At 67.7% G+C, this 56,896-nt stretch carries 49 protein-coding genes and 1 riboswitch (2 of these 50 running past the window's edge); of the genes, 31 read left to right on the top strand and 18 right to left on the bottom strand.

The genetic code is table 11. The annotated features are described in order from the left end of the window. Together ACFPME_RS06300 and ACFPME_RS06305 are read left to right on the top strand one after the other, a co-directional pair. Positions 1-822: the 3' portion of a glycosyltransferase family 2 protein gene (locus tag ACFPME_RS06300; RefSeq protein WP_377303221.1), read on the top strand. The gene continues 117 nt to the left of window position 1, outside the view; 822 of the gene's 939 nt are visible here — the last part of the coding sequence; the start codon falls outside the window, past its left edge; its stop codon occupies positions 820-822. A gap of 14 nt (positions 823-836) precedes the next feature. Next, positions 837-1,691: a glycosyltransferase family 2 protein gene (locus tag ACFPME_RS06305; protein WP_377303657.1), complete on the top strand. Its 855-nt coding sequence runs from the start codon at positions 837-839 to the stop codon at positions 1,689-1,691. On the opposite strand, the gene ACFPME_RS06310 is transcribed toward ACFPME_RS06305, so the two are convergent. The 3 genes from ACFPME_RS06310 to ACFPME_RS06320 all read right to left on the bottom strand — a co-directional run bounded on the left by ACFPME_RS06310 (position 1,679) and on the right by ACFPME_RS06320 (position 5,811). After that, positions 1,679-2,680, bottom strand: a complete 1,002-nt coding sequence (locus ACFPME_RS06310) for a glycosyltransferase family protein (RefSeq protein WP_377303223.1) — start codon at positions 2,678-2,680, stop codon at positions 1,679-1,681. The genes ACFPME_RS06305 and ACFPME_RS06310 overlap by 13 nt on opposite strands. A gap of 14 nt (positions 2,681-2,694) precedes the next feature. Continuing rightward, complete coding sequence (locus ACFPME_RS06315) at positions 2,695-3,963, bottom strand: O-antigen ligase family protein (RefSeq protein ID WP_377303225.1); 1,269 nt, start codon at positions 3,961-3,963, stop codon at positions 2,695-2,697. A 126-nt stretch (positions 3,964-4,089) separates the two neighbouring features. After that, entirely contained in the window at positions 4,090-5,811 is a 1,722-nt protein-coding gene (locus ACFPME_RS06320) for an ArnT family glycosyltransferase (protein WP_377303227.1), read from the bottom strand. 365 nt (positions 5,812-6,176) lie between these two features. Between ACFPME_RS06320 and ACFPME_RS06325 the strand changes: the two genes are divergently transcribed. Further along, a complete protein-coding gene (locus tag ACFPME_RS06325; RefSeq protein ID WP_377303229.1) occupies positions 6,177-7,226 on the top strand; it encodes a glycerophosphodiester phosphodiesterase in 1,050 nt (349 codons plus the stop codon). Positions 7,227-7,278: 52 nt separating this feature from the next. Here ACFPME_RS06325 and ACFPME_RS06330 read toward each other — a convergent pair whose 3' ends face one another. From ACFPME_RS06330 to ACFPME_RS06340, 3 genes are all read right to left on the bottom strand, one after another. Beyond that, positions 7,279-7,863, bottom strand: a complete 585-nt coding sequence (locus ACFPME_RS06330; protein WP_377303231.1) for a hypothetical protein — start codon at positions 7,861-7,863, stop codon at positions 7,279-7,281. Between the two features lie 187 nt (positions 7,864-8,050). Continuing rightward, positions 8,051-8,875 carry an NADPH-dependent 7-cyano-7-deazaguanine reductase QueF gene (gene queF / locus ACFPME_RS06335; RefSeq protein WP_377303234.1) on the bottom strand — a complete coding sequence of 275 codons (825 nt, stop codon included), beginning with the start codon at positions 8,873-8,875 and terminating at the stop codon, positions 8,051-8,053. Positions 8,876-8,994: 119 nt separating this feature from the next. Further along, positions 8,995-9,987: an aldo/keto reductase gene (locus tag ACFPME_RS06340; protein ID WP_377303236.1), complete on the bottom strand. Its 993-nt coding sequence runs from the start codon at positions 9,985-9,987 to the stop codon at positions 8,995-8,997. 104 nt (positions 9,988-10,091) lie between these two features. On the opposite strand from ACFPME_RS06340, the gene ACFPME_RS06345 reads away from it, so the two are divergent. Beyond that, entirely contained in the window at positions 10,092-10,991 is a 900-nt protein-coding gene (locus tag ACFPME_RS06345; RefSeq protein WP_377303238.1) for a LysR family transcriptional regulator, read from the top strand. Between the two features lie 9 nt (positions 10,992-11,000). Here the strand turns inward: ACFPME_RS06345 and ACFPME_RS06350 are convergent, their stop codons facing one another. After that, on the bottom strand, positions 11,001-11,753 hold the full coding sequence (locus ACFPME_RS06350; protein WP_377303240.1) for a glutathione S-transferase family protein: 753 nt from the start codon (positions 11,751-11,753) through the stop codon (positions 11,001-11,003). Between the two features lie 285 nt (positions 11,754-12,038). Between ACFPME_RS06350 and ACFPME_RS06355 the strand changes: the two genes are divergently transcribed. Further along, the gene (locus ACFPME_RS06355; protein WP_377303242.1) at positions 12,039-14,375 is read left to right on the top strand and encodes a S9 family peptidase; all 2,337 of its coding nucleotides are present in this window, start codon (positions 12,039-12,041) and stop codon (positions 14,373-14,375) included. A gap of 143 nt (positions 14,376-14,518) precedes the next feature. Here the strand turns inward: ACFPME_RS06355 and ACFPME_RS06360 are convergent, their stop codons facing one another. The 6 genes from ACFPME_RS06360 to glnK all read right to left on the bottom strand — a co-directional run bounded on the left by ACFPME_RS06360 (position 14,519) and on the right by glnK (position 21,371). After that, entirely contained in the window at positions 14,519-16,372 is a 1,854-nt protein-coding gene (locus tag ACFPME_RS06360; protein ID WP_377303244.1) for a M56 family metallopeptidase, read from the bottom strand. Between the two features lies 1 nt (position 16,373). After that, positions 16,374-16,760 carry a BlaI/MecI/CopY family transcriptional regulator gene (locus tag ACFPME_RS06365; protein WP_377303246.1) on the bottom strand — a complete coding sequence of 129 codons (387 nt, stop codon included), beginning with the start codon at positions 16,758-16,760 and terminating at the stop codon, positions 16,374-16,376. An 82-nt stretch (positions 16,761-16,842) separates the two neighbouring features. Continuing rightward, positions 16,843-17,868: a ribonucleotide-diphosphate reductase subunit beta gene (locus ACFPME_RS06370; protein ID WP_377303248.1), complete on the bottom strand. Its 1,026-nt coding sequence runs from the start codon at positions 17,866-17,868 to the stop codon at positions 16,843-16,845. Positions 17,869-17,883: 15 nt separating this feature from the next. After that, positions 17,884-18,108: a hypothetical protein gene (locus ACFPME_RS06375; RefSeq protein WP_377303250.1), complete on the bottom strand. Its 225-nt coding sequence runs from the start codon at positions 18,106-18,108 to the stop codon at positions 17,884-17,886. Between the two features lie 17 nt (positions 18,109-18,125). Continuing rightward, positions 18,126-20,576: a ribonucleoside-diphosphate reductase subunit alpha gene (locus ACFPME_RS06380; protein ID WP_377303252.1), complete on the bottom strand. Its 2,451-nt coding sequence runs from the start codon at positions 20,574-20,576 to the stop codon at positions 18,126-18,128. Positions 20,577-20,729: 153 nt separating this feature from the next. Then, a riboswitch (cobalamin riboswitch) is annotated at positions 20,730-20,944 on the bottom strand. Positions 20,945-21,032: 88 nt separating this feature from the next. Then, on the bottom strand, positions 21,033-21,371 hold the full coding sequence (gene glnK / locus ACFPME_RS06385) for a P-II family nitrogen regulator (RefSeq protein ID WP_377303254.1): 339 nt from the start codon (positions 21,369-21,371) through the stop codon (positions 21,033-21,035). Positions 21,372-21,564: 193 nt separating this feature from the next. Here glnK and ACFPME_RS06390 point away from each other — a divergent pair, with 193 nt between their 5' ends. From ACFPME_RS06390 to ACFPME_RS06400, 3 genes are all read left to right on the top strand, one after another. Further along, the gene (locus ACFPME_RS06390) at positions 21,565-21,822 is read left to right on the top strand and encodes an accessory factor UbiK family protein (RefSeq protein ID WP_377303257.1); all 258 of its coding nucleotides are present in this window, start codon (positions 21,565-21,567) and stop codon (positions 21,820-21,822) included. Positions 21,823-21,972: 150 nt separating this feature from the next. After that, positions 21,973-23,472, top strand: coding sequence for a YifB family Mg chelatase-like AAA ATPase (locus ACFPME_RS06395; RefSeq protein ID WP_377303259.1), 1,500 nt, complete (start codon positions 21,973-21,975; stop codon positions 23,470-23,472). Between the two features lie 88 nt (positions 23,473-23,560). Then, the gene (locus ACFPME_RS06400) at positions 23,561-25,354 is read left to right on the top strand and encodes a cation:proton antiporter (protein ID WP_377303261.1); all 1,794 of its coding nucleotides are present in this window, start codon (positions 23,561-23,563) and stop codon (positions 25,352-25,354) included. Positions 25,355-25,381: 27 nt separating this feature from the next. Here the strand turns inward: ACFPME_RS06400 and ACFPME_RS06405 are convergent, their stop codons facing one another. Then, a complete protein-coding gene (locus ACFPME_RS06405) occupies positions 25,382-26,179 on the bottom strand; it encodes a TatD family hydrolase (RefSeq protein ID WP_377303263.1) in 798 nt (265 codons plus the stop codon). 225 nt (positions 26,180-26,404) lie between these two features. Here ACFPME_RS06405 and ACFPME_RS06410 point away from each other — a divergent pair, with 225 nt between their 5' ends. The 19 genes from ACFPME_RS06410 (at position 26,405) to ACFPME_RS06500 (ending at position 50,427) form a co-directional block, all read left to right on the top strand. Next, complete coding sequence (locus tag ACFPME_RS06410; protein ID WP_377303266.1) at positions 26,405-26,689, top strand: YadA-like family protein; 285 nt, start codon at positions 26,405-26,407, stop codon at positions 26,687-26,689. 181 nt (positions 26,690-26,870) lie between these two features. Next, a complete protein-coding gene (gspE, locus tag ACFPME_RS06415) occupies positions 26,871-28,604 on the top strand; it encodes a type II secretion system ATPase GspE (protein WP_377303268.1) in 1,734 nt (577 codons plus the stop codon). A gap of 129 nt (positions 28,605-28,733) precedes the next feature. Then, complete coding sequence (gene gspF / locus ACFPME_RS06420; protein ID WP_377303270.1) at positions 28,734-29,951, top strand: type II secretion system inner membrane protein GspF; 1,218 nt, start codon at positions 28,734-28,736, stop codon at positions 29,949-29,951. A gap of 33 nt (positions 29,952-29,984) precedes the next feature. Further along, positions 29,985-30,410 carry a type II secretion system major pseudopilin GspG gene (gene gspG, locus ACFPME_RS06425; protein WP_377303272.1) on the top strand — a complete coding sequence of 142 codons (426 nt, stop codon included), beginning with the start codon at positions 29,985-29,987 and terminating at the stop codon, positions 30,408-30,410. A gap of 89 nt (positions 30,411-30,499) precedes the next feature. Further along, complete coding sequence (locus ACFPME_RS06430; RefSeq protein WP_377303659.1) at positions 30,500-30,964, top strand: GspH/FimT family pseudopilin; 465 nt, start codon at positions 30,500-30,502, stop codon at positions 30,962-30,964. After that, positions 30,961-31,380: a type IV pilus modification PilV family protein gene (locus ACFPME_RS06435; protein ID WP_377303274.1), complete on the top strand. Its 420-nt coding sequence runs from the start codon at positions 30,961-30,963 to the stop codon at positions 31,378-31,380. The genes ACFPME_RS06430 and ACFPME_RS06435 overlap by 4 nt, the downstream gene beginning before the upstream one ends. Next, complete coding sequence (locus ACFPME_RS06440; protein ID WP_377303276.1) at positions 31,377-32,033, top strand: prepilin-type N-terminal cleavage/methylation domain-containing protein; 657 nt, start codon at positions 31,377-31,379, stop codon at positions 32,031-32,033. Before ACFPME_RS06435 ends, ACFPME_RS06440 begins: the two co-directional genes overlap by 4 nt. Then, positions 32,030-32,905, top strand: coding sequence for a type II secretion system minor pseudopilin (locus ACFPME_RS06445; protein ID WP_377303278.1), 876 nt, complete (start codon positions 32,030-32,032; stop codon positions 32,903-32,905). Before ACFPME_RS06440 ends, ACFPME_RS06445 begins: the two co-directional genes overlap by 4 nt. Then, complete coding sequence (locus ACFPME_RS06450) at positions 32,902-34,101, top strand: PilN domain-containing protein (RefSeq protein WP_377303280.1); 1,200 nt, start codon at positions 32,902-32,904, stop codon at positions 34,099-34,101. The genes ACFPME_RS06445 and ACFPME_RS06450 overlap by 4 nt, the downstream gene beginning before the upstream one ends. Beyond that, positions 34,098-34,745, top strand: coding sequence for a type II secretion system protein GspM (gene gspM, locus ACFPME_RS06455; protein ID WP_377303282.1), 648 nt, complete (start codon positions 34,098-34,100; stop codon positions 34,743-34,745). The genes ACFPME_RS06450 and gspM overlap by 4 nt, the downstream gene beginning before the upstream one ends. After that, complete coding sequence (locus ACFPME_RS06460) at positions 34,742-35,482, top strand: hypothetical protein (protein WP_377303284.1); 741 nt, start codon at positions 34,742-34,744, stop codon at positions 35,480-35,482. Before gspM ends, ACFPME_RS06460 begins: the two co-directional genes overlap by 4 nt. A 2-nt stretch (positions 35,483-35,484) precedes the next feature. Beyond that, positions 35,485-38,094 carry a type II secretion system secretin GspD gene (gene gspD, locus ACFPME_RS06465; RefSeq protein WP_377303286.1) on the top strand — a complete coding sequence of 870 codons (2,610 nt, stop codon included), beginning with the start codon at positions 35,485-35,487 and terminating at the stop codon, positions 38,092-38,094. 87 nt (positions 38,095-38,181) lie between these two features. Next, the gene (hrpB, locus tag ACFPME_RS06470) at positions 38,182-40,722 is read left to right on the top strand and encodes an ATP-dependent helicase HrpB (protein ID WP_377303288.1); all 2,541 of its coding nucleotides are present in this window, start codon (positions 38,182-38,184) and stop codon (positions 40,720-40,722) included. Positions 40,723-40,958: 236 nt separating this feature from the next. Continuing rightward, positions 40,959-43,511 (top strand): bifunctional diguanylate cyclase/phosphodiesterase, encoded by a 2,553-nt coding sequence (locus tag ACFPME_RS06475; protein WP_377303661.1) that lies wholly within the window; start codon positions 40,959-40,961, stop codon positions 43,509-43,511. 65 nt (positions 43,512-43,576) lie between these two features. Then, complete coding sequence (locus ACFPME_RS06480; protein WP_377303290.1) at positions 43,577-44,260, top strand: ArsR/SmtB family transcription factor; 684 nt, start codon at positions 43,577-43,579, stop codon at positions 44,258-44,260. 171 nt (positions 44,261-44,431) lie between these two features. After that, positions 44,432-45,655 carry a TIGR03862 family flavoprotein gene (locus ACFPME_RS06485; RefSeq protein ID WP_377303292.1) on the top strand — a complete coding sequence of 408 codons (1,224 nt, stop codon included), beginning with the start codon at positions 44,432-44,434 and terminating at the stop codon, positions 45,653-45,655. A gap of 294 nt (positions 45,656-45,949) precedes the next feature. Next, the gene (locus ACFPME_RS06490; protein ID WP_377303294.1) at positions 45,950-47,083 is read left to right on the top strand and encodes a DmsE family decaheme c-type cytochrome; all 1,134 of its coding nucleotides are present in this window, start codon (positions 45,950-45,952) and stop codon (positions 47,081-47,083) included. 12 nt (positions 47,084-47,095) lie between these two features. Further along, positions 47,096-49,711: an MtrB/PioB family outer membrane beta-barrel protein gene (locus ACFPME_RS06495; protein ID WP_377303296.1), complete on the top strand. Its 2,616-nt coding sequence runs from the start codon at positions 47,096-47,098 to the stop codon at positions 49,709-49,711. Between the two features lie 8 nt (positions 49,712-49,719). Beyond that, entirely contained in the window at positions 49,720-50,427 is a 708-nt protein-coding gene (locus ACFPME_RS06500; RefSeq protein WP_377303298.1) for a c-type cytochrome, read from the top strand. Between the two features lie 27 nt (positions 50,428-50,454). Here the strand turns inward: ACFPME_RS06500 and ACFPME_RS06505 are convergent, their stop codons facing one another. Together ACFPME_RS06505 and dbpA are read right to left on the bottom strand one after the other, a co-directional pair. Continuing rightward, the gene (locus tag ACFPME_RS06505; protein WP_377303300.1) at positions 50,455-51,240 is read right to left on the bottom strand and encodes a glutaminyl-peptide cyclotransferase; all 786 of its coding nucleotides are present in this window, start codon (positions 51,238-51,240) and stop codon (positions 50,455-50,457) included. A 32-nt stretch (positions 51,241-51,272) separates the two neighbouring features. Beyond that, positions 51,273-52,652, bottom strand: a complete 1,380-nt coding sequence (dbpA, locus tag ACFPME_RS06510) for an ATP-dependent RNA helicase DbpA (RefSeq protein ID WP_377303302.1) — start codon at positions 52,650-52,652, stop codon at positions 51,273-51,275. A 95-nt stretch (positions 52,653-52,747) separates the two neighbouring features. On the opposite strand from dbpA, the gene folB reads away from it, so the two are divergent. The 3 genes from folB to ACFPME_RS06525 all read left to right on the top strand — a co-directional run bounded on the left by folB (position 52,748) and on the right by ACFPME_RS06525 (position 54,532). Next, positions 52,748-53,107 carry a dihydroneopterin aldolase gene (gene folB / locus ACFPME_RS06515; protein WP_377303304.1) on the top strand — a complete coding sequence of 120 codons (360 nt, stop codon included), beginning with the start codon at positions 52,748-52,750 and terminating at the stop codon, positions 53,105-53,107. A 3-nt stretch (positions 53,108-53,110) separates the two neighbouring features. Further along, a complete protein-coding gene (gene folK, locus ACFPME_RS06520; protein WP_377303306.1) occupies positions 53,111-53,599 on the top strand; it encodes a 2-amino-4-hydroxy-6-hydroxymethyldihydropteridine diphosphokinase in 489 nt (162 codons plus the stop codon). Between the two features lie 72 nt (positions 53,600-53,671). After that, positions 53,672-54,532 carry a DUF6159 family protein gene (locus tag ACFPME_RS06525; RefSeq protein WP_377303308.1) on the top strand — a complete coding sequence of 287 codons (861 nt, stop codon included), beginning with the start codon at positions 53,672-53,674 and terminating at the stop codon, positions 54,530-54,532. A gap of 16 nt (positions 54,533-54,548) precedes the next feature. Here ACFPME_RS06525 and ACFPME_RS06530 read toward each other — a convergent pair whose 3' ends face one another. Next, positions 54,549-55,295 (bottom strand): pteridine reductase, encoded by a 747-nt coding sequence (locus tag ACFPME_RS06530; protein WP_377303310.1) that lies wholly within the window; start codon positions 55,293-55,295, stop codon positions 54,549-54,551. 73 nt (positions 55,296-55,368) lie between these two features. After that, complete coding sequence (locus tag ACFPME_RS06535) at positions 55,369-56,142, bottom strand: hypothetical protein (RefSeq protein ID WP_377303312.1); 774 nt, start codon at positions 56,140-56,142, stop codon at positions 55,369-55,371. Positions 56,143-56,319: 177 nt separating this feature from the next. Between ACFPME_RS06535 and ACFPME_RS06540 the strand changes: the two genes are divergently transcribed. After that, positions 56,320-56,896, top strand: partial view of a TonB-dependent receptor gene (locus ACFPME_RS06540; protein WP_377303314.1) — the start only. The gene runs 1,601 nt beyond the window's last position; the window shows 577 of its 2,178 coding nt (coding positions 1-577); it begins with the start codon at positions 56,320-56,322; its stop codon lies beyond the right edge, outside the window.

The raw sequence follows: 56,896 nt of genomic DNA on the forward strand, positions 1-56,896 counted from the left end.
GGCTCCACCGATGGCTCGCCGGAGTATCTGCGCGAGCGTTACGGCAGCGATCCGCGGGTGACCTTGCTGTGCGGGGAAAACGGCGGCCAGCTGGTCGCGTTCCAGCGCGGCATGGCAGCGGCGAAGGCGGAGGTGATCTGTTTCCTCGATGCCGACGATCGCTGGGAGCCGGACTATCTGGCGCAGGTGGGCGAGGTGTACGACAGCCGGCGCGACGTCGATTTCGTGTTCTCGGACATGCAGCTGTTCGGCGACGAGCAGCGCTGGATGGGCTACGCCGACCGCTCGCTGGATCTGGGCTATACCGTGATCAGCACCTATCTGCTGATGCACTGGTACGGCGCGCCGACTTCGGCGTTGTCGATGCGAGCGCCGTGGGCGCGCCGTGCGCTCGACCTGCCGACGGAGCTGGGCAGCAACTGGCGGCTGTCCGCCGACAACTGCCTGGTCTACGGCGCCAGCGTGCTGGGCGCACGCAAGTACTACCTGCGTACCGGCGCGGTGCATTACCGCATTCATGGCAACAACGGCTGGTGGGGCAAACAGACGCCGGACAATCAATACCTCAACCGCTTCCGTTCGCGCTGCCTGATCGGCATCTACGCCATGCGCATCGGTCTGGATGAGCGGTGTGTGGAAAGCGTCAAGCACGAGTTCCGCACCAAGCCCGATCCGAGCTGGCGCGAGGCCAGGCGTTACGCGACGCTCACCCGGATGCGGCGCGGTTCGTGGCTGCGCAACCTGGGGCGCGCCGTGGCCATCTTGTGGCCGGTGCTCAAGGTGCGCCGGCGGGCGCCGAAAGAATGGCGGGACATGGATTGAGCGAGGTTGCCGCGATGCGCATCAGCGTGGCCGTGATCACCTACAACTGGCCCGAAGCGCTGGAGCGCGTGCTTGCGGCGCTGGCGGTACAGAGCGAACTGCCCTACGAGGTGATCGTCACCGACGATGGCTCCGGTCCGGGCACCCGCGAGTTGATCGAGCGCATGGCGCCGGACTATCCGGTACGGCTGGTGCACCTGTGGCAGCCGGACGACGGCGCCCGCATGAGCCGGGCGCGCAATCGCGCGATTGCCGCCGCGCAAGGCGACTACATCGTCCTGCTCGATGGCGACATGGTGGCTGAGCCGCATTTCATCGCCGATCATCGCGCGTTCGCGCGCCGCGGTTGTTTCGTGCAGGGTTCACGGGTACTGACCGATGCCGCATCGACCCGGCGCATGCTGGAGCAGGCTGGTTACGTGCCGGGGTTCTTCAGCCGCGGCATCGAGCGTCGCCGGCATACGCTGCGCCTGCCGTGGCTGGCGAAACTCTACGCCAGGCCGCATGTCCGCCGTCGTGGCATCAAGAGCTGCAACATGGCGTTCTGGCGCGATGACCTGCTGCGCGTCAACGGATTCAATGAAGCGATGACCGGCTGGGGCCGCGAGGACACCGAACTGGCTGCGCGCGCCTTCCATGCCGGCCTGCGCCGGCGCGACCTGCGCTTCAGTGCGCTGGCGACGCATCTCTACCATCGCACCCGCAAGCACGTCGTCGACAATCCGAATGACCGCATCGTCGAGGATACGCGGGCGCGCCAGCTGGTCCGGTGCGAGTTTGGCCTCGATCAGCACCTGTCCGAATTTGCGATGGCGCCGGCCGACCTGCGCCTCGCGCCATCCGCATCGCGGCCGCCCTACAGCACCTGACGCAAGGCTTCGTCCAGGCGGCCCGCGAAGGCGGCTTCGTTGGAGACGAACCAGGCGCGCGCCCTGTCGCCCAGCAGGGCGCGTTCGTCAGCAGGCATCGCCGTGAGGCGTGCAATGGCGGTTTCGAGCGCGCTGTCGTCGAAGCGGTATCGGGTTACCAGGTTGAACGGGCCCGCCTCGCTGGCCTTGACCAGCAGGCCGCGCGAAGGGTCGACCAGCTCGTTCATCGGTGGCGCGGCACAGGTCACCACCACCGCCTTGCAGCTCATCCCCTCGGCCAGGTAGTGACCCCAGCCCTCGGTTTCCGACAGGCATAGATGAAACAGATGCGAATTCTGCAGCCGCCGGATCTCCCGGATATCGCTCAGGTAACCCACCCGATGCTCGATATTGCCGGGGACCGGCTCGGCCAGCGCCGCAGCGGTGCACGGGGACTGCAATACCACCAGCTTCGGCCACTCCGGATGGCGTTGCCACAGCGCCAGCAGCTGCTGGGTTCCTTTCATCTTGCTGGCGCCGGCGAGATGCAGAAAGGTCGGCTCGCGCGGAACGTCCTGGTCGAGACAATCGGTGCCGCGAAAACCGATGTGCAACGCGCGGCAACCGCGCGCCCTGAACAACTCGCCAGCGTATTTCGTCTTGCACAGGACCGCGTCGAAGCGTGGCAGATAGCGTTGGCTGCGCGGCGACAGCCACTCGGGGTTCGGCACCAGCAGGTTCACCCGGGCCAGTCCGAACCAGGCGGGGCGCACATGTTCCAGCGCGATGTTCGCGTCGTACAGCCTTGCCTGACGACCACCGCTGCGCAGCCATTGCCACCACATCCGCAACCGCAGCAGTCGGCCCTTCCAGCGGCCATCCTGGCGGTGCGGGCCCAGCCGGGTCACATGCACCTCGTGGCCGAGCGCAACGAGCGCATCGGACAACAGCCGGATGTCGTGGGTGAGTCCGCGCTGGTTGTCCCATGCGAGTAGGTTGATGCGGGCCATGGAAGATCTTTGCGTCAGTGAGTTGAAACGTCATGCAGCTGACGACCGATGCTCACGGCCAGGCCCAGCACGAGAAAGAGATAGAGCGATTGAGGCATCGCCCGATAAAACACATTGTCGCTGAACGCACATAGAGCGTACATGCCGATCACCATCAATCCGGCGATCGCTGCCGCGGCCACCGGCTCGTTCGCGTGATTGAGATGCCGCGCAAAAAACCACGTCGGCACGGCGAAAAACAGCAGCAACACGAGCAGCGCGGGCAGCCCGCCGGCCGCCAGCGATTCAAGATACTCGCTGTGCGGATGCACGTAAGTCGCGATCGCCGGGCTGGCTTTCCCGGCGGCGACCTGCGCGCGCGCATAGACGCCGAACTGATCGAGGCCGATGCCGGTCAGCGGATGCTCGGCAAAGGCATCCCACGCCGTGTGCCACATTGCCAGGCGCTCGCGCACCGCGCCCGTCGTGTCATTGGGGCCGTAAGTGGCAATCTCGTGGGATACGTCGGACAGCCGGTCCACCATTTCCCGGTGCAGGGTGGTGGTGATGGCGAGCATGCCGGCGACGGTGACGGCAAACAATGTCAGCATGCGGCGCCACTGGCGGGAACGCGTGGCATACCACAGCATCAGGCCCAGATAAACCGGCGCGAACGCCAGCAACGGCCCGCGGCTCTGCGTGAGCACCGCGCCGTACAGGCCGATCACCACGGCCACGACATGCAGCCACCGGTCGCCGCGGCTGGTGCCCGCGCGCAGCGATTGCAGCATCGACAGCAACACCAGCACCAGCAGATACATCGCGAACTCGACCGCGGCCCAGTCGCCCCCGTTGAGCCCGTAAGGTCGATCGGCGCCCTGCACATAGCGCTGGAACAGGCTGGCTGCACCGAGCACGATCGTGGTCAAGCTGAAGCCGATGGCGATGACGCGCTGCTTCAGCGGCAGGCTGACTACCGCGGCAATGCCCAGAAACAGCAGGGTCTGCATCGGCAGGTCGAGCGTGGAGATGTCCAGCCGGTGACCGAGGAAATTGCCGAGATCGTATGCCAGCCGCAACAGGCACACTGCGGCGACCGACCAGGCCATGCGATAGCTGCGTCTGGATTCGTCCCGGCTGCCCAGTGCCACGACGCCTATCACGAACAGCGCCGCCATCGGCAGGGTCTTGATCCGGGAGGACATCGCAAAGCATAGCGGCATGCACGCCAGCAGCAGCGAGAATGTCCAGACCTGCCATGAAGCCGGATGTGCGCGCACGTCGTGTACCTGTCGAACCAGCATGGAATCCATTCTTGAATGCTACCGGGCCATCATGGACGACATGGCTTGCGTGCGGCCCATTGTAATGCGGGCATTCATTTCGTGTACCCAGCGACGTAGCGCGGTGTTCGCGTTTAGCGGCCCGGACTACGGCGCGTCGTCGGCCGTTTCATCCGCGCTGCCGCCGGGAGCGCAGCCGGCCACCACGGCATCGGCCTTGAACAGCCACCATTCCCGGCGGTTGGCGTGGCCGACATAGGTGGCGCGATGGCGATCCACGCAGCGGCCCATGGCTTCGTCGAGGCTGAATATCCAGCGCTGCGCCGGCGCCTGCCGCTGCCATGCGATGGCATCGGCATATTGCTGCGGCCACGGTTTCAGGAAGCCGAACTCGGTGACCGGCCCCTGCGCCATCAGCAGGTTCTGCTCCTTCCAGGCGAGCAGGCCGATGGTGGCGTCCGGTCCGGCAATGGCGCGGGCGCGCATCATCACGTCGCGCGCCGAGCGATCGCCATTGAGCATCGGGTAACCCCACAGCCCGTACAAACTCCACAACGCACCGGCGAACAGCAGCCAGCCCAGCGGCGCACGACGCACCCGGGTGAGCGCGGCCACGATGAGGCCAGCCACCCCAATGCTCAGCAGCAGCCACCAGATCTGCGGGTCCAGGCTTTGCTCGATCCGGCTGGCCCAGGCTGGATGGCGATGGAGCACCAGTGCGGCGACGACGGTCAGCGTTCCAGCCAGCAGCATGGTCAATGCGAACAACGCAATGCGCACACCGCGCCGGCGCAACAGGCCGGGCAGCAGCGGCGCCAGCGCCACCGCGGCCATCGGCAGTGCCGGCAAAATGTAGACGTCGCGCTTGCCCGGGCTGAACGAGAAGAACAGCAGCACCAGCGCGATCCAGCCCAGTGGCAGCAGGAACCGCGCGTCGTGTCTTTTCAGTCGGCGCCACCACGCCGGCAGGACCCATGGCAGCAACAGCGACAACGGCAACCAGTCCACCACGATGATGCCGAGAAAATAGAACGGCGAATGGATGTGCCCGGTAGGGGTGGCGTAGCGGTGCACGGTTTGCCCGAACAGGATGTTCTGCACGTATTCGGCGTGCTGCGGGTCGCCGTCGGCATGGGCGCTCAACAGCATCGGCAGCAGCCAGCCCAGGATCGGCAGGAGGAAAAACAGCAAACCGCTGGCCCAGCGCCACCTGCCTTGCGGCAGCGCCACCTGATGCCAGTGGCCGCGGCGCGCCATGACGAACGGTACCAGCATCAAAAGGGCCAGCACGCCGACGCCCTTGGTCACCACCCCGACACCGGCAAAGAAGCAGCCCGCAGCGAACCAGCGCCACGACGGGCCCAGCAGCAGGTGGCGCAGCAGGCCGTAGTTGGCCAGCGTGATCCAGCCCAGCAGCAAAGGATCGATCTGCGCATTGCGCATCTGGTAAGTGAAGTGGATGGTGAGCACCAGCGTGGCCGCGGCGAGCAGCGCGCTGCGGTGATTCCATAACCGGCGCGCCAGATCGTAGACCAGCGCAAGCGCACCCAGCGCCGCGGCCAGCGACGGCAGCAGGAAGGCAATGCGCCAGTTGCCGGTGACCAGGTAAGCCAGCGCCTGCAGCCACATGAACACCGGCGGCTTGTCCGGGTAGAGCTCGTGGCCGCGATGCGGAAACAGCCACTGGCCGTGCTCGACCATCCATCGCGCGACCAGGGCGAAGCGCGGCTCGTCCGACGGCCACGGATCACGCAGGCCGATGCCCATGCCGAGCAACAACAAGGCGAACACGCCGAACAGGATCAGCTCCTGACGGGCGCTGCGCAGCCACAACGGGCGGGCGCGGGACAACGGTGCGCATGGTTTCACGGAAGGGAGTCCGTTCGGCGGCGGTCGGTGGATGGTCGGCATCATACCGGGCAGGCGGCGGTCATCCACGCCGGTGCGGCCAGATGGGAAGAGCGCCATCGCCGCCCGAGTACTGGTCAGGTCGAGGGTCGGCAGCATCGCCACCAGCATCGACTGTTGCCAGTCCAGGTGAGACATTCTTCAGGCTGAGGCGGGTTCGCGGTGCGGCGGGTGTCCAGCAAGGCTCAAGCCCTGCCGAGTGATCGTATGCTTGGCCGGGCCCAAGGGCGCAAGCCCTCGACCACGTACCGGCACCGGCCAGCCTTGTCTGTTCCGGCTCGTTGGCCAGCGCCGGCAGGCAATCACGATCATGAGTACCCAACACCATGCCCGCAGCCGCCATAGCCAGGGAAAAGCCGCTGGCCGCCCGTGTGCTGGTGATCGCCCATCGTGGCGCCAGCGCGTTGCGGCCGGAGCATACGCTGGCGGCCTATGCGAAGGCGATCGCCGATGGGGCCGACTTCATCGAGCCGGACCTGGTGATGACGAAAGACGGCGTGATGGTGGCGCGCCACGAGAACGAAATCGGCGACACCACCGATGTAGCCACCCATCCGGAACTGGCCGCGCGCAGGACCGGCAAACTCATTGACGGCCAATTGGTCAGCGGCTGGTTCAGCGAGGACTTCACGCTGGCGGAGTTGAAGAGGCTTCGCGCGAGGGAACGGTTGCCGCAACTGCGCGGCACGCAGTACGACGGCCAGTTCCCGGTCGTGACGCTGGAGGAGATCATCGACTTCGTCGCGGCGGAATCGGCCGCCTGCGGACGGGTCATCGGGATCGTTCCGGAGATCAAGCACGCTACGTACTTCCGCGCGCAGGGGCTGGCGATGGAAGACAAGCTGCTAGGCACGCTCGCCTCGCACTGCTATACGCGCACGGCGCCGGTGGAGATCCAGTCGTTCGAAGTCGACAACCTGAAGTACCTGCGCCGCCAGCTTGCTGGCCGGCACACCCACATCCGGCTGCTGCAGTTGCTGGGCGACGCCGGCCAGCAACCGGGCGACGCGATCGCGGCAGGCTGCGGCCTCGACTACGCGCAGATGATGACGCCGGGCGGCTTGCGCGGTATCGCCGCGTATGCGGATGCGATCGGACCGAACGTCCGCGCGATCATTCCGCTCGGGGCCGGTGGCACGCTCGCCGCACCGACATCGCTGGTGCGCGACGCCCATGCGGCGGGCCTGGAGGTGCATGCGTACACGTTTCGGCCGGAGAACCATTTTCTGCCGCGGAGCCTGTGGCGGGGCGACGATCCGCGCACGGTCAATGCGGGCGGCTCGGTGGCCGAGATCCGCGCTTGCCTCGATGCCGGTATCGATGCGTTCTTCACCGATCATCCGGCGATCGGCCGCCAGGCGCTGGCTGGCCGGTGACCGAAAGAGCAGTCGCCCCTGCGAGGGCGCCTGCTCTCGGTGAGCGGGCCGGTCAGCTCTTGCTGATCTCGAAATCCTGTTTGGCAACCGACTTGCCATCCAGCGATATCTCGACCTTGTACTTGCCTACCGGCCACAGGTCGGGGTTCTGCACCTTGAAGGTGGTGATGGCGGGCCCGTCGGTGGCGATCGACTGGCTGATGCTGCTGACCAGCTGGCCGGTGCCTTCCAGGTAACTCCACTTGGCATTGAGTGTGGCGCCCTCGCTGCTGCCCTCGGTGGCGACGCTGGCATAGATGGCCTTGTCGTTGGGGGCGAAACGGGCGGTGGCGCGGGTGACCCGATGCTCGGCGTTCACCTCGCTGCCGAGGGTTATCTTGGCTACGGTCAGCGGCGCAACGGCCTGGGCTGCCGGTGGCGCCGGCACCGAGCCGGCGGGGGCCATGCTGGCTGAAGTGCTGGTGGATGCGGGCGCCGCCACGGTGCTGGGCGGAGGTGGGGCCATGGCGGTAGCCGCCGGGGCAGGGGCGGTGGGCGCGCTGGCCGGCGCTGCGGGCTCGCTCTTGCCGCAGGCGCCGAGCAGCAGGACCGCGAAGGTGACGCTGCACAGGGCCGTGGTGCGGAGGAAACGTGTCATGGGGGACTCCTGGTCGATGACGTGGCCGCACCGATCCCGATCGTTCGGGGCATTGCCGAGGCGATCCGGTTGCGCGGTTATCGCACAGAGGCTAGCGCCACCGATATGAAGCGCCGGTTACCGGGTGGGATCTCCTGGGGTGAACTTTCACGCGGCGACGACGCACGCAGGACGAGCCGACCGCATGCTACTGGCGAACCGTACGCAGGTTGCCGGGCGTGGCGGGCGTACTGCTCCGGAACGGGTTGATGTCCAGCCCGCCACGGCGGGTGTAGCGCCCGTACACGCTGAGCTGGTGCGGCGCGCAGCGTTGCGTCAGATCGACAAAGATGCGCTCCACGCATTGCTCGTGGAATTCGTTGTGGGTGCGGAACGAGACCAGGTAGCGCAGCAGCCCGGCGTGATCGATGGGCGCGCCGCGATAGGCGATCTGCACGCTGCCCCAGTCGGGCTGGCCGGTCACCGGGCAGTTCGAGCGGAGCAGGTGCGAGACCAGGGTCTCCGCCACCGGCGTGGCAAGGGCATCGGCCTGCAGGAAGTCGGCATCCGGCGGGCCGTAGTGATCGATGGCGATGTCCTGCTCGTCGAGCAGGAGACCATCCAGGTCGACGACGGGGAGCGCGCTTGCGCGTGCATCGTGCAACTGCACGCCGACCACCGCGCCGGCCGCCGCGGACAGGTCGTGCAGCAGGGTGGCGGCCAGCGTCGCGGCGTCGGCGATGCGCTCCTGCGCGAAACCATTGAGATACAGCTTGAACGACTTCGATTCGATGATGTGCGGTGACGCCGCCGGCACGCGGAACTCGGCCATCGCCACCTGCGGCTTGCCGCGAAGGTCCAGCCACGACAGCTCGTACGCATTCCAGACATCCACGCCATGGAACGGCAGCGATTCGGCCACGCCGATCTCCGCGCGCTTGTCCGCGCGCGGGATCGGAAACAGCAGGCGCGGATCGTAGCGGTCGGCGTAGACGGTGTCCTTGCCGAGCGGGGAGTGTTCGGGGATGCTCATGCCGCGCAGTTTAGCCGTCTTGCTTCTCGCCCTGCGAGGCACGGGCGGGAAAGATCGAGGGCGGACCCCTCTCCCGAAGTCGCCCAGCCCTCCTGCGGCGCAGGAGGGGGAGCACGGCGTTACGCGTTGACCATCTGCATGCCCGAGCTGACGTAGCGGTCGCCGGCGGCGGCGTCCGGCGGGAACGCCGCGTCGATGGCCCCGAGCTCGGCCTCGTTGAGCTGCACGTCGAGCGCGCCGAGGTTTTCGTCCAGCCGCGAGCGTTTGCGTGTGCCGGGGATCGCCAGCACGTCGTCGCCCTGCGCCAGCACCCAGGCCAGCGCCAGCTGCGCGGGCGAGCAGCCCTTGTCGGCGGCCAGCGCTTTCACCTGTTCGACCAGCTGCAGGTTGCGGGCGAAGTTGTCGCCCATGAAGCGCGGGTTGGTACGGCGGTAGTCGTCGGCGTCGAAATCGTCCGGCGAGCGGATCGCGCCGGTGAGGAAACCGCGGCCCAGCGGCGAGTAGGCGACCAGGCTGACGCCGAGCTTGCGGCAGGCGGCGAGCATGCCGTTCGTTTGCGGGTCGCGCGTCCACAGCGAGAACTCGCTTTGCAGCGCGGCGATCGGGTGCACCTTGCACGCACGCTCCAGCGTGGTGCCGGAGGCCTCGCTCAGGCCGAGGTAGCGCACCTTGCCGGCGGCAACCAGTTCGGCCATCGCACCGACGGTCTCCTCGATCGGCACGCCCGGATCGACGCGATGCTGGTAGTACAGGTCGATCGTGTCGATGCCGAGCCGCTGCAGGCTGGCGTCGCAGGCCGCGCGCACGTATTCGGGGCGGCCGTTGACGCCGCGCGCCTGTGGGTCGTCCGGATCGCGCACGATGCCGAACTTGGTGGCGATGAAGGCCTGCCGGCGACGGCCCCTGATCGCCTTGCCGACCAGCACCTCGTTGGTGTGCGGGCCGTACATGTCGGCGGTGTCGAGCAGGTTGAGGCCGCGATCCAGCGCGTGGTGGATGGTGGCGATCGATTCGGCGTCGTCGTGCTGGCCGTAGAACGCGCTCATGCCCATGCAGCCGAGGCCGAGGGCGGAGACGGCCGGACCGTTGTGGCCGAGAGTGCGGGTCTGCATGGTGGTCGCTCCGGTAGGTGAGGGTGGGTGCATGGTGCGCCGCGACGACAGGCGGATAAATACTCAATAATGGTCATCACCATTTCATGATCGACAACAATGCCATGGATCGACTCGAAGCCATGCGGCTGTATACGCGGATCGTCGAGCTGGGCAGCTTCACCGCCGCGGCGGACGACCTGAACCTGCCGCGCGCCACCGTCACCCACGCGATCAAGCGGCTGGAGGCGCGGCTGGGCGCGCAGCTGCTGCAACGGACCACCCGCCGCGTGCGTGCCACCCGCGACGGCGAGACCTACTACGGCCATTGCCTGCGCCTGCTGGCCGACGTGGACGAGGTCGAGACGGATTTCCGCGAGGCGCTGGTGCAGCCGAAGGGCCGTCTGCGCATCGACCTGCCGGCGACGCTGGCGCGTCTGCTGGTGATTCCCGCGCTGCGCGATTTCTTCGCACGCTACCCGCAGATCCAGCTGGACATCGGTACTGGCGACCGCTTCGTCGACCTGGTGCGCGAGGGTGTGGATTGCGTGCTGCGCATCGGCGAGCTGGGCGATTCGGGCATGGTCGGGCGTCGCGTGGCGACGCTGCAGCAGGTCACCGTGGCCAGCGCCGCCTACGTGCGCCGGCATGGCCTGCCGGATGCGCTGGCTGCGCTGCAGGACGGCCACCTGGCGGTGAACTGGCTTTCGCCCACCACCCACCGGGCCGAGCCGCTGGAGTTCATGGTCGGCCGCAAGCGGCGTGAAGTTGCGCTGCCGGGCTGCGTCAGCGTCAGCGGCGTGGATGCCTACCTCGGCTGTTGCGAAGCCGGCCTGGGCATCGCGCAGATGCCGCGTTACCGCATCGTCGATGCGCTGAAGAGCGGCAGGCTGCGCGAGATCCTGCCGGCGCACCCGCCGCCGCCGTTGCCGATGACCATCCTGTATCCGCAGCAGCGGCAGATGCCGGCGCGGCTGCGGGTGTTCGTGGACTGGCTGGTGGAGCTGACGACGGGCCAGCGCTGAGGCGGGCGCCTACGACGCGCGCGGCGGGCCGGGGCGTGGTGCGCTGGTGCCCAGCGTGTCGCTGGTCAGCGGCGCGCCGGCGGTGATCAGGGCGCCGCGCTGTTCGGCCAGGGGCAGGCGCAGCATGCAGTCCTCGAAGCCGGCCAGCTTCTGGAATACCGGCAGCGCCTGCACCTGCGCCACCAGGGCGGCCATCAGCGGCCAGCGTCCGGCGTCGATCGTGTAACGCACGAACGAGGCGGTGCGGAAGAAGCTGGCAAGGCTGATGTCGGCGATCGACAGGGCGCCGAACACGAAGCCGTCGTCCGGCAGCTGCGTTTCCAGGTAGTCGAGTGCGGCCGGGATCTGCACCTCGCGCGCATGCTGCACCACCGCCTCGTTGGGGGCTTCGCCGAAGACGTGGCGCTTGATCGCGAGTTGGTGGAACAGCCGCCAGATCAGCCCGTCGGCCAGCCGCGTGTCCGCGTATTCCTCCAGCCAGCGGGCGCGGGCCCGGTCGGCGATGCCGCGCGGGTAGAGCGCCGGCGTGGGGTGCTGGTCTTCCAGGTACTGGCAGATCACCGAGGAATCGCCGAGCACCAGTTCGCCGTCGAGCAGCACCGGGATGCGACGCAGCGGGCTGAGCCGGGTGAATTCGTCGTTGCCGACGAACGGCGCGATGGGATCGACCTCGTATTCCAGCCCTTTCAACTCAAGGCATGCCAATACCTTGCGCACGTAGGGCGAGAGGTAACTGCCGATGACTCTGAGGCGCTGCGGCACGAGGCGGCTCCGGGGGATCGGAGGCCGCAGGGTGCGACGGCTAGCGCAGGGTCGTCAAGCAAAGGCTGCGCCGATGGCCGACCGGCGGCAGTACCGGGATCGCTTGCGGGGCAGACGGCGCGGGCCGCATGGCGACCATGCGCTGGCGCATGCAGTATGGGGCGGAGCAACCGGGACCAATGGCAGGGGTGCCATCGGTCATGCTCACGTTAGCATCGGGTGTTCGGGTGCATCCGAGCCAGGGCCGGCAACCGCAGAAATCCGCTTTCGCAAGGGGAACGCAACATGGGCTTGAAGATCAGCAGTTCGCGCGTGCTTGGCGCGCTGGTAATGGGAACACTTTCCGCCGGCGTCGCCGCGCAGGGACGCACGCTGAGCGCGGACGACTACGCGCGGGCGGAGCGTTTCATGAGCTACAGCACCGCGCCGCTGGTCGACCATGCGGTGGAGAAGGTGGACTGGCTGGACGACGGCCACTTCTGGTACGTCGACCACGATGCCGGCGCCGATCACTTCGTGCGGATGGAGGTGGCCAGCGGCAAGACCACGCCGCTGTTCGATCAGGCGAAACTGGCCGTGGCGCTGGGCAAGGCCGGCGGCAAGCCGGTCGATGCGAAGAAATTGCCGGTGACCGGCTACGAGGCGAGGCCGGACGGGCGGGTCGATATCGCCGTGCGCGGCAAGCACTACGTGTGCGACCTCGCCGCCGTCGAGGCGAGCTGCGTCGACCGCGCCGCGCTGGTGAAGACCGGCAAGGAGCCGGGCGCGCTGTCGCCGGACAAGAAGAGCGAAGCGTTCATCCGCGACTGGAACCTGTGGCTGCGCGACGTCGCCAGCGGCAAGGAGACCCAGCTCACCACCGATGGCGTGGAGAACTTCGGTTACGCCACCGACAACGCCGGCTGGAAGCACACCGATGGCGCGATCGTCGAGTGGTCGCTGGATTCGAAGCAGATCGCCACCTTCCAGCAGGACCAGCGCAAGACCGGCGAGATGTACCTGATCAGCACCAACGTCGGCCATCCGAAGCTGGAGAAGTGGAAGTACCCGCTGATCGGCGACAAGGACGTGACGATGATCGAGCGCGTCATCGTCGACGTGGCGGCGAAGAAGGTGCTGCGCCTGCAGATGCCGCCGGACCAGCATCGCTCTTCCCTGTGCGACGATGTCAGCTGCGGCCCCGACGGCGGCTGGGACGACGTGAAGTGGGCGGCCGACGGCAAGACCCTGGCCTTCGTCTCCACCTCGCGCGACCACAAGCACGAATGGTTCCGCATCGCCGACGCGAGCACCGGCAAGGTGCGCACGGCGTTCGAGGAAGTGGTGCCGACCTACTACGAGAGCGGCAACGGCGCGGTGAACTGGCGCTACCTGCCCGAGACGAACGAGGCGGTCTGGTTCAGCGAGCGCAACAACTGGGGCAACCTGTACCTGTACGACCTCGGCACCGGCAAGCTCAAGCGCGCGATCACCAAGGGCGAGGGCAACGTCACCGAGGTGCTGAAGGTCGATCCGAAGACGCGCACCGTGTGGTTCCGCGGCGTCGGCCGCACCGCGGGCGTGAACCCGTACTACCAGCAGTTCTTCAAGGTCAGCCTGGACGGCGGCAAGCCGGTGCTGCTGACGCCGGAAGCGGCCGACCACACCGTCACGCTGTCGCCGGACGGCAAATCCTTCGTCGATGCGTACTCCACCCCGACCACGCCGCCGGTCACCGTGCTGCGCAGTTCGGACAACGGCCGCAACCTGGCCAGCGTGGCCACCGCCGACATCTCGCGCCTGAAGGCCGCCGGCTGGGTGCCGCCGATCCCGTTCACGGTGAAGGGGCGCGACGGCAAGACCGACCTGTACGGCATGATGTTCAAGCCGACGAACTTCGATCCGTCGAAGAAGTATCCGATCATCGACTACATCTACCCGGGCCCGCAGACCGGCTCGGTGCGCGGCCGCAGTTTCTTGTCCGCGCGCGGCGACCACCAGTCCGTGGCCGAGCTGGGCTTCATCGTGGTGGCGCTTGACGGCATGGGCACGCCGTGGCGTTCGAAAGCGTTCCACGACGCCTACTTCGAGCACGTCGAGGACAACACCCTGCCTGACCAGGTGCTGGGCCTGAAGGAACTCGGCGGGAAGTATCCGTGGATCGACCTCGACCGCGTCGGCATCTGGGGCCATTCCGGCGGCGGCAACGCCACCGCGGCGGCGATGTTCCACTACCCCGACTTCTTCAAGGTCGGCTGGGCCGAAAGCGGCAACCACGACAATCGCAACTACGAGGACGACTGGGCCGAGAAGTGGCAGGGCCTGCTGGTCACCGGCAAGGACGGCAAGAGCAACTACGACGCCCAGGCCAACCAGAGCTTCGCGAAGAATCTCAAGGGTCGCCTGATGCTGGTGCACGGCACCATGGACGACAACGTGCCGCCCTCCCAGACCCTGCTGGTGGCCGATGCGCTGATCAAGGCGAACAAGGATTTCGACCTGCTGCTGATCCCGAACGTCCACCACGGTTACGCCGAAGCCACTCCGTACGCGACCCGTCGGCGCTGGGACTACTTCGTGCAGTACCTGGCCGGCAATACGCCGCCGCACGAATACCAGTTGAAGGCGTGGCCCTGGCACTGAGTGTCACCCAGGCGATGCGCCGGTCCATCCGGCGCATCGCCTGTCAGGGCGGCGCGTGAGCGGGCAGCCCGCCCCACCGCTGTCCGCCGGATGACCACCTGCTCCGCGAGGCGTTCTTCAACGAACGCTCGCGGAGGTTCCGGTCAGCGCAGGCTGGTCGGCCTGGCGACGCCCTTGGCGATCGCTTCGTCGAGCAGCTTCCTGATCTGCTGACTGGCCTGGCTGGTGGCCTGTTGCTGGCGCTGGCCCAGCGCTTCCTGTTGTGCGCCAAGCGCTTCCTGCTGCTTGCCGAGTTCGTCTTGCTGACGGCCCAGTGCAGACTGTTGCTGACTGAGCTTTGTCTGCTGCCGATCGAGTTCCTGCTCGCTGGCTTCCAGCTTGGCGCGGTTCGCCTGCATTTCAGCGGCGTGGTCGCGCTGGCCGGATTGCGTGGCGAGCATGGCTTGCTGGCTGGCCAGCATGGCGCGCTGGCCGGCGAGCTGCCCCTGCTGGGCACCCAGCATGCCTTGCTGCGCGCCCAAGGCACCCTGCTTGCCGCCGAGCGCACCTTGCCTGCCGCCCAGCTCGCCTTGCTGCTTGGCCAGGGCGTCGACCGGCGCGTAGGCGGCCTTGGCGCGCTGCACGTAGGCGGGGTCGTCGATCAGCCAGGCCTTGTCGCCACGGCGAAACCATATAGTGGACTTGCCGCCTCGCTGCAGGCGCTTCGCGGCGGCGAGGTCGACGTCGCTGCCGTTGACGATGGCCGCGTCGCCGTCGAACAGCGCGAAGCCTTCGTTGGCGTCGGTACGGATGGCGACGTTGGCGTGGTGGACGCGCAGACCACTGATGTCGTGCGGCGGGGCGGGTGGCAGCGGCGGCGGTGGGGGTAGCGTGGCTGGAGGAGCCGGCGGCGGTGGGGTTGGCAAGGCCGGAGGGGCAGGTGGGGCTGGCGGCGGTGGCGGCAGCAGGCTTGCATGCGCGGAAGCCGGCGTGGCGGGAGTGTTGTCCGCGCCGGCCGCCGTCACGCGATAGGGCAGCACGCCGACGAGGGCGATCAGTGCGACGAGCAGCCAGCCGCGCGTGTGCGACGCCGGCTGGTTCACGGTTTGCTGCAGCATGGTCAGTCGCCTCTTGAGGTTGTGGAAGGACGGGGAAGCGCCGGCGAGGCCGGCGTGCATCGGTTGCGCCACGCCCAGGCGCAGCAGCAGGCGGCCGTAGTCCTGTGGCGCGGCGTGGTCCTGCCGCAGGACCTGCGCATCGCAGGCCGATTCGCGGTTGAGTGCGTATTCGCGCATGGCCCAGCGCACCAGCGGGTGGAAGCAGAACAGGCACTGCGCGAGCGCCGGTACCCACGCCAGCCACAGATCGCCGCGGCGCAGGTGGGCCAGCTCGTGCGCGATCGCCATCGCCGCTTCGTCGGCGCTGAGCGCGTGGCCGGTCGGCAGCAGCACGGTGGGTCGCCACAGGCCGGTCACCTGCGGCGAGACGATCGCGTCCGAGACGCGCAGCCGTGGACAGCGGCGCAAGCCGAGCTGCCGCGCCTGCCGCGTGCACAGCGGTTGCAGCGAGGCATCGCGCAAGGGTCGCGATTCGCGCAGCATGCGTCGTGCCTGCCGCCCTTGCCGCAGCGCGATCAGCGCCTGCAACAGCACGGCGACCAGCCACAACAGGGCGATGCCGGTGCGCCAGGACAGTGCTGGCGTGGCCGGCGAAGCGATCGACGGCAGCGCGGCGTCGGCGGTCGCCGGCGAGGCGAAGAACGCCACGGGCGGCGTGACCGGCGCGGGGACTTCCAGCGGTGCGGGCGACAGCAGCGGAAGTTCCAGCGGCGCGTGCCACAGCAGGCCGAGCAGCAGCTGGGCGCCGACCAGCCACCACAGCATGCAGCGCATCGCCGCCGACAGGCGCGGCCACAGACGGCCGGCCAGGCAGACGGCGCCGATCAGCAGGACGGCCTGGATGGACGTCCAGACCAGTCGCGTCAGCAGGGTGTCGGAAAAATGGTTGAGTGCGTCCATCTCACGACTCCTTGCGCCGCGATTGCAGCTGGGTCACCAGCGCCTCGAGCTCGGCCAGTTCGGTCTCGCTGACCTCGGCATGCTCCGACATCCAGGCCACGAATGGCGACACCGAGCCGCTCAGCGTCTTCTCGACGAAGCTGCCCACGGCGCTGCGCATCGCTTCGCCCGGGCCGGTGGCGGTGCTGTAGCGGAACATGCCCTTGAGCTGGCGGCGCTTGAGATAGCCCTTGCCGCGCAGGCGCTCCATCATGGTCAACACGGTGGAGCGGGCCAGCCCGCGCGGCTCGCCGAAGCTCGCGGCCACCTCGCCGACCGAGGCGGTGCCGCATTCGTCGATGTGGTGCAGCAGCGCCAGTTCCTGGTCGCCGATGGTGGGCTTGCGCATGACGGATGACCCGTGTGACTACAGTTGTAGGCAAGATACGCCATGCCTACACGTGTAGTCAACAGGTTCTCCGGCACATCGCTCAGAACGCCATGTCGAACGCCACCTCGCCCTGCACGCCAACCTGGTAGGCCGAGACGCGTCGTTCGAAGAAGTTGGCCAGTTCCTGCACGTCCTGCAGGTCCATGAAGTCGAACGGGTTCTTCGCGCCGTACTTCTTCGGCATGTCGAGCTGCGCGAAGCGCTGGTCGGCGCAGTATTCGAGGTACTGGCGCATGTCCTTCACCGACATGCCGGCGACGCCGCCGGACAGCACGTCTTCGGCGAACTGGGTCTCGCAGGCGATCGCGTCCTCCATCATCTCCTCGACCTGCGCGCGCATGGCGTCGTCGAACAGCTCGGGTTCCTGCTCGCGCACGGTGCGCACCACCTCGAACGCGAACGCCATGTGCCCGCTCTCGTCGCGGAACACCCAGTTGGTGCCGGCCGCCAGGCCATGCAGCAGGCCGCGCGAGCGCAGGTAGTAGACGTAGGCGAATGCGGCGTAGAAGAACAGACCCTCGATGCAGGCGGCGAAGCAGATCAGGTTGAGCAGGAACTGGCGGCGGTGCTCGCGCGTTTCCAACCGCTGCAGACCCTGGATCGAGTCGATCCACTTGAAGCAGAACGCGCCTTTCTGGCGGATCGACGGGATCGTCTCGATCGCGGCGAATGCGCCGTTGCGCGCGGCCGGGTCGGGGATGTAGGTGTCCAGCAGGGTGAGGTAGAACTGTACGTGCAGCGCTTCCTCGTACAACTGGCGCGACAGGTACATGCGCGCTTCCGGCGCGTTGATGTGCTGATACAGGTTCAGCACCAGGTTGTTCGACACGATGGTGTCGCCGGTGGCGAAAAACGCCACCAGGCGCCGGATCAGATGACGGTCGGCGGCGGACATCCTGGTGTCGAGGTCGCGCGTATCCATCGAGAAATCCACCTCCTCGACGGTCCAGGTGTTCTTGATCGCTTTGCGGTACATCTCGTAGAAGCCGGGGTAGCGCATCGGGCGCAGGGTGAGCTCGAAGCCGGGGTCGAGGATGTGGGCGTTGCGCGCGGGTTGGGAGGACATGATGATTCCTTCGGTTCAAAGCTTGCGTGCATAGGCGTCATGCACGAAGCGGCTGACATAGGTGGCGAGGCCTTCGCCGGCACGCGCGAGTTGGTGCATGTTCGCGATGTGCTCGCGGCCGGTGGCCTCGTCGGTGTACTCGTAGACGTCACCGTTGACGAAACGGATGCGGATGAAGCCGTCACCGCATTCGTACGCGCTGACGCCGGAGTGGCCGTCGAGATTCCGGTAACGCTTCATGGCGGCACCTCATGACGCTATTGACAGGCCTCGCAATACTCCGGGTTCTCCAGTGAACAAAACACCGCGGCCGCGGCCTCCACCTGATCCGGCGCGGCCGACACCGTGGTCTGCGCGATCCGGGTGGCCGGGCGCGAGCGCAGGTAGTACGTGGTTTTGATGCCGGCCTTCCAGGCGTACATGTACATCGAGCTGAGCTGGCCGATGTTCGGGTTCTCCATGAACAGGTTCAGCGACTGGCTCTGGTCGATGTACGCACCACGTGCGACGGCCAGTTCGATCAGTGCCTTCTGCGGCAGCTCCCATACCGTGCGATAGATCGCGCGCAGCCGTTCGGGGATGGCGTTGACGCCCTGGATCGAACCCTCAGCCAGCTTGATCGCGTCGCGGATCTCGGACGTCCAAAGGCCAAGAGCCTTCAGCTCGTCGGCGAGATAACGATTGACCTGCAAGAAATCGCCGGACAGCGTCTCGCGCTTGAACAGGTTCGATACCTGCGGCTCGATGCATTCGTAGCAGCCGGCGATCGAGGCGATCGTGGCGGTCGGGGCAATCGCGATCAGCAGCGAGTTGCGCAGGCCGTGTTGCTGAACGCGCTCGCGCAGTGCATCCCAGCGCGCGCTGTTTTGTGTCGTGGCCTTCGGCCAGTAGTCGAACTGCAGTTCGCCATTCGCCGCGCGGCTCTCGGCAAAGCCCGGATGCGCACCTTCGAATTCGGCCAGTTCGTTCGACATCGACAGCGCGTGGAAATAGATCTCCTCGGCGATGCGGGTGGACAGCGCCCTCGCCTCGACCGAGTCGAACGGCAGCCGCAGCTTGAAGAACACGTCCTGCAGGCCCATCACGCCGAGTCCGACCGGACGCCACTTCATGTTGGCGCTGCGTGCGGTATCGATGGGGTAATAGTTGAGGTCGATCACCCGGTTCAACTGGCGCACGGCCGTGCGCACGATCGACGCAAGTTGTTCGAAGTCGAATACATCATTGACGACGTGCCGTGCCAGATTCACCGAACCGAGATTGCATACGGCGGTTTCGCTGGCGGAGCTCACTTCCAGGATCTCGGTACACAGGTTGGACAGGTGGATCACGTTGCCGGGTTTGGCCGTCTGATTGCTGGTGGCGTTGCAGCGGTCCTTGAACGTCATCCAGCCGTTGCCGGTCTGCGCCAGCGTGCGCATCATGCGCGCGTACAATTCGCGCGCCTTCAGGGTCTTCACGGCGAGGCCATCGGCTTCGGCCTTGCGATACGCAACATCGAACGCCTCGCCCCAGCTGTCGACGAAGTGCGGCACCACTTTGGGGTCGAACAATGACCACTCGCCATCGCTTTCGACCCGGCGCATGAATTCGTCGGGAATCCAGTTCGCGATATTCAGGTTATGCGCGCGACGCGCGTCGTCGCCGGTGTTGTCGCGCAGTTCGAGGAAGTCCTCGATGTCGGCGTGCCACGATTCCAGATACACGCAGGCCGCGCCCTTGCGCTTGCCGCCCTGGTTCACCGCGGCGACCGACGCATCCAGCGTCTTCAGCCACGGCAGCAAGCCATTCGAGTGACCGTTGGTGCCGCGGATCAGCGAGCCACGCGAACGCACCCGCGAATACGCCAGGCCGATGCCGCCGGCGAACTTGGAAAGTTTCGCCACGTCGGCGTACTTGTCGTAGATCGACTCCAGCGAATCGACCGGCGAATCGAGCAGGTAGCACGAACTGAGCTGCTCGTGCGACGTGCCGGCGTTGAACAGCGTGGGCGAGCTGGCGAGGTATTCCAGCGACGACAGCAGCCGGTAGAGTTCCAGCGTTTCGCCGATCTCGTTGCCGCCCAGCGCGCAGGCGATGCGCATGAAGAAATGCTGCGGCGTCTCGATCACCCGCCTTTGCTGCGGGTGGCGCAGCAGGTAGCGGTCGTACACGGTGCGCAGGCCGAAGTATTCGAAGCGGCGGGTGGCCAGCGGATCGATCGCGTCGTTGAGCTTGCGTGCGTTGGCGCCGACGAAATCGCGCAGGCGATCGTTGAGGATGCCGAGCTCCGCGCCGCGCGCGACGGACTGCGAGAAGCTCTGGATTTCCTGCCCGCTCACTTCCTTGTCGATGTACGCGCCGAGCAGACGCGCCGCGAGCTGGCCGTATTCGGGTTCCTCGGCGGTCAGCGCGGCGGCGGTGCGGATGGAAAGCTGGTCCAGCTCCTGCGTGGTGGCGCCGTCGTACAGGCCGCCGATGGTTTTCAGCGCCACGCGCAGCGGGTCCACGCTGTGCAGGCCTTCGGCGCTGCGGGTCACCGCACGCACGATCTTGTTGACGTCGACGATCTCGTGGCCGCCGTTGCGCTTGGTCACGCGCATCTGGGCGGGGTTGTGCGGTGGCGTCAGTACGAATGCGGCGTCCAGCGCGGACGCTTCATGGAGCGGGGCGGGAGGATCGACGCGCGCGGCAGTGCGCTCGCGTTCGGCGGTGTCGAGGGTTTGCATGGCTGGTGGCTCCGGCGAAGGACATCAAACGCCTGCTCCCGCGCGCAGGGCCTGAAGCGACGATTCCGGGGACGGCTTACGGTGCAGGCGCGACGTGGCGCGCTGCTCCGCGACGTGCTTCCCCGCGGAAGCCATCACTACGCACCGGGACACGTTTGTCCCGATGTGCCGGCAGGTCTTCGGACTTGCGGACATGGATCAAGGCGATCCGCCTACTTGCTCCCGCTTCCCAGCCATGGAAGACCAGTGCGTGTGGGTGCTTTCGTTTCCGCTTTACCGCTGCGGGGCAGTTCCGGAGTCACACCGGATTCCCTTTTAAGCCCGACCGATGTCACATCTGGTCGGGCACCGACGTACACAACATATCGGGTGGCCAAGGTATGGTCAACCCAACAAGTTGTGCATGAGTCGAAGCAGAACCGCTGGCGACGAGGGCCGCCATGGCGGGCGGCCGGATTACAGCGCGTCGTGATCCAGCTCGCCGGTGCGAATGCGGATCACCTGCTCCAGCGTGCTGACGAAGATCTTGCCGTCGCCGATCTTGCCGGTGCGAGCCGAGGCCTGGATGGCTTCCAGTACGCGATCCAGCTGATCGTCGGCGATGGCCACCTCCAGCTTGATCTTGGGCAGGAAATCGACCACGTATTCGGCGCCGCGATAGAGTTCGGTATGGCCCTTCTGGCGACCGAAGCCCTTCACCTCGGTCACCGTGACGCCCTGCACGCCGACTTCGGCCAGCGCCTCGCGCACATCGTCCAGCTTGAACGGCTTGATGATTGCCACGACTAGCTTCATGGTTTTTCCTTGCGTGCCGACGAACACCGACGCGGTGGGCGATGGAAAACCCATTTTGCCTGCGCCGCCCGACATTGTCGCCTGATGAGGTAGCCGTGTAGGACAATCCCTACAATTTCTGACGGAGCCTACCGATGGTGCAGCCGCTTTCCATTCACCTAGTATTTACCCCGACGAGTGCGAGGCGTTGTCCATGATGGATAGGCAGGATATCGATCAGATTGCCCTGCGACTTGTGTCGTTGGTACCGCCAGGACTGGCACAGGCGCAGCAGGATTTGCGAGCCAACTTCCAAGATGTTCTGGCGCATGGACTGCGCCGCCTCGACCTGGTCACCCGCGAAGAGTTCGAAGTCCAGTCCCAGGTGCTTGCGCGTACCCGCGCCAAGGTCGACGAACTGGAGCGACGCGTGGCCGAGCTCGAGGCCGCCGTGGCAACCCGCGGGAACTAGCAACAGCCAAAGGCTCCCGGGAGCCGCCCCCGATCCGTCACCTCACCCCGAGAGCGATCGGGGGCGGTTATTTATCCAGCGTTGATGGAGTCGCTCGATGGACATGTCTCGCAGCGCCCCACCCTACGTGTGTCAGCGGCCCCTGGCTGCATGAGCCTTGCGGTTACCCTCACCCGCGCCCAGGAAGGGATCGCCGCGCCACAGGTGATGGTCGAGGTGCATCTGTCCGGCGGCTTGCCATGTACGAGCATCGTCGGCCTGCCCGAGGCCGCCGTGCGCGAGGCGCGTGACCGGGTGCGGGTGGCGATCCAGAACACCGCCTTCGAATATCCCAACCGTCGCGTCACCGTGAACCTGGCGCCGGCCGAACTGCCCAAGGACGGCGGCCGTTTCGATCTGGCCATTGCGCTGGGCATCCTCGCCGCCAGCGGCCAGGTGCCGCGCGAAAAGCTGGACGACTGCGAGTTCCTGGGCGAACTCGCGCTGACCGGCAATTTGCGCAGCGTATCGGGGGTGCTGCCCGCCCTGCTGCGGGCGCGCTCGCGCGGTCGGCGCGTAGTGGTGCCGCGCGAGAATGCCGCGGAAGCTGCCTTGGTGCCGGATGTGGATGTGCTGGTGGCGGACACGCTGGCCGATGTGTGCGGCTGGCTGCGAGGGGCGCACGAGCTGTCCATGCCGGTCGGCATTCCCAGCGATGGCGGCGCGGACAGCGGCCCGGACCTGGCCGATGTCCGTGGCCAGCTGCAGGCGCGGCGCGCGCTGGAGATCACCGCGGTCGGCGGCCATCACTTGCTGCTGATCGGCCCGCCGGGCACCGGCAAGACCATGCTGGCCGAACGCCTCCCCGGAATCCTGCCGCCGATGACCGAGTCGGACGCGCTGGAAACCTGCGCGATATTGTCGGTGGCCGGCCAGACCACCGATCTGGCGCGGTGGCGGAGACGACCATTCCGGTCGCCGCATCACACGGCGTCGGCGGTGGCGCTGGTCGGGGGTGGCTCGTATCCGCGGCCGGGCGAGATTTCGCTGGCGCACAACGGCGTGCTCTTTCTGGACGAGTTGCCGGAGTTCAGCCGGCACGTGCTGGAAGTGCTGCGCGAGCCGATGGAATCCGGCCACATAATGATTTCACGCGCGGCGCGGCAGTCCACGTTCCCCGCGCAGTTCCAGCTTGTCGGTGCCATGAATCCCTGCCCCTGTGGCTACGCTGGCGACGCAGGCCGGCGCTGCCAGTGCACGCCCGATCAGATCCAGCGCTATCGTTCGCGCATTTCCGGGCCGCTGCTCGATCGTATCGATCTGTGCGTGGAAGTCCCTCCGGTGCCGCTGGCCGAGCTCGGCTCGCCGGCCAGCGGGCGCGACGAGACGTCCGCCACGGTGCGCGAACGGGTGCTGAAGGCGCGCCGGCAATCGTTGATGCGTGCCGGCCGTCCCAACGCGGAAATCAGCACGCGCGAACTTGAACGCGACTGCGCGCTCGGTCCGGCGGAGCGGCGCTGGTTCGAGACCGCGCTGCAACGGCTGGGGCTGTCCGCGCGCGCCTATCACCGCGTACTTCGCGTCGCGCGCACGATTGCCGATCTCGATGGCGGCGCGGCCCTGCTCGAACGCGAGCACTTGGCCGAGGCGCTGCAATACCGCCGGCTATAGCTGCGCCAAGCGTGCCGCGTCGGGTGCTGGCTGGACGTGCCTGCCCGTGCATGTTCCGATAGCAATTGGTTTTCCGCCAAGGGTCACGATGACTATCGATCTCGGCCTGATGCTCGCCGGCATGCTGATGATCGGCTTTCTGGCGCAATGGCTGGCGTGGCGGGTCAGATTGCCGGCGATCCTGTTCCTGCTGCTCGCCGGCATCGTGCTGGGCCCGGTCAGCGGTGTGCTGGACCCGGACAAGCTGTTGGGTGCCCTGCTGTTCCCGGTGGTGTCGCTGGCGGTGGCGTTGATCCTGTTCGAGGGTAGCCTGACCTTGCGCTTCCACGAGTTGCCAGGCATCGGCAAGGCAGTGCGCGGACTGGTCAGTTATGGCGCAGTGGCCTCGCTGCTTTTGTTGGCGCTGGCCGCGCATCTCGTCGCCGGCCTGGCCTGGTCGATCGCGCTGCTGTTCGGCGCGCTGGCCTGTGTCACCGGGCCGACCGTGATCGCCCCGATGCTGCGCACATTGCGTCCGAATGCGCGTATTGCCAACACGCTGCGCTGGGAAGGCATCGTGATCGACCCGCTGGGCGCACTGTTTGCGGTGCTGATCTACGAGGCGATCGTGTCGCATCAGGAGGGCCACACCCTCGGGATCTTTGTTGCCACGGTGGCCTGCGGCGTGTTGATCGGTGCTTTCACGGCGTGGCTGATGGCGTTCTTCCTGCGTCGGCAGATGATTCCCGAGTACCTGCAGAATTACGCCGTCTTGTCGTCGGTGCTGCTGGCCTTCAGCGTGTCCAACGCGCTCACCCACGAATCAGGCCTGCTGGCGGTGACGATCATGGGCATCGCGCTGGGCAACATTCGTGGCGTGCACATCGACGATATCCTCGACTTCAAGGAAAACGTCACCACGATGCTGGTGTCGCTGCTGTTCATCCTGCTGGCAGCGCGCCTGCACTGGCCGCTGCCCGACGGCATGCTGGGCGCAGGGCTGGGATTGTTCGTGATCGCGCAGTTGCTGGTACGTCCAGTCACCGTGGCGATATCGAGTTTCGGCAGCGGCTTGACCTGGCGTGAGCGCGCGCTGGTCGGCTGGGTGGCGCCGCGGGGCATCGTGGCCGCATCTGTGTCGGCGCTGTTCGCGCTGCGCCTGGACGCGCTTGGCGTGGCGGGCGCCGAAGCGCTGGTGCCGCTCGTGTTCACCCTGATCATCGGCACGGTGGTGTTGCAAAGCGCCACCGCGCGGCCGCTGGCGATCTGGTTGAAGGTGGCCGAACCGGAGCCGCGCGGCGTGCTTGTCTTCGGTTCCGACGGCGTGGCCCGCGCCATCGGCAAGGTGTTGGATGAGGCGGGGTTTCGCGTGGTGCTGGCCGACGACGACTGGGACGGCATCCGTCAGGCGCGCATGGACGGGCTGGTCACGTTCTTCGGCAATCCCGCCTCGCCGCATGCCGAGCGGCATCTGGATCTGACCGGCATCGGGCGCCTGCTTGCGGTATCCACGCACCGCGAACGCAACTCGCTGGCCTGCGTGCACTACCGGCAGGAGTTTGGGCGCGACAGGGTGTATCGGCTGCGCAACCTGACACCGCAGGAGAATACCGACCGTGCGGCATTGTCCGGCAGCCTGTTGGCGCCACCGCTGTTCGACGAGGAAATGACCCACAGGCGTTTCGCCGACATGCTCGAAAGCGGATGGCGCATCAAGTCGACCCGGCTCAGTCCCACCTTCGACTGGCCCCACTTCATCGAACAGTACGGCTCGAACACCGTGCTGATGTTCGGCGTGGAGGAGAAAGGCACCCTGCGCGTGGCCTCGACCAAGCGCGAGCTGGAGCCGAGGCCGGGCTGGACGGTGATCGCGCTGGTACCGCCGCAGCGCATCGATGCCTGATCGAGTGATCCGATCGGCAGCGGGCTGCTATGGGGTGGACGGCAGCCGGAAGAACGCTTCGGCGGTTGCCGTGCTGTTGGCCGCGGTGACCTGGGCGGTCTCGCCGCGATCGCGGGCGACCTCCTCGCAGATATGTTTCAGGTACATCGGCTCGTTGCGCCGGTGCGCCGGTGCGGGGCGCACCGTGCGCGGCAGCAGGTACGGCGCATCGGTCTCGATCATCAACCGGTTCGCCGGGATCTCGCGCACCAGCTCGCGCAGATGCATGCCGCGTCGCTCGTCGCATATCCAGCCGGTGATGCCGATGTGGCAGTCCAGCGCCAGGTAGTCGCGCAGCGCCTCGGCGGTGTCGGTGAAGCAATGCACCACGGCGGCCGGCACGCGGTCGCGATAGCGCCGCAGCAGCGCAATGAAATCCGCATGCGCATCGCGCTGGTGCAGGAACAGCGGTTTCTGCAGATCCACCGCTATCTGCAGCTGGCGCTCGAACGCCTGCAACTGCGCCTGGTGCGGAGAATAGTTCCGGTTGTAGTCCAGCCCGGTCTCGCCGACGGCAAGCACCAGCGGATCGCGGGCGAGCTCGCGCAGCTGCGCATCGGTGGCATCGTCGTAGTCGATCGCATGATGCGGATGCACGCCGGCGGTCGCGAACAGGATATCGGGGTGGCTCCTGGCCAGGGTGAGCGCCTCGATGCTGCCTGCGAGCGAGGCGCCGGTGACAACCATCCGCTGCACGCCATGCGTCGCCGCGCGTTCGATCACCGCGGGGAGATCGTGCCGGAAAGATTCATGGCCGAGGTTGGCGCCGATATCGACGAGCTGCATGCAAAGACCCGCAAAGCGGCCATTGTCGCAGCGCCTCTCGAAAATGCGAATGGCATCCCGGAATTTTTCGCATTGACAGCGGTTCGACGGCCACCGCAGTTTGCGTGGGCCGACAAGCACAGCAACCCTTCAAGGGCGGGCCGGTGCAGGCCGCAGCCTGGTGGTCAAGCGCAACGCCACCGGCGCGGTACTCGCCGTTGAAGGCACGCCGAACGCGACATCGGCATGCCGATGAGCTCGGTGCTGCCACGATTGCCGGCCACGCTGGCGCCAACGACGCTGCAGGCGAGATGGGTCACGCGGGTCGGCCGTGACCCCGCCAAAGGCAAGCTGTTCGTCTACCGGACTTCACAGTGTGACGACTGGCGCGGCATGGGGGGCTGTCACGGCCAGGCGGCGCTTTCGGTCGGCTACTCGCGGCAGCTGCAGTCTCGCGCGAGCCTTACCTCCGGTGCCGCAGTCAGCGGCAATGAAACCACCGGTGGTGTGGGCGTCGGTATCGGCTGGTAAGCCTGTCGCCAAGCGGTGAAGGCCCGGCCGGCACCCTCCGGTGCCGGCCTCTTCGAAGCAGCCGGGCGTGGGGGCCCGCGCTCGCATGTTGCCGGTCGGATGTGATACCTATGGTGTTTTCCGTTTCGCTGCAGGGGGTGGCGTCGACGGGTTTTTGCGGTAACCAAGCGAGGTGGTGGAGATGTCGGCAGCGATCCAGCCGGCGATCGGCGCAACAGGCATGGTGGCGGACCACCGCGAGGCGGACGTCTGCGCATGGCTGGTCGCGCGCGGTCGTTTGAAAGACAGTGATCTGGGCCGCGCCCGTCGTTTGCACGAGGAATCGGCCGAGGGCACGCTGACCACCCTGATGGCGCGGCTCGGACTGGTGTCCGAGCGTGATCTGGCCGAAGCGTGGGCGGAACTGCTGCAAGTGCCATTGCTGGCCGCGCGCGACGCGCCCGAATTGCCGCCGGCGGATCTCGACCTGTCGCTGCGCTTTCTCAAGCAGCAGCACGTGGTGCCGGTGCAGGACGACGTACACGGCCTTGCCCTGATCGTGGCCGATCCGGCCGATCCGTATCCCTTGCAGGCGGTCGAACTTGCCGCCGGACGTCCGGTGGCCTTGCGCGTGGGCCTGCGCTCGGAAATCGACGGCCTGATCGAACGCTACTACGGCACCGGGCGCTCGGCGATGGGCACTATCGTGGAGAACCTCGATGGCAATGCCGCCGAGGAAGACGACGTCGAGCACCTGCGCGACCTGGCGTCCGAAGCGCCCGTCATCCGGCTGGTCAATCTGATCCTGCAACGCGCGGTCGAGCAGCGCGCCTCCGACGTGCACATCGAGCCGTTCGAGAACCGGCTGAAGGTGCGCTACCGCATCGACGGCGTATTGCACGAGGTCGAGGCGCCGCCGTCGTCGTCCACCGCCGCGGTGATTTCGCGCGTGAAGATCATGGCGCGGCTGAACATCGCCGAACGCCGGCTGCCGCAGGACGGCCGCATCCAGCTGCGCGTGCAGGGCAAGGAGCTCGACCTGCGCGTGTCGACCGTGCCGACCAGCTTCGGCGAGTCGGTGGTGATGCGCATCCTCGACCGCGAGTCGGTGGTGTTCGACTTCGCCTCGCTCGGCTTCACCGACAGCTTCCAGCAGCGCTTCGTCGACGTGCTGGAAAAGCCGCACGGCATCCTGCTGGTGACCGGCCCCACCGGTTCGGGCAAGACCACCACGCTGTACACCGCGCTGTCGCGGATCAACACCAACGACGTGAAGATCATCACCGTCGAGGACCCGGTCGAATACCAGCTCGAAGGCATCAACCAGATCCAGGTGAAGCCGCAGATCGGGCTGGATTTCTCCGGCGCGCTGCGCTCGATCATGCGCCAGGACCCGGACGTGATCATGATCGGCGAGATGCGCGACCTGGAAACCTGCCGCATCGCGATCCAGTCCGCACTCACCGGCCACCTGGTGCTGTCCACGCTGCATACGAACAGCGCCGCCGGCGGCATCACGCGCCTGCTCGACATGGGCGTGGAGGACTATCTGCTCGGCTCCACCATCAACGGCATCCTGGCGCAGCGGCTGGTGCGCCGGCTCGATCCGGAAACGGCGATCCCGTACGAGGCGCTGCCGGAAGTTGTCGAACAGTTCGAGCTGCACAAATACACCGACGAACGCCCGATCCGCCTGTGGAAGCCGGGCAGCAGCGCGGCGAACCCGACGGGCTACCGTGGCCGTCGCGCGATCATGGAGTTCCTCACCATGAGCGATCCGTTGCGCCGGCTGGTGATGCAGCGCGCCAACGAAGGCGAGATCGAGCGGCAGGCGCGCTCCGAAGGCATGCGCACGATGTACGAGGACGGCATCGCCAAGGCCGTGGCCGGCGTGACCACGCTGGAGGAGGTGCTGCGTGTCACGCAGGAAAGTTGAGAGGCCAGCTGCCCCTCACATCGAGCGTGAGGGCATGTATTCCCTTCTCCGCGCTCTTTCTTCCGCTGGGCAGGGCGGGGGTCAACGCGTTACCGGCGCCTTGCGGTGGGCGCGATTCGCGGCGGCCGCATGACCCAGTTCCGTTACAAGGCGATCAGCGATGCCGGCGAGACGCTGCAGGGCCAGATGGAGGCTGCCAGCATCGAGGAAGTGATCGGCCGCCTGCAGGATCAGGGCCACACGCCGCTGGAAGCCCTGCCGGCGGACGGTACCGGCGGCGGCAGCGGGCTGGCCGCGCTGTTCAAGCGCGGGCCGTTCAGCGGTGACCAGCTGGCCCAGTTCACCCATCAACTGGCGACCCTGCTCGGCGCCGGCCAGCCGCTGGATCGCGCGCTCGGCATTCTGCTGGACCTGCCCGAGAGCGAGAGCGCGAAAAAGCTGATCGAACGCGTGCGCGACCGCGTGCGCGGCGGCAATACATTGTCCTCCGCGCTGGACGAAGAGCACGGCGTGTTTCCCAAGCTGTACGTCAGCCTGGTGCGTGCCGGCGAGGCGGGTGGATCGCTGGAGGAAACGCTGCGCCGGCTCGCCGATTATCTGGAGCGCGCGCAGGCGATGCGCGGCAGCATCGTCAATGCGTTGATCTATCCGGCGTTCCTGCTGGTCGGCGTGCTCGGCTCGCTGGTGCTGCTGCTGGCCTACGTGGTGCCGCAGTTCGTGCCGATCTTCGAGGACATGCAAGTGCCGATTCCGTGGATCACCCGGGCGGTGCTGGTGCTCGGCAATGCGTTGCAGGCGTGGTGGTGGCTGATCCTGCTGCTGCTCGGCGGCGGCGTGTTCGGCTGGCGCGCACATCTGCGCGAACCTGCCGCCCGGCTGGCCTGGCATGCACGGTTGCTGCAGCTGCGCCTGGTCGGCCCGCTGCTGCTGAAAGTGGAAACCGCGCGGATCGCGCGCACGCTGGGCACCTTGCTGAAAAACGGCGTGCCTCTGCTGAGTGCGCTGACCATCGCCCGCCAGGTCACCAGCAATCTGGCGCTGGATACCGCGCTGAGCGCGGCACACGAACAGGTCAAGGGCGGCGCCGGGCTCAGCCTGGCGCTCGGCCAGTCGAAGCTGTTCCCGCGGCTGGCCATGCAGATGGTGCAGGTCGGCGAGGAGGCCGGCCAGCTCGACACCATGCTGCTGAAAGTGGCCGATACTTTTGAACTTGAGTCCAAACGGGCGATCGACCGTTTGCTCGCCGCGCTGGTGCCCGCGCTGACGATCGTGATGACGGTGATGGTGGCGATCATCATGGCTGCGATCCTGCTGCCGCTGCTCAGCCTCACCAGCAACATCCAGTAACCCATCCATTTCCGCCTATTCGAGGTAATCCCCATGCAGCACAGGCAACCACGACGCATCGGCACGAACGCCGGTTTCACCCTGCTCGAAATGCTCGCGGTGATCGTGCTGATCGGCATCATCGGTGCGGTGGTGGTGACCCAGGTCGGCAAGAACATCGACAAGGGCAAGTACGGCGCCGGCAAGGCCCAGCTGGTGACGCTGAGCCAGAAGATCGAGAACTACTCGCTCGACAACGGCTCGCCGCCGCAGCAACTGGAAAGCCTCGCGGTCAAGCCCGCCAACGCGCCGAACTGGCAGGGCCCGTATGCCAAGCAGTCAGATCTGAAGGACCCGTGGGGCCATGCGTTCGGCTATCAGTACCCGGGCAAGAACGGCAACTTCGACCTGATCTTCTATGGCCAGGATGGCAAGCCCGGTGGCGACGGCTACAGCAAGGACGTGGGCAACTGGCAATGAAGCAGGGGCGCGGGATTCGGGATGCGGGATCCGGCAAGGCGCGCAAGCGCCCGCCGCCCGCCTTGGCGAATCCCGTATCCCGGCTTTTCATTCCCTGGCGCGCGCCGCGCGCCAACGGCTTCACCCTGCTTGAAATGCTGGCGGTGATCCTGTTGATCGGCATTGCCGCAGCGGCGGTGTCCATCTCGGTGACGCAAGGCCTGGCCAGTGCACGGGTGCGCGCGGCCAGCAGTGAACTGGCCGGCGCGTTGCGGGCCACCCGGGCGCAGGCCATCGTGCGTGCCCAGGAACAGCATTTCGACGTGGACACCCGCGCCAACAGCTACGACGACGCCAAGCGCCAGGACGTGCGCCTGCCGAAGGGATTGCGCGTGAGCATCACCAGCGCGAAGGAAGACCAGCCGAACGACCACACCGGGCGCATCCGTTTCTTCCCCGATGGCAGCTCCACCGGCGGGCGCATCACCTTGCGCAGCGGCAAGCGCGAGTGGCATGTCAACGTGTCGTGGCTGACCGGCGAGGTGCGCGTGGTCGATACGGTGGCGCAGCGATGAAAGTGCGGCAGCAAGGCGGCTTCAGCCTGCTCGAGGTGATCGCCGCGATCATGCTGCTGTCGATCGCGTTCGCCGCGTTGATGAAGGTGACCGGTGCGTCGATCAGCCTGAGCCAGAACGCGGCCGAGCACAGTCGGGCGGCGATGTACGCGCGCAGCCTGCTCGACAGCGCGTTCGTCGGCGAGCCGGTCACCCCGGGCAGCAGCTCCGGCCGGTTCGACCCGCACTATCGCTGGCAGCTCGACGTGACGCCGTGGAACGGTGCCGGCGCCGCCGCACCGGGCGCGGCGTTGCGCCTCTACCAGCTCGATCTGAACGTGCTGTGGGGGCCGCCGGCGCATCCGCGTTCAGCCCATTTCCGCACCTTGCGGCTGGCCGGTCCGCCAGCGGCCAGCGGCACGCAGGCTTCGCCATGAAACGCGCCGCCGGCTTCACCCTGCTGGAGGTGCTCGCCTCGCTGGTACTGCTGGCGCTGCTGCTGGTGGGGGTGTACTCCGGCATCCGGACCGCAACCCACAGCGTTCGGTCGGGCAGCCTGGCGATCGAGCGGATCGACCAGATCCGTTCCGCCCAGCAATTCCTGCGGCGCGAACTGACCCAGAGCCTGACCCAGCCGATCAGCCAGACCGACCACGGCGAGCCGATCTATTTCATCGGCGATGCACACGAAATGCGCTATGTGGCACCGCTGCCCGGCTATCTCGGCAAGCGCGGGCCGCAATTGCAGCGGCTGCAGCTGGTTGACGACGGACACGATGGTTTTCGGCTGGAAGTGAGCCTCGCCTCGCTGCCGCCGGACGGCAAGCCGCCACAACCGCTGGGAGAACCGCAGGTGCTGCTCGATCACATCACATCCGGCAGCTTCAGCTATCGCGGCATCGACGGCAAAGGCGATGCCGTGCCGTGGTCCGCGACTTGGGCCGACGGCCGGCTGCTGCCGCAACTGGTTCGTATCAGCCTGCAGACGCAAGACCGGGCCGGCTGGCCGGAAATGGATGTGCCGCTGCGGGTCAATCCGGCGCAGAGCCTGCTGCAGCGCTCGCTCATCCGCGGTGGGACGACGCCGTGACGCGCCGTGCCGCACACGGCGGCGCGAATCAGCGCGGGGTCGCCCTGCTGCTGGTACTGTGGGCTTGCACGCTGCTGGCGATCCTGCTGGGCGGCTACGCCACGCTGGCGCGCACCGAGGGGCTGCAGGCCCATTACCAGTTCGCCCAGGCTCAGGCGCATTACGCGGCCGAGGCCGGCCTGATGCGCGCGGTGTACGGCCTGCAGAACCCGCAGGCCAGGCAGCGCTGGGTAGGCGATGGACGGCCATATACGTTTCATTACGACCAGGCCACTGTCACGCTGACGGCGGTCGACGAGAGCGGCAAGGTCGATCTCAACGCCGCCTCGCCGGACGTGCTGCTGGGGCTGTTCCAGGCCGCCGGGGTGGCGCCGGCACAGGCGCAGAAGCTGACCGATCGCGTGCTGGAGTGGCGCAATCCGGTGGGTCTGGAAGGCGACGCCGACAGCCAGCTTGCTGCGTACACGGCGGCCGGACTCGACTACGGCCCGCGCCACAATCCGTTCGCCAGCGTGGAGGAATTGCAGATGGTGCTGGGCATGACGCCGGCGATTTACCGCACGGTGGCGCCGGTGCTGACGATCTGGTCGGGCATCCTGAGCCCGGATCCGAATATCGCCCCGCCGCTGGCGCTGGCGGCGATACCCGGCATGACGCCGCAGCAGCAACAGGTGATCCAGGCCACACGGCTGAAGAACGCGAACGATCCGAGTCTGGTCGTCAACAACGGAACGACGCATAGTGTCCGATCGGAGGCCAGGCTGGCCGACGGCACGCGCGCGGTGTTGCGCGTCACCGTTCGCATGCAGGCGGGGCAGGCCGGCGCACAGCCCTACACGGTGCTGCGCTGGCAGGAGGGGGACGAAGAATGAGTACGACGATGCAGTCACTGCGGCCGTTGGCCGAGCGCATGCGTCGTGGCTGGCGTGTTTCACCATTGCCCGGCTTCCTGCGCTGGTGGGGCGGCGAGTTGCGCCAGCTCCTGCCGATGCGCTGGCGTGGCTGGTTCAGCAGCGGCGCGGACTGGCATCTGCTGCAGCATGGCGCTGCGCAATGGACGCTGCGGCGCGCCGGGCAGCGCGAGCCGCTGGCGAGCTGGAGCGATCTGGGCGACCCCGTGGCTGGCGATACCCATGCACCGCCCGTGGCCCTGGCCGCCGCATTGCGCAGCGTCGACCCGGAAGATCGGCGGCTGGCGCTGCTGCTGCCCTCGTCGGTGGTGCTGCGGCGACCGCTGACCCTGCCGCTGGCCGCACGCGACAACCTGTTGCAGGTCGTCGCATTCGAAATGGACCGGCAGACGCCCTTCAGCGTCGCGCAGGTCTATTACGCCGTGCGCGAGCTGGACACCCCGGCCGGCGCCGGTCGCTTCCATGCCGAGCTGGTCGCCGTCACGCGGGGCACGGTGGACCCGCTGCTGACCCGGCTGCGTGAGCAGGGCGTGTCGATCGACGCGGTGGATCTGGCGATGGGCGACGATCGACTCGGCGTCAACCTGCTGCCGCCGGAGCAGACCCCGCACCACGTGCGGCCGCGGCGACGCCTGAACCTGGCGCTGGCGGCCGCCTGCATGCTGCTGCTGGCGCTGCTGCTCGGCGTATGGCTGCACAACCGGCAGGCCGCGCTGGAGCAGATGCAGGCCGACGTCGACAGCATGCGTGGCGACGCGCAGCAGGTCGCGGCGCTGCGTCAGCAGCTGCAGGACAACGCCGGTGCCGCCGGCTTCCTGGCCCAGCGCAAGAAGAACGCCATCAGCATGCTCAGCCTGCTGCAGGAGGTCACCGCGCGGCTGCCCGATACGACCTGGCTGGAACGATTGAGCGTGGACAATACCGGCCAGATCGGCTTCCAGGGGCAGAGCCAGCAGGCGGCCAAGCTGCTCGACACATTGAAGGACTCGCGCCTGATCACCGACGCCAGCTTCCAGGGCAGCATCCAGCCCGATCCCAGTACCGGCAAGGAACGCTTCTACCTGACCGCTCGGGTGAACCAGCCGGCTGCCGGCAAGCCGAAGTCGCCGGCGGCGGAGCCCCCCGCGGAACCCGCCGATGACGGGAGCGTGCCATGAAGATGACCGCGCTGAGCCCCCGCGACAGCCGCCTCGCGGCGATCGGCCTGCTGCTGCTGGCCCTGCTGCTGGCCTATTTCGTGCTGCTGCACTGGTGGTTCGTGGCGCCGCTGCTGCGCATCCACGGCGAGATGGCCGACCTGCGCGACACGCACAGCCGCTACGCCGCCGTGATCGCCGAAAAGCCCGCGCTGCAAAAACGCATCGCCGCGCTCGGCGCCGGGCAGGCGGCCAGCAGCGCGTTCCTCGCTGCGGACGACCCGAACACCGCCGCGGCCGATCTCATGCAGCGAGTGGTCGACGTGGTCGGCAGCAACAGTGGCCGGGGCCGCTGCGTGGTAAGCCAGAAAATGCCATTGCCGAACCCGCCGGCCAGCGCCGGCGAGCCCTATCGCAAGGCGGCCGTCAGCATCAGCCTCAGCTGCGACATCGAGCCCCTGGCGGCGGTGCTGCAATCGCTGGAGCAGGGCACGCCGTACCTGTTCATCGACGACCTCAGCATCTATCGCAACCCGGTCGCGGCGCAGCAGGATCACGCCGCGCCGCTGGAAGTGCAGTTCACCCTGTCCGGCTATGTGCGGCCCGCCCGCGGCGCACCAACGCCAGCGGGCGCGCCGGCCGAAAGCGCGGGAGACACGCCATGAACGCGGCCGACCAGCGACAACTGACGCCCTGGCTGGCGGCGGTCGCCGTGCTGCTGGGCGCGGTGTCGTTGCTGCTGCTCAGCGGCGTCGGCCGCAACCCCAGGTGGGATCCGCCGCGGACGCTGGCGCCGCTGCCCCCCGCCGGCAATCCGGCCAATCTTCCGCAGCCGGTACCGCTGCAGCAGTTCGCCCTGGTCTGGCAGAAACCGCTGTTCAGCCCTGACCGGAAACCGGTGGCGCACGCCGCCGACGGCGGCAGCAGCCTGGGTGATCTCGACCTTACCGGCATCATCCTCACCTCCACCGTGCGCATGGCGTTGCTGCACGACAAGAACGGCGACAAGCAGGTGCGTCTGCACGAAGGCGAGGCGCTGCCCGATGGCAGCGTGACCCTGGTGGAGGTGCGCCCGCGTTCGGCATTGTTCGACTCGTCTGCCGGGCGCACCGAACTGAAGCTGCCGGCCGGCGCCCCGATCGATAGCCCGTCGGCCACGGGCAGCAGCGCGGAGCCGCCGCACGCCGACGACGTCGGATCGATGCGCTCCTCGGACCCCACCGATGCGCCGGGAGTGATCCGTGCGGGCAGTGGCGAGATCATCCAGGCGCCTCCTTCGCCTCCGCCGCAACAGCGGCCCGCGCCCCTCAATGCGCCAGAATCGGCAGCCGACCGGCTGCGCAAGAGCATCCAGAAACGTCGGGCCGACCGCGCCGCCGCGGCCCGCACAGGAGTACGTTGATCATGTTCCGCACGTTCACCCAGCACGCTCTGCGCAGCGCCGCCCTCGCCCTTGCCGTGAGCATGGCCGGTTGCGCCAGCCTGCCGCAGCCCCACGACGACGGCGCCCTGCAGCGCGAAGCGATGGCCGGCACCCGCAACCCGGTGCCGGCACCGCTGCCGCTGAACAACGACATCAACGGCACCAGCGAAACCGCGGCCACGGCAGAGGTCAGCCGCGGCAGCGGGCAGTTCATCCGGCCCGGCGCACTGCGCACGCCACGACCGGCCGCCACGGGCGACGGCGCGGTGACGTTCAATTTCGAGAACCAGCCGGTGCAGGCGGTAGTCAAGGCGATCCTGGGCGACCTGCTGAAGAAGAACTACACGATCGTGCCGGGCGTGCAGGGCAACATCTCGTTCTCCACCGCCGCACCGGTCGATTCGAGCCAGGCGCTGCCGATCCTGGAAACCCTGCTGTCGTGGACGCACAACGCGCTGGTCCAGCGCAACGGCAGCTATGTGGTGATGCCGGAGAAGGACGCAGTCGCCGGCAATCTGGTGCCCAGCCTGGGTGCCGCCTCGCCCAAGGGCGGCCTGCAGGCACGGCTGTTTCCGCTGCGCTATATCTCGGCCACCGAGATGCAGAAACTGATCAAGCCGTTCGCGCGGCCGGATTCGACCCTGCTGGTGGACCCGGCCCGCAACCTGCTGGTGATGTCGGGCACGCCGGACGAGCTGGCCAACTACCAGAGCATGGTGCGCACCTTCGACGTCGACTGGCTGCGCGGCATGTCGGTGGGCGTGTTCAACCTGCAGTACGCGAGTGTCGGCGAGCTGATGCCGAAACTCGACGGCATGTTCGGCGTGCACGGCGACACCCCGCTGGCCGGCATGCTGCGCTTCATTCCGATCGAGCGCACCAACGCGCTGGTGGTGATCAGCACCCAGCCGGAATATCTGCAGGAGGTCGGCGACTGGATCGCCCGCATCGATCGCGGCGGCGGCAACGAGCCGCAGCTGTTCGTCTACGACGTGCGCAACATCAAGGCATCGGACCTGGCCAAGTACCTGGCGCAAATCTATGCCAGCGGCGCCGGCAGCGCCGCCGACACCGGTGGCCAGGTTGGACCGGGCCTGCGCGGCGGCACGCTCGGCAGCGCGGACAATGCCAATGCTGCCGGCAACATGGGCAGTACCGCCGGCAGCTTCGGCAGCTCGGGCGATTTCGGCGGTGCCAGCGGCAATCCCGGGCTCAACGGCGGCACGGAAGGCCGTGACAACAGCGGCGGCAATGGCAGCGGCACCACCGGCGGCCTGGGCGGCATGTCGACGGGCCTGGGCGGCGTCAGCAACACCGGAGGCAACAACGCCAACGCGGCGAACGAGCAGCAGTACAGCTCCAGCGATGGCAGTGTGCGGATCAGTTCGGTCGACGGCAGCAACCAGCTGCTGGTGCGGGCGCGCCCCTCGCAGTGGGATGAAATCAAGGAGGCGGTCCGCAAACTCGACAACGTACCGCTGCAGGTGCAGATCGAAACACGCATTCTGGAGGTCAGCCTCACCGGCGAGTTCCAGTTCGGCGTGCAGTGGTACCTCGAAGGGCTGACCGGCAGCACCACCACCACCGACAGCAGCGGCAACAGCGTGCTCGTGCCGGGCCAGCCGTACCGCCATCGGCAGGTCGGCCTGGGCCAGGGCGGCAACGCGTTCGGCGGCGAGCCGTTCTTCTATTCCTTCCTCAACAGCAACCTGCAGGTCGCCGTGCGCGCGATGGAGACCAGCGGCAACACCAAGACACTGTCGTCGCCTTCGATGGTGGTCATGAACAACCAGCTGGCGCACATCCAGGTGGGCGACCGCATCCCGGTGAACCAGACCAGCGTCAACACCGGCATCGGCAATACCACCAGTTTCAGCCAGGTCGAGTACATCGACACCGGCGTGATCCTCAACGTGCAGCCGCGGATCAACCCCGGTGGCCTGGTCTACATGAACATCAGCCAGCAGGTCAGCCAGCCGAACAATTCGGTGGCGCTGGTCAACGGCAACCGGACCATCTCCAAGCGCGAGCTGGCTACGCAGGTGGCGGTGCAGAGCGGTCAGACGGTGCTGCTGGGCGGCCTGATCCAGCAGGCCGAGGGCAATACGGACACCGGCATCCCCGGACTCAACCGGGTGCCGATCCTGGGCCGGCTGTTCGGCAACACCAACCACAACCGCAACCGCACCGAGCTGATCGTGCTGATCACGCCGCGGGTGATCCGCGGCGGCGAGGATGCCCGCCAGATCACCGACGACTACCAGAGCAAGTTCGAGTCGCTGCAGCCCCTGCACACGGCGGCCGGCGCCCGCACTGCACCGACTGCCGCACTGTCGCCGGCCGCGGCACCCGCGCCAGGCTGGCCCGAGCAACTGCAGCAGCATGCGGAGACGGCGCTGCAGAAGTCCGATTACGCCACCGCGCAGGACCTGGCGATGCAGTCGTGGAAGCAGGGATCGCGTCACGGCAACCTGTGCGAACGCAACTGGCAGGTCATCATGGACGCGCGCCAGCACAGCAGTGCGCTGGGCAGCGTCGACGCCGCCCGCAAGCAGAAGGATGCGTGCCTGCGTTCCACCCCTTCGCCATGATCGGCCGGGCGCAGGCGCTTCATCGAGCGGGTCGGCGAAGGCCCGCCGCGGGGCCGCCGCATGCGGCAGCCGTTATCATCGGCGTGGATGACCGCATCCACGCCGAATTTTCCGATCACGCCTGTGTTGCCGCAGATCCGCGCCTCGCTCGCCGCGCATCCGCGGCTGGTGCTGGAAGCGCCGCCGGGTGCCGGCAAGACCACCCAGGTGCCGCTGGCCCTGCTCGATGCCGGCTGGCTGGCGGGGCAGAAGATCATGATGCTGGAGCCGCGCCGGATCGCCGCGCGCGCTGCCGCGCAGTTCATGGCGCAACAGCTCGGCGAGGCCGTGGGCGACACGGTCGGCTACCGGATCCGCTTTGAATCGAAGGTCGGTGCGTCGACCCGCATCGAAGTGGTCACCGAAGGCATCCTGACCCGGCTGATCCAGCACGACCCGGAACTGGCCGGCATCGGCGCGATCGTGTTCGACGAATTCCACGAGCGCCACCTCGCCGGCGATCTCGGCGCCGTCCTCGCGCTGGACGTGCAGGGCACCTTGCGGCCGGACCTGCGCCTGCTGGCGATGTCGGCCACGCTGGATGGCGCGCGCATCGCGCAATGGCTCGACGCGCCCCGCATCTCCAGTCCCGGCCGCAGCTTTCCGGTGCGTATCGAGCATCCGCCGGCGCGCGCGCAGGAAAGCGTCGAGCATCACGTGGCGCGCATCACCCGGCAGGCGCTGGAAGAGAACGAGGGCGACGTGCTGGCGTTCCTGCCCGGCCGCCGCGAGATCGCGCGCACGCAGATGGTGCTGGCGCAGACGCTCCCCTCGTCTTTGGGGAGCGGGCAGGGCGTCGAGGTGCTCGCCCTGCACGGCGAGCTGTCGCTGGCCGAGCAGCAGGCCGCGCTGGCGCCGCCGGACGCGGCACACACGAGGCGCGTGGTGCTGGCGACCAACGTGGCCGAATCCAGCATCACCTTGCCGGGCATCCGCGCGGTGATCGACGCGGGCCTCGCACGCGAGCCGCGCTTCGATCCGAACTCCGGCTTCACCCGGCTGGAGACGGTCGCCATCTCGCAGGCATCGGCCGACCAGCGCGCCGGTCGCGCCGGCCGTGTGGCGCCGGGCACGGCGTATCGCCTGTGGCCGCAGAGCAGGCGGCTGGAGCCGGCGCGCAAGGCCGAGATCGCCCAGGCCGAGTTGTCCGCGCTGGCGCTGGAACTGGCCGCCTGGGGAGTGACCGCCGGCAGCACCGCAGCGATGCGCTGGCTCGATCCGCCGCCGGCTGGCGCCTTGGCGCAGGCGCGCGAGTTGCTGGTGCGGCTGGCCGCGCTGGACGCCGATGGCCGCATCACCGCGCTGGGGCGCCGCATGCTGGAACTGGGCGCCAGCCCGCGGCTGGCGGCGGCGGCGCTGCGCGCACCTATCGCGCTGCGCGCGCTGATCGCCGATCTGCTGGCGTTGATGGAGGCGCGTTCACCGCTGCGTGGCGCACACGCCCGCAACGACGATTTCCGGATCCGGCTGGCCGCGCTGCACGCCTGGCGCGACCGCCGCGGCGCGGTTGCGCGGGGCGACGTGGATACCGGCTCACTGGCGGCCATCGAACAGGCCAGCAAGGGTTGGCGCAGACGTCTGGACGTCCATACCGCCGCCAGCGGCGTACCCGACAGCCACTGCGTGGGCGAGCTTCTGCTGCATGCGTTTCCCGACCGCGTGGCCCGTCGTGATGACAACAATCCGCAGCGATACACCCTGGCCAATGGCCGCGGTGCACGCCTGCATGACGATACCGCACTGCACGGCGAACCCTGGCTGGTCGCGCTGGACCTGCGCCACGAGCATCGCGACAGCCTGATCCTGGCCGCGGCACCGCTCGACCCGCGCGCGCTGGAGCGCGATTACCCCACGCAGTTCACGCGCGAACGAACGCTGCGCTGGAACGATGAACGCGCCGCCGCCGAGGCGTTCGAGGAGCGGCGGTTCGGCGCGATCGTGCTCGACCGCCGCAGCGTGCCGGTGCAACCGCAGGACGCCTTGCCCGCCTTGCTGGGCGCCGTACGCGCCAGAGGCATCGATGCCCTGCCCTGGAGCGAGCCGGCAAGGCGGTTGCGCGCACGCATGCTGGCGTTGCGCGCCTGGATGCCGGAGCTGGCCCTGGCGGACGTATCCGACGCGGCGCTGCTGGCCAGCCTGGACGACTGGCTGGCGCCGTATCTGCAGGGCAAGCACCGGCTCGATGCGCTGGCGCCGGAGGAACTGTCGCAAGCGCTGGCGGCACGGCTGGATCACGAGCAGCGCCGCCTGCTGGACGCGCAGGCGCCGGAAAGCCTCGCCGTGCCGAGCGGCCAGTCCCGCCGGCTCGAGTATCCCGAGGGTGAGCCGCCGGTGCTGGCGGTCAAGCTGCAGGAACTGTTCGGCCTGGCTGATACGCCACGGGTCGGCGGCGGCCGCATCCCGGTCACCCTGCACCTGCTTTCGCCCGCGGGCCGGCCGATCCAGGTGACCCAGGACCTGAGAGGGTTCTGGGAGCGCACCTATCCGGAAGTGAAAAAGGAGCTGAAGGGACGCTACCCGCGCCATCCCTGGCCGGACGACCCCTGGACCGCCACGCCCACGCATCGGGCCAAGCCGCGTCCGCGCTAACCGGTGCCGGCCCGCCGGCCTGATGGAAAACACCAAGCGACGCACGCCATCTGCGCCGGCGGTTTGTGTACGCTTGGCTACCATGCGATCGCGCGGTGAATTCCTTGCCCGAAAAACAGGATGCTCATCATTCCCGCGCGGCAGCAGAGCGCGACGGCGAGGCCGAGGGCGCCTCCTCGACGCGCCATCTTGCGGCATACCTGTGGAGCGGGCTGGCGCTGCTGATCGGGCTGGCCATGACGCTGGCTTTGCATGATCAGCAGGCCAGGCGCCAGCAGGCCGAAACGACCTTCATGCGCAACGAGCTTGCCGGCAAAGGCTGCGCCGCGCTGCAGGCGAAGCTGCTTTCGGCCGAGGCATTGCTGCGTGCCGCGCAGACCCTTTTCCTCGCCTCGGACGAGGTTACCGCGGCGGAGTTCGGCAGCTTCTATCTGAACATGCGACCGCGCGAGCGGTTTCCGGGCCTGCTGGCGCTGGCTTATGCGCAGCGCGAAGGCCGGCCTGACGGCGACCATTACGTCACCCGCTGGGTCGATCCGCTGCCGGGCAACGAAGCGGTGGTCGGGTTGGATGTGAGTGCGCAGCCGCGCAACCTGGCCGGCCTGCTGGCCTCGCGCGACAGTGACCGGGTCGCCTTGTCGGCGCCGTTCCGCCCAGTGCAGCAGGCATTGTCCAGTGCGCCCGACGACGGCATCACGATGCGGTTGCCGATCTTCAGCGCGGGTACCCCGCCTGCGACGGTGGCCGAGCGACGCCAGCGCATGCGCGGTTCGATCGCCCTCTCATTCCGCTTGGGCAGCCTGATCAGCGACGCGCTGCCGACCGAGCTGGAGCGCGAGCTGCATCTGAGGATCACCGACGTAACCGGGTTGCCCGCGCTGACGCTCTTCGATTCGCAGCCGGCCATGGCCATGCCGTCGCACGGCTACCGCTTCGAGCAGCGGCTGGTCCATGGCGGCCGCGTGTGGCAGATCGTGATGGTGCCGCAGGACGCGGGGCTGGCGCCGATCGCGTGGAGCGAGTCGGTGCTGCCCGCTGGCCTGCTGGTGAGCGTGCTGCTGGCGATGCTGGTCTTTTCCGTGGTCAGCACACGCCAGCGGGCGCTTGATCTGGGCTGGCAGATGAGCCGCCGCTACCGTGAAAGCGAAAAGCGGTTCCGTGCCTTGAACGACCTGCTGCCGGTGCTGGTGCTGCTGGCCGACGTGGACAGCGGACGGATCACCTACGCGAACCAGGCCGCGCGCGATCGTCTCGGCGCGCAGATCGGCGAACGCGACATGCCCGACCTGTTCGAGGATCAGGATCTGTGCGGGCGCCTGCGTGGCCCGGACACCCGCGGCTGTGGCCGGCTCGAAGCGCAGTTGCATCTCGGCGCGGGGGCCAGCTTCTGGGCCAGCGTGGCGATCTCGCGAGTCGTGCTGAGCGGCCACGACAAGCTGCTGATGGTGGCGAACGACATCAGCGAGCAGCGTCAGCTCACCGAGTTGCTGAGTCACCAGGCCAGCCACGACGCGTTGACCGAGCTGTACAACCGGCGCGAGTTCGAGCGCCGGCTGCAGGCCGCCCTGGCGCTGACCGACAGCGATACGTCACCCGCGGTTCTGCTGTACCTCGATCTGGATCAGTTCAAACTGATCAATGACACGTCCGGCCATCTGGCCGGCGATCAGTTGCTGGCGCAGCTGGCGATCGTGATGCGCAAACAGCTGGCCGGCGCCGATGTGCTGGCGCGCCTGGGCGGCGACGAGTTCGGTGTGCTGGTGGCCGACGTGGCCGACCGCGCCGCTGCCGGGCAGGTCGCCGAACGCCTGCGCCTGTGTATCGACGGCTATGTCTTCATCTGGGAGCAGTGCAGCTACACCATCAGCGCCAGCATCGGCTGCGTGATGATCGAGCGCCCGGACATCCTGGTGAAAGACCTGCTCACGCAGGCCGATGCCGCCTGCTACATGGCCAAGGAGCTGGGCCGCAATCGCGTGCATTTCTATTCCGAGCGCGACGACGAAACGATGCGGCGCCATGGCGAGATGGAGTGGGCCAACCGGTTGCGCTGGGCGATCGACGAGCATCGCCTGGTACTGATGTATCAGGAGATCTGGCCACTGCCACTGCCGCTGGTGGCTGGTGGCCATGCCGGCATCGAGGTGCTGCTGCGCTTTCGCGACGAGTCCGGCCAGCTGATGGTGCCGGGCGTCTTCATGCCGGCAGCCGAGCGCTATGGCCTGATGCCGGTGGTCGATCGCTGGGTGGTCGAAACCACGTTGGCCAACTTCAACCGGTTGCACCCGACGGGTGCCAACCTGGGCATGGTGGCGATCAACCTCTCCGGGGCGAGTGTCGAGGATGTGGCGCTGGCGGGGCTGATCATTGGCTGGCTGCAGCACTACCAGGTGGACCCGTCGCGCGTCTGTTTCGAGATCACCGAGACGGTGGCGGTGCGCAACCTGTCGCAGGTCGTGCGCTTCATGGAGCAGTTGCGGACGGCTGGTTGCCGCATTGCGCTGGATGATTTCGGCGCCGGCATGTCCTCATTCACCTATTTGAAGAACCTTCCACTGGACATCATCAAGATCGACGGCAGCTTCGTGCGCGACATGCTCACTGACCCGGTCAGCCATCTGATGGTGCGGGCGGTCACCGACATCGGCCATCGGCTCGGCCTGGAGGTGGTCGCCGAATGGGTGACCGATCTGGAGACGGTGCAGGCGCTGATGGAGCTGGGGGTCAATCGGGTGCAGGGCTTCAGCCTGCATCACCCCGAACTGGCCGTGTTCCAGCGCGGTGGCTAGCGCCGTCCTGGAACGCTTTGCCGCCCGGCGAAGCGTGCGCGCGCCGGCTTGACTAGACTGCGCGCATGGACGATGCCGCGCCTCTCAACCGATATCAGCTGGCCGAGCTTGGCAGCCTGCTGGCCGAACCGGCGCGCACCGCCATGCTGCTGGCGCTGGTCGACGGCACGGCGCGGCCGGCCGGCGAGCTGGCGCAGCTGGCCGGCATCACGCCGGCCACCGCCAGCGCCCATCTGCGCCGGCTGGTCGATGGTGGCCTGCTGGCGGCCTGCGCACAGGGCCGCCATCGCTACTATCGACTGGCCGATGACAGGGTCGCGGCGATGCTGGAGTCGCTCTCGCTGGCGCGCGCGGCCGCGCCGCGTGCGTTGCCGACCAAGGCCGATGCGCAACTGCGACGGGCGCGCAGCTGCTATCGGCATCTGGCCGGCGCGCTCGGCGTTGCCTTCTGCACCACCCTGCTGCAGCGCGACTGGCTGCAGACCGGATCGCGCGGCCTTTTCCTGCGACCCGACGGCGCAGCGGCACTGAGCGCCAGCGGGCTGGAGCTGGCTGAGACGCCGCTGTATGGCCGCAGCTGCCTGGACTGGACCGAGCGCCGCATGCATCTGGGGGGTCCGCTCGGGGTGATGCTGACGGCCGCGATGCTGCAGGCCGGTTGGTTGCGCCGACTACCGCGCGGTCGCGCCCTGCAGCCCAGTGCCGGCGGCTTGCGCCAGCTCGGCCTGCTCGGTGTGCCGATCGATTGACCGGCCGGCGCGCAGCGCTGCCGTCGGGCCGCTGCATGCCCTGCCGCGCGGCCATGGACGTCCAGACGTCCGCATGCAGCGGGGAGCCGTCGGAGGCGATCGCGCCGCTGACCCCGCGCAACGGCCGGCCATCGGTTCGTCCTGCACGCACCGGCGTGCGATCATGGGCGGATGATTCATGCCGTCACATCCCCGCTGGCCATCATCGGCGGCGGTCCGGCCGGGCTGATGGCGGCAGAGGCTGCCTGCGCGGCGGGGCTGACCGTCGACCTGTATGACGCGATGGGCTCGGTCGGCAGAAAATTCCTGCTGGCCGGCAAGGGTGGTCTCAACCTGACCCACGCCGAGCCGCGGGCGCGCTTTGCCGCGCGCTACGGCGAGCGTGAGCGGGAGATCCAGCGCTGGCTCGATGCGTTCGATGCCGACGCGCTGCGTGCCTGGGCCCGCGGGCTCGGCGTGGAAACCTTTGCCGGCAGCTCCGGGCGGGTGTTTCCCACGGACCTGAAAGCGGCGCCGCTGCTGCGCCGCTGGCTGCGCCGCCTGCGCGACTCCGGCGTGACGTTTCACATGCATCACCGCTGGCTGGGCTGGCAGGCGCATGACGCCCTGCATTTCGCCACGCCACAGGGCGAGCGCGCGGTGCCGGCCAAGGCCGTGATCCTGGCCCTCGGGGGTGCCAGCTGGCCGCAGCTGGGATCCGATGGCAGCTGGGTGAAGCCGCTGCAGGAGGCGCGCGTCGATATCGCGCCCTTGCAGCCGGCGAATTGCGGTTTCGAGCTGGCGTGGAGCGAACACCTGTCTACCCGCTTCGGCGGCGCTCCACTCAAACCGGTGGTGGCGCATTGGGTCGATCGCCACGGCGCCGCGCATTCGCGCCAGGGAGAGTTCGTGCTCAGCGAATACGGTATCGAGGGCAGCCTGATCTACGCGATCGGCGCCGAATTGCGCGAACAGATCGCCGCGCGCGGCGAAGCCGTGCTGATGCTGGACCTGGTGCCCGGCTACACCGAGCCGGTGCTTGCCGCGCCGCGCGGCAAGCACAGCATCGGGGACTGGCTGCGCCGTCGCGCCGGGCTCGATCCGGCCAAATGTGCGCTGGTGTTCGAGCTCACCGACAAGCCCACGCTGGCCGATCCGCTGGCGCTGGCGGCGCAGCTCAAGTCGTTGCCGCTCAAGCTCCGTGCATCGCGACCGGTGGCCGAGGCGATCAGCACGGCCGGCGGCGTGCGGCTGGAAGCGCTGGACGAGGACCTGATGCTGCGCCAGCGGCCAGGTGTTTTCTGCGCCGGTGAAATGCTGGACTGGGAAGCACCGACCGGCGGCTACCTGCTGACCGCCTGCCTCGCCAGTGGCCTGATTGCCGGGCGTGGCGCGGCGCGCTGGCTGCGCGCGTAGCGCGGCCGCGCCGGTCCCGCCGATAAAGCACCCCGTCTTCCGTTTGCGCTGAACCGGTCGAATCGCGAGTGGCGATCCCGGCGCGCACGGGCGACCTTCTTCGGCATATCGACGTCCATCGGCGGATGGCGGCGTTCACGGATCATCGACATTCGAGGCACGCCGAGGGGCTACCAAACTTCCGCCGCCGGGTGAATACTCCGGGCCGGGAGTAAGTGCGATGCGCCGAGGGAGCGCGTACCGAACGGGGCCGAGGCCTGTCGATCGCGATTCTAACCATGGAGCGCCAGTCGCATGCGTGCGATTTCGCCGTTTTGCACAGTTCTGCTGAGCGTTGCGCTTGGCGTCGGCGGCGTGCTGCTGGGCTCGCCCGCGGCGCACGGTCAGCAGACTGACCCGCACGGTTCAACGGATGCCGGGCACAGCCCTTCCAGCAGACTCAGCCAGGACGACATCGCGAAGATGTTGCCGCCCACCGACATGGGCGCGAACGCGGCGCGAGAGGACCATGCGCACCTGCCGGCGATCGACGACAGCCCGGCCACACCGTTCGATGCCGCGTCGATCCCGGCCAACCCGCTGGCACCGCAGGCCGATGCGATCGGTGCGAAGAGTTGCGTGGCCTGCCACGCGCAGGAAAATGTGCAGGCCTCGCATACGCTGCACGTCGCCTCGTTCCGTGCCGGTGCCGCGAACACCGGCCCGCAGGCGGCTTGCGAAAGTTGCCACGGCCCGGGTTCGGCCCACGCCAAGGACCCCACCGCACCTGGGTTGATCATCGCCTTCACCCACGATGCGAAGACCCCGCCGCAAGTCCAGGCCGGGGTGTGCCTCGGTTGCCATGCCGGCGGTGCGCGCCAGCACTGGATCGGCTCGATCCACCAGAACCGCGGGCTGTCCTGCACCGATTGCCACAACCCGATGGCGCGGCTGTCGCCCGAAGGCGTGCTGGCGAAGTCGTCGATCAACGAAGTCTGCGCCACCTGCCACCAGGACATCCGCGCCAAGTTCAACCGCCGCTCGCACATGCCGCTGCCGGAAGGGCAGATGGCCTGCACCGACTGCCACAACCCGCACGGCTCGATCACCAGGCCGCTGCTGAAGACCGATACGGTCAACGAGACCTGCTACACCTGCCACGCCGAGAAGCGCGGGCCGTTCCTGTTCGAGCACGCGCCGGTACGCGCGAACTGCCTCAACTGCCACGACGTGCATGGCTCCAACCAACAGACCCTGCTGGTCGCGCCGATCCCGATGCTGTGCCAGCAGTGCCACACCATGACGCTGCATCCGAACGATCTGCAGAGCGCGGCCGGACTCGGCACCGGCCCGCATCCGGACGAGCGGCTGATCGGGCGCGGCTGCCTGACCTGCCACAGCAATATCCACGGCTCGAACAATCCTTCCGGACCGAAGTTCCACAAGTGACGGAGGCCGACGATGCTTGCGCTGAAAGGAAATCGCACGACGCCGACAGCCTTGGCGCTGGCTCTGCTGTGCGGGCTGTTCGGCGCGCAGAATGTGCGGGCCGGTGATACCAGCGGCACCATGCGGGTGGGCGACATGCAGTTCGGCAACGCACTCGACCTGCGTGGCTGGACACCGATGCTGCAGCCGGCAGACCCCGACGGCATGTCCTACCTGCACGCCGGCATGCTGCGCACGCCGACCGGCGCGCTGTATCCGTATCCGCCGATGGTCGACCCGGGCAAGCCGCTGGGCCAGGGCGACTGGCGCTACGCCGGGCTGATCGAGTTCGGTTACCTGCACGTCGGCGGCGACCGCAACGCGGAAGACTTCCGCCAGTACGCCGACTGGAAAAGCGGTGCCGTGCTGGGCCTGTTCGCATTGAATTTCGACAACCGCAGGACAGGCAACTATGTCGAATTGCGCGGCAGCCACCTGAGCGGCGACGACCAGTTCTACCGCCTGCGCGCCGGCCGCTACGGCAGCTACCGCATCGAGGGCTTCTACCGCGACATGCCGCATACGATGTCGACCAATGCCTATCCGATCTGGAACGGTGTCGGCGGCACCGACCTGACCCTGCCCGCACCGCTGGTGGCTGGCGCCAGCACGCCGGCGCAGGTGGCCGCGGTATCGGCCGCCACGCCACGACGCAGCATCGGGCTTACCCGCACCCGCGCGGGGCTCAGCTACGAAGGCGTGCTGTACCGCAACTGGATCGGCTCGGCCGCGATCACCAACGAGAAGCGCAGCGGCACCCGCCTGTGGGGCGGCTCGATGTTCTTCAACTTCCCGTTCCCCGACGACGGCGGCATCCTGGAAACGGTGCGGCCGATCGACTTCCGCACCACCGACATCAACCTCAGCGTGCGCAATGTCGGCAAGCTGTGGCACTTCCTCGCCACCTACAACGGCTCGTTCTTCCGCAACCACAAGGACCACCTTAATTTCGAAAGCCCGTTCGCCCTGTACAACGTGGCGGGCACGCCGCAGGTGGCCGACATCAAGGACGGCCAGTTCTCGCTGGAGCCGGACAACGACTACCACAATGTGCGGCTGGACCTGTCGCGCGAGCTGAAGTGGAACGGCCAGTTCACCGTGGCCGGCGCGTGGGGCACGATGCGCCAGAACGATGCGCTGCTGCCGCCGACCACCTGCACCGGCACTGGCGGCATCTTCATCGCGCCGCCGGCCGACTACACCTTCCAGTGCGCGAACTGGAACACCACCGCGGCGCTGTCGCAGAAGAGCGCGAATGCGCGCATCGATACCGGCCTGCTCGACGCGCGGGTCACCTTCCATCCCACGCCCGCGTTCGGCTGGCATGCCGGCCTGCGCTGGTATCGCGAGGACAACAAGACCCGCTACCTCGCCTACAACCCGCTCACCGGCCAGTACGGCTACATCTCCGAGAACGGCTCGCAGGGCAGCGTGGTGCCGGGCGAGACCGGCATCTTCGATCCGACCAACCCGCTGTACTGGTCGCGCAACGTCACCGTGCGCAACGTGCCGTTCGGCTACACCGACACGATCCTCGAACTGGGCACCGACTGGCAGCTCGGCCGCAAGAGCTCGCTCGGCGTCACCTACACCTACGACCACAACCGGCCGAAGTACCGCGAGCGCAAGCGCGTCGACGAGCAGCGCATCAAGTTCGACTGGGTCAGCCGCGACGTCATCGGCGCCACCGTGCGGCTCAGTTGGGAGTATGCGAAGCGCGACGGCGACAAGTACAACTACGATCCGTACGTGCCGTTCTTCTCCGAGTCGCTGCCCGGTTTCGTCGACCCGGCCAACGGCCTGCCGGCGCACACCGTCGCCGACATGCGCAAGTACGACCTGTCCAACCGCACCGAGAGCAAGGCGCGCGCGATCATCACCTACCCGTGGGGCGACTCGGCCACGCTGTCGGCCACGTTCTACGGCAACCGCGACCGGTACGACGCACTCATCGGCCGGCAGGACACCCGCACCACCGGCGCCACCTTGCAGTGGGACTGGCAGCCGACCCCGGCGACCACGATGAACGCCTACCTCGGCGTGGAAACCTCGCGCATGGGCATCTCCAACGTCAACGATGCCGACGGGCCGGACAACGGCGCCGTGTTCGGCACGCCCGAGCAGGTCAACCCGAATCTCGGCGGACCGCTGTATCCGTACGCGAACCAGTGGTGGGAGTTCGACCGCGAGAGCAACCGCAACGGCGGCTTCAGCCTCAGCCACGATTTCGGCCGTGTGCGTGCCGACCTCAGCTACAACTACACCGGCTCGTTCGGGCACGTCGGCTACAGCTACGCCACCATCGGCGCGCTGGCCTACCGCGATCCCGCCGGCGTGGCCGCGGCCAATGCGGGTTTTCCCGACAACAAGTACCGCACCAATACGCTCGACCTGGGCCTGAGTTTCCGCGTCAACCGCAACGTCGGCGTGCGCCTGTACGGCCGCTACGAAACCGGCGCATTCAGCGACTGGCATTACGCCGGGCTCGACAACACGCTCAGCTACGACCACCGCCTCTACACCGACAAGGGTGGCCAGCTGCACTACAGCGTGAGCCTGGTCGGCGTCATGTTGAACCTGAAGTTGTAGGAGCCGTGATGACATATCGCACCAGTCTCCTGCTCGCATGCCTGCTGACGTCGACCGCCGTGCTCGATGTCGCTGCACAGCAACCTGCCACCACGACGTCCGCGGCGCCGGCCAGGGTGCTGGACCAGCGTCGCATGCAGCCGGTCAGCGGTGACGCGCAGGCTGGTGCCGGCAAGGCGGCAGTCTGCGCCGCGTGCCATGGCGCGCGTGGCGTGGCGATCGCGCCGAACTTTCCGAACCTGGCGGGCCAGTCGGCCACTTATCTCTACGCGCAGCTGAAGGAGTTCCACGACGGTCAGCGCAACGATCCGGTAATGACCGGCCAGGCCGCCGCCCTGAGCGATACCGACATGCGCGATCTGGCCGTCTACTTTGCCTCGCTGGCGCCGAAGCCGGCGGGGAAGGCCGATGCCAGTTCGCGCGGCGCGCAGTTGTATTTGTCAGGCGATCCCGCGCAAGGCATTCCGCCTTGTCAGGGCTGCCACGGCCCGGCAGGGCTCGGTCCGCAGCCGCATCCGGGCAGCGCGCCGCAGCCGCCCTGGGCAACATTCCCGCATCTGCGCGGCCAGTCCGGGCTGTATGTGACGAAGGAGCTGGGCGACTTCAAGAGTGGCGCACGCGGCGGCGGCAGCAACGCGAAGGTGATGCATGGCGTGGCGCAGACGCTGGGCGATGACGACGTGCAGGCGCTGTCGACTTATCTCGGCAGCTGGTGACCGCCGGCGATGCGTCGTGATGTGGCGCTATGGCGCGGGCCGCTTCACCAGCGTGATCTCGAACAATGCCGGCCAGCGCTTGCCGGTGACGAACAGGCGGTCGTGCGCGGCGTCGTAGGCGATGCCGTTGAGGACGTCGTTGCCGGGATCGGGCAGCTGATTGATGTCGAACAGCCCGTCGAGATCGATCCAGCCGACGACGTGACCGGTCGCGGGATCGATCCGCGCGATGCGATTGGTCAGCCACACGTTGGCGTAGATCTCGCCCTTGATCCACTCCAGCTCGTTGAGGTTGGTGACCGGCTCGCCCCCGGCCGTCACCAGGATGCTGCCGGTCGAGGCCAGCGACTCGGGATCCAGCACGCGCAGCACCGCCGAGCCGTCGCTCATGTAGAGGTGATGATCATCGCGCGTCAGCGCCCAGCCTTCGCCGGGATAGGTAAACGTGCGCCGCAGCTTGAAGCTGGCCAGGTCGTAGACGAAGCCGGTCTGGGCTTGCCAGGTGAGCTGCACCAGCCGGTCTTTCCAGTCCACGATGCCCTCGCCGAAATACTGCGACGGAACGCTGTAGCGCTGCACCGTCTCGCCGCTCTGCAGATCCACCTTGCGCACCGTCGAGCTGCCGGCCTGGCCGGTGCTTTCGTAGAGATAGCCGTCCTTGTAGAAAAGGCCTTCGGTATAGGCGCCGGTGTCGTGCGGATAGCTGTGCACGACCTTGTAGTTGTAGACGGGAATGGACGTGGCCGCCTGCGCGCAGCCGCCTAGCAGGACGAGGGCAACAAAGGTCAGGGACAGGCCGGGCGATCGGATCATCGGTCAGCTTCTTGCAGGGGGAAGGGTGGCGGTCAGGCCAGCGGGCGCACGCGGAAATTGCGGCCCTTGATCTTGCCGGCGCGCAAGCGCTCCAGCGCCTTGTTCGCCAGCGCGCGGCTGATCGCCACATAGGCGCGCGTGGCGAACACGTCGATCTTGCCGATGTCCTTCGCCTCCAGCCCGGCATCGCCGGTGAGCGCGCCGAGGATGTCGCCGGGGCGCAGCTTGTCCTGCCGACCGGCGTCGATCACCAGCGTCTTCATCGGCGCCAGGTGCAGGGTCTTGCCGCGCGGCGGCGCGACTTTCAGCGTGCGCCATGGCAGCGGCGCGCCATTGAGTTGCTCGATGTTCGCCGCCTTCGGCCGCTCGCGCGGCGTGCACAGGGTGATCGCCAGGCCCGATTCGCCGGCGCGGCCGGTGCGGCCGATGCGATGGGTGTGGGTTTCCGGGTCGTGGGCGATGTCGTAGCTCAGCACCAGCGGCAGCGCGACGATGTCCAGCCCGCGCGCGGCCACGTCGGTGGCGACCAGCACGGCGCAGCTGCGGTTGGCGAAGCGCACCAGCACCTCGTCGCGGTCGCGCTGCTCCATGTCGCCGTGCAGGGCCAGCGCGGAGAAGCCGCGGCGGTCCAGTTCCTGCGCTACCGCGTCCACGTCGCGGCGCATGTTGCAGAACACCAGCGCGTGCTCGCCGCGCTCGCCGGCCAGCAACTGCCCGAGCGCATCGAGCTTCTGCGCCGGATCCACCTCGATGAACTGCTGTTCGATCGCCGGCTTCTGTTCGGCCGGGGCGTCCACCGTGACCACGACCGGGTCCTTCTGCACGCGCCGGCTCACCGCGCGGATCTCGTCCGGATAGGTGGCCGAGAACAGCAGGGTCTGGTGATGTTTCGCGATGCGCCCGATGATGTCGTCGATGGCCTCGGCAAAGCCCATGTCGAGCATGCGGTCGGCCTCGTCCAGCACCAGCACCTTGATGCCGCCGCCATGCAGGCTTTCGCGTTTCAGATGTTCCTGCACACGGCCGGGCGTGCCCACCACGATGTGCGGATCGTGCGTCAGCGAGGCCAGCTGCGGTCCCAGCGGCATGCCGCCGCACAGAGTCAGCAGCTTCACGTTCGGGATGTTCGCGGCCAGCTTGCGGATCGCCTTGCTGACCTGGTCGGCCAGTTCGCGGGTGGGGCACAGCACCAGCGCCTGCAGCCGGATCGTGTCCACGTCGATCGACTGCAGCAGGCTCAGCCCGAACGCCGCGGTCTTGCCGCTGCCGGTCTGCGCCTGCGCGATCACGTCGCGCCCTTGCAGCATCGGCGGCAGGCTTTGCGCCTGCACCGGGGTCATCTCGGTGTAGCCGAGCGTCTCGACGCTGGCGAGCAGGGCGGGTTTGAGCGGGAGCATGCTGAACGTGGTCATCCGCACATGATCGCATGGCGGCCGGCGCGCCACAGGCTTGCATCCGGCGGCCGGCTCGCGGACCCTGTACGGCTCCGCCCCTCGTGATCGCCGCCATGGATACCGTTTTCATCGAAGACCTGCGCATCGACGCCGTCATCGGCATCTACGACTGGGAGCGCCGCGTGCGGCAGACGTTGTCGTTCGACATCGAGATGGCGTTCGACAACACCGTGCCCGCCGCCGTCGACGATATCGAGAAGACGCTCAACTACAAGGATGTGTCCAAGCGCCTGATCGGCTACGTGGGCGAGTCCAGCTTCGGCCTGGTCGAGACGCTGGCCGAGCGCTGCGCGGCGATCATCCGCGAGGAGTTCGGGGTGAGCTGGGTGCGCGTGAAGCTGTCCAAGCCGGGCGCCGTGCGCGGCGCGAAAGCGGTCGGCGTGCGGATCGAACGCGGCACGCGGCCGGACTGACCGATGGCACGCGCTTATCTGAGCCTGGGCTCCAATCTCGAACCGCAACATCACTTGTCCGCGGCAATTGACGAGCTGCGCGAGTGCTTCGGCGACATCGCGGTGTCGCCGGCCTATCGCAGCAAGCCGGTGGGTTTCGACGGCGCCGACTTCGTCAACCTGGCGGTGGGGCTGGATACCGAGCTGTCGCCCGAAGCGCTGAACGACTGGCTGCACGCGCTGGAGGATCGCCACGGCCGCCGCCGCGATGTGCCGCGTTATTCGGACCGCACGCTGGACGTCGACATCGTGTTCTACGACGCGCTGGTGCTGGACGGCCCGGGTCACCTGCAGATCCCGCGCAAGGAACTGCGGCACGCGTTCGTGCTGCGGCCGATCGCGGACATCGCGCCGGCGTTCCGGCATCCCGTCAGCGGGCTGAGCATGGCCGAGTTGTGGGCGGCGTTTCCGCCGGGGCACGAGCTGCTGCAGGCCGAATCGCTGCCGGACTGAGCACTGTCGCGCGTGTGCACGGGGTGCTAGAAAGGGCGCACTCACGATCCACGGACGAAGGGGGAGATACGCATGGCCGGTAAATTTGCACGCAGTTGGGCATTGCTGAAGGCGAGCGCGGCGGTGTTGCGTTCGGACAAGTCGTTGCTGGTGTTTCCGTTGCTGTCGGGGCTGTGCACGCTGCTGGTGGCGGCGAGCTTCCTGATCCCGGTCGGGGTGATGGTGATCGGCAACGAGCACGCCGGGCAGCAGTTCGAGCAGGGCATGTCCGCGGGGGCCTACCTGCTGATGTTCGGCTTCTACCTGGTGCAGTACTTCGTGATCATCTTTTTCCAGACCGCGCTGACCGGCGTGGCGCTGATGCATCTGCGCGGCGAGCCGACCAGCGTGGGCGCCGGCTTCGCGCTGGCCCGCGCGAAGCTGCCGCAGATCCTCGGCTACGCGCTGATCGCCGCCACCGTCGGCCTGCTGCTGCGGATGATCCAGGAGCGGCTCGGCCTGATCGGCCGGCTGGTGGTCGGCTTCATCGGCCTGGCCTGGACTGTGGCCACCTTCCTGGTCGTGCCGATCCTGGCCAGCGAGGATGTCGGCCCGGTCGACGCGGTCAAGCGCAGCGTGGAGCTGCTCAAGCGCAGCTGGGGCGAGAACCTGATCGGCAAAGGCGGCATCGGCGTGGTGTTCGGCCTGGTGATGATGCTGGCGGTGCTGCTCGGTGCGCTGCTGATCGGCGGCGCGGTCGTGCTGCAGTCGGCCGTGGCGATCGTGCTGGCGGTGGCCGTGGTGGTAATGGGGCTGACCCTGCTCGGGCTGATTCAGGCCTCGCTGCAGGGCATCTATTCGGCCGCGCTGTACCGCTACGCGGAAGCGGGCGAAGCCAGCGTCGGTTTCGATCAGGCCCTGTTGCAGCAGGCCTTCGCTCCGAAGAAAAAATAGCCGCGCGCCGCGAAATTCACACCGACAGCGTGCGCCCGCCGTCGACGCGAATGATCTGCCCGGTGACATACGGCGCATCGCGCAGCAGCCACAGCACCGCGCCGGCCACATCCTCCGGCGTACCGGCGCGCTGCAGCGGCGTGCGCTCCAGCATCGCCTGCTGGTCGGCGTACGGCTTGCCGTCGCTGGGCCACAGCACGGCGCCGGGCGCCACGCCGTTGACGCGCACCTCCGGCCCCAGCTCCAGCGCCAGCGAGCGGGTCATCGCGGCCAGTGCGGCCTTCGCCATGCAGTACACGGTGTGTTCCGCCAGCGGCCGCTCGGCATAGATGTCGATCATATTGACGATGCCGCCGCGCGCCTCGCGCAGCGCCGGGATCGCCGCCTGGCTGAGGAAGAACGGCGCCTGTGCGTTGGAGGCGAACAACGCGCTCCACTGCTGCGGCGTTGCCGTGCCCAGCGGCGTGGGGAAGAACGCCGAGGCGTTGTTGACCAGCGCGTCGAGCCGGCCGTAGTGCGCCAGCAATTGTTCGATCATCGCCGGCAATGCCGCCAGTTCGGCCAGTTCGGCCTGCAGCAGCAAGGTGCTGCCGCCGCGTTGCTGCTCCAGTTCGTCGGCCAACAGGCGGGCGTCCTCGATGGATCGGCGGTAATGCAGCGCCAGGTCGTAGCCGGCCGCATGCAGCGTGCGCGCGATCACCGCGCCGACGCGACGACCGGCACCGGTGATCAGCGCGACAGGTCGAGCATGGCGTGGCGGCATGCGATGGCTCCGGCAAATATCCAGTCCACAGCTTGCCGCAAAGCGCCGGTGGAGTCATCCGCAGGCGGTGCCGCTATTCCTCTTTCGGTTGGCGTGGTTTCTTGCTGCTCGCCTTGTGCACCGTGCGCGCGACTTTGCGCGCGGCGCCAGCCACGGCCTTGTCCACCAGCTTGTCCACCATGCGCGTGGCCCTGGCCTTCCGTTTCGGAGCGGCGCTTTTGGCGGTGGTTCCGGCGGCCGTTTCCTCCATCGCGATTTCGCCATCGAACATCGCGATCGCGGTGCTGGCTACCTGCCCGGTGTCGTAATAGGCATACGCGCCGACGCCGAGCGCGCCGATCACCGGCAGCCAGCGCGAAATGCCTTTGCTGATCGTTCGCTGGGTGAGTTTGATGCCGATTTTCTTCGCCACGCGTTGGGCGATGCCATAGGACATGCGCCGGAATACCAGCCGGTCGCCAAGCTGCACCACCACATCGCGGAACGCCTGCGCGGCGGTATGGCGGAACAGGCACCACATCATCTGCTCCCGCTCCAGCGTGGCATGGCGGCCGTAGGCGGCGGCGATGTCGCTGACCATCTGTCCCTGGATTTTCCAGATCGCGATCAATTCCGGCAGCAGGGTCAGCCAGCCCAGCGGTCCCGGCGGCAGCGCCAGCGAGCCAGCGGTGAGCGCGGCGCGTTGCGCCGCGCGATTGGCCAGCCGACGGGACTCACTGGCAGGATCCTTGCTGCTGCCGACCTTGCTGTTGGGCACCTGGCTGACGAAATCGAGGATCGCCTCGGTGAGCCGACCGTGCTCGACCGGCGCGATGACGGCGGGTACCTGCTGGCTGGACGGGGTCATGCGTGGCTCCATAGTTGTCGGGATGCAGCATGCGTTCGGCAGTCTAGGGACGCCGGATGAAGCGGGGATCAACGGCGTCCCCGGCAGGCGCGACTTTCCGGCGCAGGGACGGGTGGGATCTTGTAGGTAATGTTATAACATTACAAACAAGATCATTCTCCATCCCGCCGGAATCCCATGAAGTCTTCCCTGCTTGCTATGAGCCTCGCCGCAGCCCTTGGAACAACCACAGTTCATGCCACCGACCCAGCGCCTGCCATGGCCGGCGCCCCCACCGCGAATGGCGACGATCCGGGCGGCAGCGGCAGCCGCACCAAGCAACCAGCCGGGGTCCAGGACCTTGGCGCGATCTCGGTCTCGGCCGCGCTGGACCGGGCGCGCAATGCGCTGTCACCAGGCACCGGCAGCAGCCAGTACGTGATCGACCACAAGGCGATTTCGCAACTGCCGCTGGGTGCATCCACGCCGATGAACCAAGTCCTGCTGCAGGCGCCGGGCGTGGTGCAGGATTCGTATGGCGGCCTGCACGTGCGCGGCGACCACGCAAACCTGCAGTACCGCATCAACGGCGTGATCATCCCCGAGTCGATCGGCGGCTTCGGGCAAAGCCTCGACGCACGCACGATCGACAACGTGAAGCTGCTCGATGGCGCGCTGCCGGCGCAGTACGGCCTGCGCACGGCGGCAGTGGTCGACATCTCCACGAAGAGCGGCCACGACCTGGGCAACGGCGGCAGCGTCGGCATCACCGGCG

The organism is Rhodanobacter umsongensis, assembly GCF_042654965.1.
Taxonomy (GTDB): domain Bacteria; phylum Pseudomonadota; class Gammaproteobacteria; order Xanthomonadales; family Rhodanobacteraceae; genus Rhodanobacter; species Rhodanobacter umsongensis.

What these genes read in the sequence shown, in the direction of transcription:
- gspE (WP_377303268.1), top strand. Translation starts at nt 26,871, where the DNA reads ATGTCGGCAGCGATCCAGCCGGCGATCGGCGCAACAGGCATGGTGGCG.
- ACFPME_RS06525 (WP_377303308.1), top strand. Translation starts at nt 53,672, where the DNA reads ATGGCCGGTAAATTTGCACGCAGTTGGGCATTGCTGAAGGCGAGCGCG.
- ACFPME_RS06395 (WP_377303259.1), top strand. Translation starts at nt 21,973, where the DNA reads ATGAGCCTTGCGGTTACCCTCACCCGCGCCCAGGAAGGGATCGCCGCG.
- gspG (WP_377303272.1), top strand. Translation starts at nt 29,985, where the DNA reads ATGCAGCACAGGCAACCACGACGCATCGGCACGAACGCCGGTTTCACC.
- ACFPME_RS06355 (WP_377303242.1), top strand. Translation starts at nt 12,039, where the DNA reads ATGGGCTTGAAGATCAGCAGTTCGCGCGTGCTTGGCGCGCTGGTAATG.
- ACFPME_RS06310 (WP_377303223.1), bottom strand. Translation starts at nt 2,680, where the DNA reads ATGGCCCGCATCAACCTACTCGCATGGGACAACCAGCGCGGACTCACC.
- ACFPME_RS06330 (WP_377303231.1), bottom strand. Translation starts at nt 7,863, where the DNA reads ATGACACGTTTCCTCCGCACCACGGCCCTGTGCAGCGTCACCTTCGCG.
- ACFPME_RS06495 (WP_377303296.1), top strand. Translation starts at nt 47,096, where the DNA reads ATGCTTGCGCTGAAAGGAAATCGCACGACGCCGACAGCCTTGGCGCTG.
- ACFPME_RS06315 (WP_377303225.1), bottom strand. Translation starts at nt 3,963, where the DNA reads ATGCTGGTTCGACAGGTACACGACGTGCGCGCACATCCGGCTTCATGG.
- ACFPME_RS06380 (WP_377303252.1), bottom strand. Translation starts at nt 20,576, where the DNA reads ATGCAAACCCTCGACACCGCCGAACGCGAGCGCACTGCCGCGCGCGTC.
- ACFPME_RS06410 (WP_377303266.1), top strand. Translation starts at nt 26,405, where the DNA reads ATGCCGATGAGCTCGGTGCTGCCACGATTGCCGGCCACGCTGGCGCCA.
- gspD (WP_377303286.1), top strand. Translation starts at nt 35,485, where the DNA reads ATGTTCCGCACGTTCACCCAGCACGCTCTGCGCAGCGCCGCCCTCGCC.
- ACFPME_RS06375 (WP_377303250.1), bottom strand. Translation starts at nt 18,108, where the DNA reads ATGAAGCGTTACCGGAATCTCGACGGCCACTCCGGCGTCAGCGCGTAC.
- gspM (WP_377303282.1), top strand. Translation starts at nt 34,098, where the DNA reads ATGAAGATGACCGCGCTGAGCCCCCGCGACAGCCGCCTCGCGGCGATC.
- ACFPME_RS06360 (WP_377303244.1), bottom strand. Translation starts at nt 16,372, where the DNA reads ATGGACGCACTCAACCATTTTTCCGACACCCTGCTGACGCGACTGGTC.
- ACFPME_RS06535 (WP_377303312.1), bottom strand. Translation starts at nt 56,142, where the DNA reads ATGACCCCGTCCAGCCAGCAGGTACCCGCCGTCATCGCGCCGGTCGAG.
- ACFPME_RS06450 (WP_377303280.1), top strand. Translation starts at nt 32,902, where the DNA reads ATGAGTACGACGATGCAGTCACTGCGGCCGTTGGCCGAGCGCATGCGT.
- gspF (WP_377303270.1), top strand. Translation starts at nt 28,734, where the DNA reads ATGACCCAGTTCCGTTACAAGGCGATCAGCGATGCCGGCGAGACGCTG.
- ACFPME_RS06490 (WP_377303294.1), top strand. Translation starts at nt 45,950, where the DNA reads ATGCGTGCGATTTCGCCGTTTTGCACAGTTCTGCTGAGCGTTGCGCTT.
- ACFPME_RS06480 (WP_377303290.1), top strand. Translation starts at nt 43,577, where the DNA reads ATGGACGATGCCGCGCCTCTCAACCGATATCAGCTGGCCGAGCTTGGC.
- queF (WP_377303234.1), bottom strand. Translation starts at nt 8,875, where the DNA reads ATGAGCATCCCCGAACACTCCCCGCTCGGCAAGGACACCGTCTACGCC.
- ACFPME_RS06505 (WP_377303300.1), bottom strand. Translation starts at nt 51,240, where the DNA reads ATGATCCGATCGCCCGGCCTGTCCCTGACCTTTGTTGCCCTCGTCCTG.
- ACFPME_RS06485 (WP_377303292.1), top strand. Translation starts at nt 44,432, where the DNA reads ATGATTCATGCCGTCACATCCCCGCTGGCCATCATCGGCGGCGGTCCG.
- ACFPME_RS06370 (WP_377303248.1), bottom strand. Translation starts at nt 17,868, where the DNA reads ATGTCCTCCCAACCCGCGCGCAACGCCCACATCCTCGACCCCGGCTTC.
- ACFPME_RS06365 (WP_377303246.1), bottom strand. Translation starts at nt 16,760, where the DNA reads ATGCGCAAGCCCACCATCGGCGACCAGGAACTGGCGCTGCTGCACCAC.
- ACFPME_RS06460 (WP_377303284.1), top strand. Translation starts at nt 34,742, where the DNA reads ATGAACGCGGCCGACCAGCGACAACTGACGCCCTGGCTGGCGGCGGTC.
- ACFPME_RS06325 (WP_377303229.1), top strand. Translation starts at nt 6,177, where the DNA reads ATGCCCGCAGCCGCCATAGCCAGGGAAAAGCCGCTGGCCGCCCGTGTG.
- ACFPME_RS06435 (WP_377303274.1), top strand. Translation starts at nt 30,961, where the DNA reads ATGAAAGTGCGGCAGCAAGGCGGCTTCAGCCTGCTCGAGGTGATCGCC.
- ACFPME_RS06500 (WP_377303298.1), top strand. Translation starts at nt 49,720, where the DNA reads ATGACATATCGCACCAGTCTCCTGCTCGCATGCCTGCTGACGTCGACC.
- folB (WP_377303304.1), top strand. Translation starts at nt 52,748, where the DNA reads ATGGATACCGTTTTCATCGAAGACCTGCGCATCGACGCCGTCATCGGC.
- ACFPME_RS06440 (WP_377303276.1), top strand. Translation starts at nt 31,377, where the DNA reads ATGAAACGCGCCGCCGGCTTCACCCTGCTGGAGGTGCTCGCCTCGCTG.
- ACFPME_RS06390 (WP_377303257.1), top strand. Translation starts at nt 21,565, where the DNA reads ATGATGGATAGGCAGGATATCGATCAGATTGCCCTGCGACTTGTGTCG.
- ACFPME_RS06345 (WP_377303238.1), top strand. Translation starts at nt 10,092, where the DNA reads ATGGATCGACTCGAAGCCATGCGGCTGTATACGCGGATCGTCGAGCTG.
- ACFPME_RS06340 (WP_377303236.1), bottom strand. Translation starts at nt 9,987, where the DNA reads ATGCAGACCCGCACTCTCGGCCACAACGGTCCGGCCGTCTCCGCCCTC.
- ACFPME_RS06530 (WP_377303310.1), bottom strand. Translation starts at nt 55,295, where the DNA reads ATGCCGCCACGCCATGCTCGACCTGTCGCGCTGATCACCGGTGCCGGT.
- ACFPME_RS06475 (WP_377303661.1), top strand. Translation starts at nt 40,959, where the DNA reads ATGACGCTGGCTTTGCATGATCAGCAGGCCAGGCGCCAGCAGGCCGAA.
- dbpA (WP_377303302.1), bottom strand. Translation starts at nt 52,652, where the DNA reads ATGACCACGTTCAGCATGCTCCCGCTCAAACCCGCCCTGCTCGCCAGC.
- glnK (WP_377303254.1), bottom strand. Translation starts at nt 21,371, where the DNA reads ATGAAGCTAGTCGTGGCAATCATCAAGCCGTTCAAGCTGGACGATGTG.
- ACFPME_RS06305 (WP_377303657.1), top strand. Translation starts at nt 837, where the DNA reads ATGCGCATCAGCGTGGCCGTGATCACCTACAACTGGCCCGAAGCGCTG.
- folK (WP_377303306.1), top strand. Translation starts at nt 53,111, where the DNA reads ATGGCACGCGCTTATCTGAGCCTGGGCTCCAATCTCGAACCGCAACAT.
- hrpB (WP_377303288.1), top strand. Translation starts at nt 38,182, where the DNA reads ATGACCGCATCCACGCCGAATTTTCCGATCACGCCTGTGTTGCCGCAG.
- ACFPME_RS06400 (WP_377303261.1), top strand. Translation starts at nt 23,561, where the DNA reads ATGACTATCGATCTCGGCCTGATGCTCGCCGGCATGCTGATGATCGGC.
- ACFPME_RS06405 (WP_377303263.1), bottom strand. Translation starts at nt 26,179, where the DNA reads ATGCAGCTCGTCGATATCGGCGCCAACCTCGGCCATGAATCTTTCCGG.